This window comes from Microbacterium sp. ACRRU (genome assembly GCF_022346945.1).
Classification (GTDB): Bacteria; Actinomycetota; Actinomycetes; order Actinomycetales; family Microbacteriaceae; genus Microbacterium; species Microbacterium mcarthurae.
The window spans coordinates 1-57398 of the sequence record NZ_JAKRNI010000012.1; the positions used below are offsets into that span (position 1 = coordinate 1).

The window sequence follows — 57398 nt, forward strand, 5'->3', positions numbered from 1 at the left end:
GTTCGGGCCGAACCCGGCCCCCGCGCCCCGGCTCGAACCCGGCCCGAACCCAGCGCGAAAGCCCGGATGCGCGCCTCACCCCTCAGGCGTCGGCGAACGTCAGGAACCCGGTGACGATGAGCTCGCGCACCCGCGCGAGGATGTCGGCGCGGAGCTCGTCGGCATCCACCTCGAGCAACTGTGCGATCGCGCCGACGAGAGCGCCCACCGGCAGGTCGCCGTCGCAGGCCCCGACGAGCGCGGCGAGCGCGGAGTCCACCTCGATTGTGCGGGCGAAGCCGCCGCCCTGGCGCAGCTCGATCACCGAGGGCGACTCCTCGCCGGGGCGGTGGTGCCGTGCCTCGGTCACGTCGGGCGCGACACGCAGAATGGCGGATGCCAGCCCCTCGTCGTCGAGCATCGCGGCGCGGTCGTGGTTCTCGAGGCACGCCGCGAGGTGCGGTCCGAACACCGATTCGCCGCCACCGGCCACGCGTTCGTACCGCGCGAGCGTCGGGGCACCGGCGAGAGGACGCCGTAGCAAGACGTAGCCGAAGCCGATGCCGGTGACCCCGCGCGCCGAGAAGTCATCGAGCCACGCGTCGATGAGACGCGCGTACGCGGGGGTTCCCGGGACGGTGCCCCCGTCGCGCACCCACAGCTCGGCGTACGCGAGGGGGTCGAGCACTTCGCGTTCGATGACCCACGCATCCCACGACGGTCCGACCCATTCGCGCACCCGGTCCAGCCCCGACTCGCCGTCGCGGTACTCCCAGTTACCCAGGGACTGCGCGACCCCGCCCGGCGCGAGGTGCGCGCCGACGCCCGCGATGACCGAGGCAACGAGCGCGTCGCCCTCGAGACCGCCGTCGCGGTATTCGTATGCCGGCACGCCCGCGACGCGCGGGGTGATCACGAACGGGGGATTGGATGCCACCCGGTCGAACACCTCGCCGTCAACGGGCTCGAAGAGCGAACCGAGCCGCGTCTCGATCCCGTCAACGTCGTTGAGCAGCGCATTCAACCGGGTGAAGCGCAGCGCGCGCTCGGAGATGTCGGTCGCGATCACACGGGGAACCAGCCGTCGCAGACGGAGGGCCTGGATGCCACAACCCGTGCCGAGGTCGAGTGCGGTTCCGCCCCGCCAGGTCACCTGCAGCCGGGCGAGGGTCTGCGAAGCGCCGCCCACGCCGAGGACGTGGTCTTCGGGCAGCGGCCCGCCGAGCGCGGCCTCGTCGAGGTCGCTCGCGATCCACCACTCCACCTCGCCCTCGGCGTCGGCGAACGGCTGCGGGCGCACGAGCACCGTCGGGGCGACGCGGTCGTCGTCCACCCGGGCCAGTCCGAGCGCGACGGCACCCTGGACGCCGAGTGACGGCAAAGCAGCCTCCGCGTCCGGCCGGGGAACAGCGACCCCCAGGCCCCACAGCCGACCCAGAACCGCAAGAGCGTCGCGGCGACCGTCGAGAACTCTCTCCGCGGGCCCTCGGAGCCCGCGGGCCACGGCGTCGTCGGCCTGGACGCCCCAGGCGTCACGCAGCGCGGCACCCGTGAATCCGGCGGAGCGCAGATCGTCGGCGAGGGCTCGGCACAGGGTGGGGTCGGGTTCGGGGAGCACCGGTCCATTCAACCGTCTGCGCGAGGCTATCGGGGGGCTCGAAGGTGCGCGGGCCTAGACTCGTCGCGGTGCGAGGCCCCCTCGCCCGACCGACGCTCGTATGACCGTGACCTCTCTGCCCTCGGGCTCACCCGTGCCGCGGCGCCCCCTCACGCGCCGGTTGCTGGCGACCCTCGCGGCGGCCGCGCTCGCCATCGGGCTGGCCATCCCGGGCGCTGCCCACGCCGCCCCCTCGACGCCGTCGCCTTCCGCGAGCACGACGCCGCCCACGCTGTCCGCGGCACCGGCGGGCAATGGCATCCTTCGCCCCGGTGAGCCCCTCACCGTCCTGGCCACACTCGCCAACCCCGCCGCGGCGCCCGTCCCGCCCGTGTCGGCGACCCTGTCGATCGGCACCGCCCCCCTCGCCGATGACGCCGACCTCTCGCGCTGGCTCGAGGGAGACGCCTCCGGGATCGCGTTGCAGCAGATCGCGACGGGGACGGTGGATGCCACGGCCTCGGGCGCGCAGACGTCGCTGTCGTTCACGGTCCCCGGGACCGACGCCTCGCTCGCCGGCCGCGGTCCCGGCGTCTACCCCGTGCTCGCGCAGACGAACGGGGGGGTACCGCTCGCTGCGCGGACCGTCGTCGTGATCCCCGCGGACGGGGCCGCCACGGCACTCGCGTTGATCGTGCCCATCACGGCGGCTCCGCGAACGAGCGGTCTGCTCACGGCCGACGAACTGGCCGACCTCACCGCCGTGGACGGCGCGCTGTCGGCGCAGCTGGACGCCGTCGACGGCTCCCTCGCGACCCTCGCGATCGATCCCGCTATTCCCGCCGCGATCCGCGTCCTCGGCTCTGCGGCACCTCCGACGGCGGTCGCGTGGCTGCAACGGCTGCTCGCCCTCCCCAACGACCGCTTCGCGCTGCAGTTCGGCGACGCCGACCTCGCCGCTCAGATCCGCTCCGGAGTGACGACGCCGCTCACGCCCACCTCCCTGCGGGCCTACATGTCCGCGGCCGACTTCACTCAAGCGCAGGCCACGGCCACACTCCCCACCCCGGCACCGTCGCCGTCCCCCGGTGCGCCGTCCTTCCCCGACCTCGCCACGCTGCTCGACATCGGCCCCGCAGACGCAAACGTGTTCTGGCCCGCGACGGACTCGGTGGATGCCGGGACCGTGGCCGCTCTGGGCGCTCTGAGCAGCGACGGCGACCCCGCCCGCGTCCTCGTGGCCTCGAGCAACCTCACCTCCCCTCCCGCGAGCGCCGCGTCCACGGTGGCAGGGGTTGCGACGACGGTCTACGACGCCGAGGTGTCGGCCGCCCTCACTCGTGCCGCCGGCGAGAACGACAGCGCACGACGGGGAGCGGCCCTCGCCGCGGCGTCGGGTCATCTTGCCTTCGCCCGCACGGGAGAGGCCGACCGTCCGGTCCTCGCGGTGCTCGATCGCGGCACGGATCGCTCTCGCGTGAGCCTGCGCGCGGCCCTGGGGCTGGTGGCATCCACCCCCGGATTCACGCCGTCGACCCTTGCCGCCCTGGCGGACGCGCCCGCCGCGGAGGTGACGCTCGGTGAGGCCGCGACCGACGACGCGCGCGCCGCAGACGTCACGAATCTCCTCGCCGACGAGCAGGTGATCGACCGCTTCGCGACCGTGCTCGACGAGCCGGAGCTGCTCACCGGGCGTGAGCGCGCCGAGGTGCTGCAGGTGCTGAGCGTGTCGTGGACGGGGGATGCCGCCCGCACGGCCATCGCAGACCATCGCGCGGACACCCAGACGACGTTGGACTCCGTCGGCATCCTGTCCTCCGACTTCCGGCTCGTGAGTTCGAGCGCTCCGCTGAGGCCATGGGTGCGCAACGATCTTCCCTGGCCGATCTCGGTCGTGCTGCGTGCTCAGCCCGACGATGCGCGACTGCGCGTGCAGGCGAACACCGAGATCGATGCCCAGGCCTCGGCGAACACGCGCGCCGAGGTGCCCGTCGAGGCGCGTATCGCCAACGGCGAGGTCGGCGTCGCCATGCAGCTCTACAGCCCCACGGGCGAGCCGATCGGCGCGCGCCAGAGCGTGCAGGTCGAGGTGCGCGCCGAGTGGGAGAGCATCGGGCTCTTCGTCATCATCGGGCTCGTGGTGGTGTTCCTCAGCGTCGGCGTAGTGCGCACGATCGCGCATCGTCGGCGCGCGCACGCGGAGGAATCGGCCCCCGAGACGGATCAGGAGATCAGGACGTGAGCAGTATCGGGCGGGCCAGCGTGCTCATCGGGGCGGGGACCATCGTCTCGCGCGTGAGCGGTCTGGTGCGCACGATCGTGCTGGTCGCGGCGATCGGCTCGATCAGCGGTGCGGGCGACGCGTTCGCTGTCGCGAACCAGCTGCCGAACAACATCTACGCGATCATCTCGACCGGTCTGCTCACCGCGGTCGTCGTGCCGCAGATCGTCAAAGCCGCGGCACACGCCGACGGCGGCCAGGCCTTCATTTCGAAGCTCTTCACCCTCGGAACGGTCGGCTTGCTGGGGGCGACCGCACTGGCGATGATCGCCGCGCCGCTGCTCGTGCAGGTGTACGCCAGCCGGTTCACCCCCGACCAGCTCGCCCTGTCGACGGCGTTCGCGTACTGGTGCCTCCCGCAGGTGTTCTTCTACGGCCTCTACGCGCTGCTCGGCGAGATCCTCAACGCGCGGCGCGTCTTTGGGCCCTACACGTGGGCACCGATCGTGAACAACATCGTCTCGATCGCGGGCTTCGGCCTGTTCATCCTGCTGTTCGGGGGCCCGCAGACCCTGGTGGATGCCTGGACCCCGGGGATGATCGCCGTGCTCGCCGGAACCGCGACCGGCGGAATCATCGTGCAAACGCTGGTGCTGCTGTTCTTCTGGCGCCGGGCGGGCCTCGCCCTGCGTCCGGACTTCCAGTGGAGGGGCGTGGGCCTGCGGCACATCGGTCGGCTCGCCGGGTGGACGTTTCTCATGGTGGTCGCGGGTCAGCTCGCGGGCGTGGTGCAGTCGAACGTGCTCTCCGGAGCGTCGGGGGAGGACCCCGCGATCTTCGCGTCGCAGAACGCGTGGCTGCTGTTCATGCTGCCGTACTCGATCATCGTGCTCTCGATCGGGACGCCCTACTTCACGCAACTCAGCGAGCACGCCGCTGCCGGCCGAGACGACGACGTCCGCGCCGACATCTCGCGCAGCATCCGCACCCTGGGGTTCTTCATCGTCGCGGCCACCGCGGCCCTCGCCGTCGCCGCCGTGCCCGCGAGCCGCATCTTCACCAACGGTCCCGAGCAGGCCGCGGCCGCCGCTCCGGTGCTCCTGTGCTTCCTGGTGTGCCTCGTGCCCCTCGCGGTGCTGTTCGTCGTGCAGCGCACGTTCTACGCCTACAACGACACCCGCACGCCGTTCTTCTTCACGCTGCTGCAGTGCGTGCTCGTCGCCGGTGGCGCGCTCGGCGCGGGGGTCGTCCTCGAACGCGGAGAGCTGGCCGCGGGGGTCGCGCTCACGCAGTCGATCGCCAGCATCGTGCAGGTCGTGGTGGCCACCGCGCTGCTGCACCGTCGACTGTCCGGCATCGGAACGGCCTCGTGGATGCGCGCCCTCGTGATGTTCACGCTCGCCGCCCTCCCGGCCGCCGCCGCCGGATTCGGCGTCCTCCTCCTTCTCGGCGGTCCCGGTGGATGGACTTCGGACAGTGCCCTCGCGGGCGCCGTCGGAGCCGGGATCATCGGCTCTGTCGTGCTGGCGGTGTACGTCGGCATCCTCGCCCTGTTCCGAACGCCCGAGCTCGCGCCCGCGCTGGCCCTGGCTCGACGCCTCGTCCCCAAGCGCTAGACCCCGCTCAACGGAATACCCCGGGGCTAGCATGGGTTTCATCCGACGGAATCAACGAAGGGAACGCGCCACCGTGCGTCACGTCATCATCATCGGATCGGGCCCGGCCGGGTACACGGCCGCCATCTACGCCGCCCGAGCGAACCTCGAACCCCTCGTCGTCGCGAGTTCCGTCGAAGCCGGCGGCGAGCTCATGAACACCACCGAGGTCGAGAACTTCCCCGGCTTCCCCGAAGGCATCCAGGGTCCCGACCTCATGGCCAAGATGCAGGCCCAGGCCGAGCGTTTCGGCGCCGAAGTGCTGTACGACGACGTCGTGTCGCTCGAGCTCGACGGGCCCGTCAAGAAGGTCACGCTGGGAAGCGGGAAGGTCCACGAGGCTGCGTCGATCATCTACGCGACGGGGTCGGCCTACCGCAAGCTCGGCCTCGAGGGCGAAGAGCGTCTTTCGGGCCGTGGCGTCTCCTGGTGCGCCACGTGCGACGGCTTCTTCTTCCGTGAGCGCACGATCGCTGTCGTGGGCGGCGGCGACTCGGCCATGGAAGAGGCGAACTTCCTCACCAAGTTCGCCTCCAAGGTCTACGTCATCCACCGCAAGGACTCGCTGCGCGCCTCGAAGATCATGCAGGAGCGCGCCTTCGCCAACCCGAAGATCGAGTTCATCTGGAACAGCGAGGTCGCCGACATCCTGGGCGACGAGGCCGTGAACGGCCTGCGCCTGCGCTCGACCGTCGACGGCTCCGAGCGCGACCTCGAGATCGAGGGCCTGTTCGTCGCGATCGGCAACGACCCGCGCACGCATCTCGTGCACGACAAGCTCGAACTCACCTCCCAGGGCACGATCTGGGTCGACGGTCGCTCCTCGCGCACGTCGGTCGAGGGTGTCTTCGCCGCGGGCGACGTGATCGACCCCACCTACCGCCAGGCCATCACGGCAGCCGGCAGCGGCACCGTGGCTGCGCTCGACGTGGAACACTTCCTCGCCGGACGCGGAGAAGCGGGCGAGCCCGCCGTCGCCGACAGCCCCATCGAGGGACTGCCCGACGCTGCTGTCGTCTAAGGAATAGACCTGCGCCCATCGGGGTTTCACCCGGTGACGCTTTCACCTAAGGAGAAATGCACATGACCGCCAAGGCGACGACCAGCGCGACCTTCGAGCAGGACGTCCTGCAGGCCGAAGGACCCGTCCTCGTGGACTTCTGGGCCGAGTGGTGCGGACCGTGTCGTATGGTCGCCCCCGTCCTCGACGAGATCCAGTCCGAGAACGCGGACAAGATCACCGTCCTCAAGCTCAACGTGGACGAGAACCCCGACCTCGCGATGAAGTACCAGATCACCTCGATCCCCGCGATGAAGGTCTTCCAGGGTGGTGAGGTCAAGACGACCATCATCGGCGCCAAGCCCAAGTACGCCCTCGAGGCCGACCTCAAGCCGTTCCTCGGCTGACGATCGCTTCGCTGAAAGCCCCCGGCATCCTCACGATGTCGGGGGCTTTCGCTGTGTGTGGATGCCATCGCCCTACGCGAAACGGCAGTTGCTGAATCGCTCGGGAGGGGATGCGAGCGGCAGGGGCTCGAGCCGCCCCGATCGTCCGCGCTCCGCGCGTCAACGAGACGTGGTTGTCATGCATCTTGCTGCCCTGACGGCGCCGACGTGTGTTGCTGCACCCCGCCGGCCACAGGCCTGTGTGAGGGCCCTAGGAGGCGTCCAGGCGCACGGAAGCGTCCCACCGACGGTGAGGCTCGTCGTCACCGAGAATGCGCCACACGGCGCGCGTGAGAGCCGGGTAGTCGAGAGCGATCTGGCGTAGGACGCGGTAGTTGCGTGAACGGTTGGGACGGACACCACCGTTCTCGGCGATGTTCTCCGCCCGAAGCGTGAGGACCACCAGTTCGTCGACGCTCGGCAGGTCGTCCATGAACTCCCACGGGTCTTCTCCGCCACGAAGGCGCTCATGAATGAGGACGGCGAGTTCATCGGAGGCTTCCGCTCGCAACAGCTCGAGACTGGCGCGGCGGCGAGGGCTCTGGTCGTTCGCGGTCACCAATCAAGCCTACGTCGGCCTTCCGACACCGGCACGGCCGGGGAGACCCGGCCGTGTCTGCCGACCGGAGAAAGTCCGGCCGTCAGCCGGTGTAGCCCTCTTCCCCGAGCACCGCGAGGATCCGATTGAGATCCTGGATAGTTGCGAAATCTATGCTGATCTGGCCTTTTCTCGCGGTCAAAGAGACTCGCACCTTGGTATCGAACCGATCGCCGAGGCGGTCGGCGATGTCGTCCAGACCCGAACGCCGCGACCCGGCCTTCGGCTTCTGACGAACCGGCGCCACGCCGGGCATCTTCGCCGCGGCCTCGGCAGCGCGCACCGACAGGTCTTCGTTGACGATCTTGTCCGCGAGCTTCTGCATCTCACGCGGGTCGTCGAGAGAAAGGATGGCACGGGCGTGGCCGGCGCTGAGCACCCCCGCCGCCACACGTTGCTGCACGGGAACCGGGAGTTTCAGCAGACGGATGGTGTTGCTGATCTGCGGACGGGAACGTCCGATCCGCGTCGCGAGCTCCTCCTGCGTGATTCCGAAATCCTCGAGAAGCTGCTGGTAGGCCGAAGCCTCTTCGAGAGGGTTGAGCTGCGACCGATGCAGATTCTCGAGAAGAGCGTCGCGAAGGAGGTACTCGTCCTCCGTCTCGCGAACCACCGCGGGGATCGACGTCAGGCCCGCCTCGCGCGATGCGCGCGTGCGTCGCTCGCCCATGATGAGCTCATAGGTGCCATCGCCCTTGTCTCGCACGACCACGGGCTGGAGCACACCGAATTCGCGCACCGAGTGCACCAGTTCGGCGAGATCTTCCGGATCGAAGTGCGTGCGCGGCTGACGTGGGTTCGGCACGATCGACGCCGGGTCGATATGCACGAGACGTGCGCCCGGAACCGAAACGAGCTCCGTCGCCTCGACGTCTTCCGTCTCCGTTGCAGAAGCGCGGGCTTTCGAGCGCGATGTCTTGGTCGACCCCTCGGATGCCGCGGCGCCCGGGAAGAAGACATCGACGGGGCGTGCCTCGGTCGATTCCGCGGTGGGGATAAGGGCACCGATGCCGCGGCCCAGTCCGGTTCTCTTGGCCATCAGTCTTCCTTCATGGTGGTGTCTCGGCCCACGATCTCGACCGCTGCCTCGCGATAGGCGATCGCTCCCGCTGAGTGGCCATCGTAGGCGATGACCGTCTGTCCAAAGCTCGGCGCCTCCGACACGCGCACAGAACGCGGGATCACCGTGCGCAGCACCTCGTCGGAGAAGTGCTCTCGCACCTCATCGGCGACCTGCTGAGCAAGGCGCGTGCGCCCGTCGTACATCGTGAGCAGAATCGTCGAGACATGCAGCGCCGGATTCAGGTGCTTCTGGATCATCTGTACGCTGCCGAGCAGTTGACTCAGGCCTTCGAGCGCGTAGTACTCGCACTGGATAGGGATGAGCACCTCATCGGCGGCCGTAAACGCGTTGATGGTGAGCAACCCCAGCGACGGCGGGCAGTCGATGATGACGAAATCCAGATGGTTTCCCTCGTCCGCGAGGTAGTCCCGTAGCGCACCCCGGAGACGGTGCTCGCGGGCCACCTGTGACACGAGCTCGATCTCCGCTCCCGCGAGATGGATGGTGCTCGGAGCGCACAGGAGGTTGGGGGACTCGGGGCTCGTCTGGATGATGTCCGAGAGGGGGAACTCGTCAATCAGGACGTCATAGATGCTGGCGGTGTCCGCGTTGTGAGGAACGCCGAGCGCCGTCGAAGCGTTGCCCTGCGGATCCAAGTCGATGACCAGGACCTTCGCCCCCAGCGAGGCGAGAGCGGCAGAGATGTTGACGGCCGTCGTGGTCTTCCCGACGCCACCCTTCTGGTTCGACACCGTGAACACGCGGGTACGCCCCGACAAGGTCACCTCCACAGCCTCCAGTGCTCGGCGCCGGGCCGAAAGATCGGCGAGCTCTCGTGCAATGGGGGAGTCCTCGAAGGAGGGGGAGCCGGACGACGCACCGGACTGTTTCACGTGAAACGCGCTCCTTCATCTCCGGGGACAACGTTCCCAGTCTACGTGTCACCCCTTCCTTCGTGGGGATCGTGGGAGGCGTTCTTCCCCCGCGGGATGGTCGCCGCCGGTGGGGCTCACGAAAACGTCCCCGTGCACTGCACCGATCACGGCTCGTCGTCCGACTCGACACGCTTCTCTGCACCCGGGAAATACGGATAGTGCACCCCGCTCCGGGCGTGCGGTAGCGCGTCACGCACGACCGCCGCCCCTCGCGACCGCCTCAACACAGCATTCTTCTGACACCTCAAGGCCCCTGTGGCGCGATGGCACGACCCCGTCGCCCCACACCGGCGAATGTTTCACGTGAAACACCGCGCGCATACGGCCTCCGTCCGCTGGACCAGAACGACGCCTGTAGCCCAGTTCCGACGTGCGGCACGGACGCTCTCACGCCGCCGCGGGCAGGACCGCCACGAGACCCATACTGAGCGGGAATGGCGACGGTTCCGACCACGCGGGGGTAGGCGTGTCCCGGGCGGTCGAGGGCGAGGGGCGGGGTGTTCCCCGAGGCGCACACCACCTGGCTCTCGTAGCGACGCACGCCCGGACTTCTGTATCGGCAGCTCTGTTTCACGTGAAACCTCGCTGGAGGGGCGTGCGCCAGCTGTCCACTGCGCCTGCTCCGCAACGCTCGCCTTTCGCGGGGTATCCAGGAGCGGAACCCGAACTGACAGGGGTGGCGCCGCTGGTTCCCCGACGCGCCTGCTCCTGACACACGCGACGGTCTCCGCCGCACCTCGGCGATGCATCTCGCGTATCCGACCGAGCGCCGTCGGGGATGCATCTCTCGCCGCGCCGCTTGCCTCCGGGCAGGGCCCCGGCTCCCACGCTCTGGCCAGAAGTGGGCGCGCCGAGCGCGCGATGTTTCACCTGAAACACATCGTCACGGTGTCCGAGCAAAACATTCCCGCACCTTCGGCCCGCATTCCTCATCTCGGGAACTGCGCCAAGCTTCACGCCGAGGGGAGTCGAATCCAACCACGGGATGCCACAGGCCGACCGACACCGAGCTCGGCCGAGCGCACCTTTAGAGAGGCGGGGACGGACAGCTGTGTTGCACTGCCTGATGCGATGGGGGAGCGGGGCATTCCGTCGCGGCATGACGGCGCCACTTTACGCGGGGAATGCACCTCTCACGCCTGACAAGAGGGGGGCGCACAACACCGCCTCACGGACCGGCGGTCGCGACCCGGCACTCCGCGATGCTGATCACAGCCGCGGCCCGCACCGTGGCGGTGAGCAGCGCCACCCGCGAATCGGCCCCCCAGACCGTGAAGTCGCCGGTTCCATGATTCTGCCGCGCTATCGGTGCGCCCGCGGTCCATCCGACTCGCCCGCGGCGGACCCCGTTCGGCCTGACTCACGGGCACGCCCGCGAAGGCGACGACGATGCGCGGGTCCCTCCGACACCGCGTAAAGCATCACATCACGCCGCGACTAGACCTTTGCCTCAGCGAGCTCAGATCGCGGCGGCTGACAGTGCACCTCTGCGGGGAGTTGCACTGCGACGAAAGGATCTCACGTCGAGACCCCCGCGGGATCCTCGCTCGGCTCGGCCGGTGCCCGCCCGCCGTTCGCGCGCTGCGTCGTCGCGGGGTGCGGGCAATGTGTTTCTCACCGGGTGGGCGCGGGTCGTGGCCGCACAGTGCTCTTCTGGCGCAGCCCCGCCGCATGTTTCCCGTGAAACGGGTGATCGGCGTGGGCTGTGGCCCGGTCCGCCCCGCTTCCGGATGTTCGACGTAAAGCCGGCGATCGGCGGGGTGCTGGCCCGGTCCGCCCTACTTCCGGATGTTGGCCGTGGAACAGGCGCCTGGCGCGAATGCCCTAGCGGTTCGCCCCTCTTCCGGATGTTCCACGTGAAACGGACGAGTCGCGTGGATGGCGGTCCGGTCCGCTCTCTTCCGGATGTTCCACGTGAAACACACAAGTCGCGTGGATGGCGGTCCGGTCCACTCACTTCCGGGGTTTCACGTGAAACGTGCGACTCTCGTGGGTGCTGGGCGCCCCGCTTCCGGATAGTTCGTGTGACGCGGGCGCCCCCCCCCCCGCGGCGCGACGTGCTCCCGCGCGTACAGCGATTACGGCGGCACATCCACCCGGCGGAGCTACCCGCCTCGTACCCTCGTCCCATAGGCGCCCTCACCATCAACCGAGGACGACGTCCCTGCGGCGCTCCCGATCGAGGACTCCTCGTTTGTCGAGGCAACAGTTCCGCGGGGGAGCGGGGTTCGCCGATCGTATGCGGGGATCGGAAGTTCGGTAGAGCCGTCTCCGGGAAGACCGCCGACCGAGGGTGTTCTCGTGTGCGCGTCGAGTTGCGGACGAACGGAAGTGACCGTCCACCGTGCCCGCGGGGGGACACCGCATGTCCTACGTGCACCGATCCAGGCCATCTCCCCCTTCGTGCCTAGCGAGCCGTGGGTCGGGTACTCCACACCGCGTGACATGGGCGGCGCATGGGCTATGCAGTCCACTGAATGCCCCCACCGGCAGGCTGTGCACTCCCTCAGCGACTGCCCAGTGGTCCCGATGCGACACAACCCCGCCCGTCACCGGGACCCTCACTCCACGCCACACGTGTCATCCCCATTGCGTCGAGCCGACACCGCCGCACGCGCCTGCGCCGTGGTCGCGAAAGCCGCCACCCGGCGCCAATCGATGGGACGCGTGACGCGGAGCACCCACGGATACCACGCTGGAGCATCGACGATCACAGTCCAGCGTCGCTCAGGCCTCGTGCACTATCTCCCTCCGGTGGCGAGAAGGCATGATCCGAACGCAATCCGTCGACGTCGAGGACACGTGGAGAGGGGGTTATTCGTGCTCACCGCGGCTCTCCTCCTTCCCGGAAGGTCGACCATCTCTCGACATTCTCGACGACGCCGCCTCAGTCGTCGCACTGGCGTCCCGCGGGGGAGCGATGGAGCTCCGCCATCCATCCTCCCGACAGGGTGCACGTTTCACGTGAAACCCGACAAAGCGACGATCGCGTCCTCTTCCAGGGCAGAGCATCGCTCGCGCGCTGCTGTTCGCGATGAGCCCGCGGTGCCCGTCACCCTACGAATGACCGCGACCCCCGGAACATCACCGCAGGAGGCGGTCGACGAACTCGTCGACAGCCAGGTCGACGGTCAGTCCGGTATCGAGGGGCACGGTGAGGTGATCGAGCATCAGTCCGTCGATGGCGTAGTGAAGGAGTGCGATCTCGGTCCGTCCGCCCGGAAGGCCAGAACGTTCGGTGAATGCGACGTCCTCGTGGAAGGCCCGCCGTCTCCACGCCCCGAAAGCCTCGGCAACAGCAGGACGCCGCGCAGCCTCCAGACGCAGCTCGAAGAGCGCGCGCGATACGTGAGGATCCGCACGAAGTCGCCGAACGACGTCGTGCACATACTCGGCGAAGAGCTCACGGTCGGCGACCCGAGTGGCGCGGGATGACACCGCCTCGGGGTCAGGAGTGAGTCGCTCGCCGATCCGGTTCACAAGGGCGGAGATGAGGTCGTCACGAGTCGGGAAGTAGTTCGAGGCCGTGCCACGCGGTGCCCCTGCGGCAGCGTCGACAGCCCGGTGGGTAAGGCCGCGCGCGCCTTCCTCCGCCAGGACAGTAATGCCGGCGTCGGCAAGAGCGACGCGGCGCTGGTCATTGCGAGCCATGACCCCATGCTAGCCAAACCACGACTGCTGTAGTACTTCAACCACGACAGGTGTCGTGATGGGGGGATCGGTATGAGAAAGCTCGTGTACTACGTCGCTGTCAGCATCGACGGATACATCGCCGACCCGAGCGGTGGGTTCGATGCGTTCCTCGTCGACGGCGATCATGCACAAGTGGTCTTCGGTGAGTACGCGGATGCGCTGCCCACGCACGCCCACAGGGCGCTGGGAATCGCACCGCCCGGAACGCGATTCGACACGGTGCTGATGGGGTGGAACACGCTCACCCCGGCGCTGAATGCGGGGATTTCCAGCCCGTACGCCCGTCTGCGTCAGGTGGTCGCCAGTCGCAGCCCGCGTGACGTCGATTCGAACATCACCCTCACCGACAACCCGGTTGCCATGGTCCGGAGCCTGAAGCGAGAGAACGGTCTCGACATCTGGCTCTGCGGTGGCGGCTCGCTCGCGGGCACACTCCTGCCCGAGATCGACCACCTGGTCCTCAAGCGGAATCCGGTCGTCTTCGGCTCCGGCATCCCGCTGTTCGGCCGCGCACCGTACGAACCGCGTTCGTTCACCGCGACCCGGACTCGCTCCTTCGAATCGGGCGTGGTGATCGAGGAGTACGCCTCCCGCAGCACAGCGTGAACACTGTACTCGCCATCGAGCGATGACTCAGAGGAGATCGAGGGATCCCCCGACGCGGCTAGCGTGTCACCGTCGCCGTCAGAACACGCGTGGGTTCCGCGACGACCCCCTCGCCGACGACGTGGATCTCCACGTCCGCGACACCGAACCGCCGGATCTGCTTCTCGGCGGCATCCACCTCCGCGGCAACGTTCGCACCCTTGAGGTAGGCAAGCCGGCCCCCGACCCGGGCGAGTGGCGCAGTCCACGGAATGAGGGTGCGCAACGCACTCACGGCCCTCGCCGTGACGACGTCGAAGACACGTCCCTCCGCCCACTCTTCCGCGCGCAAGCGCTCCACGATGACGTTGTCGAGGCCGAGAGCTTCCACCTGCTCGGTGAGCCATACCGTGCGCCGCTCCATCGGCTCGATGAGCGTGAATTCCACATCGGGGCGCGCGATGGCCAGGACAAGGCCCGGCAGGCCCGCCCCGGAACCGACATCGGCCACCCGACCGGTGAAGAAGGGGGCAGCCACCGCGCTGTTGAGGATATGCCGTGACCACAGGCGAGGAACCTCGAGTGGTCCGATCAGCCCACGCTCCTCGCCATGCGCCGCAAGCGCCGCCGTGAAACGACGAGCCAGATCGATACGGTCGCCGAACACCGGCGCGGCGGCATCCGGTTCCGTCTCGAGTTCGTCGATCACGAAGATCAGCCGCGCCGCAGCACGGTGTGCCGGTCGGCGCCCTCGCCGAACGACTCGGAGGCGTACCCACGATCTGCCGCGATGTCGTGCACGAGCTTGCGTTCGTAGCTCGACATCGCGGGAAGCGACGCCTGCGAAGCGCCCTCATCGAGCCGCTGGATCGCACGATCGACGAGGTTCTCGAGCTGTCGCTGGCGCGCATCGCGGGATCCGCCGATGTCGAGGATCAAGCGGGAGAACCGACCCGTCGAATTCTGCACCGCCAGTCGGGTCAGTTCTTGCAACGCCTGAACGGTGTCGGGGTGCGACAGCGTCGACAGCGCGGAGGAGTCGTCCGCCTCCACTGACACGTACGCGCGACCGGCACGGACATCGAGGGCGAGATCGCCGTCGATGTCAGCGATGTCGAGAAGCCCTTCGAGGAAGTCGGCCGCGATATCGCCTTCCTGCTCGAGCTGCTCGTCAGTGGCGGGGTTCTGATCGGTCGCGATCTGCTCGGACGTCGTCATCATGGTCTCCGGGTCGTCAGGAGGGGGTCTCGGTGCCGGGTTTCGCCGGCGTGCGCGGCGCCGGGCTCGAGCCCTTGCCGGACTGCTGCTGCTTCTTCGCCCGCTGCTTGCCCACGGGCTGCTGACGCTTGGGCTGTGCGGCGCGTGCGCGCTCGGCTTCCTCGAACAGACGCTGCTGCTCGGCCTGGTACTTCTCGAGCGGAACGACCTTGCCGTTGGCGTCGATCGCCTTGCCCTTGCGCGCGAGGCGCTCCTCGCGGGCCTTCGCGGCATCCGAGCCGGGAGTCGGCATCTCGCGGATGACGACGAACTGCTGCACCATCGTCCACAGGTTGCTGACGAACCAGTAGATGACGACACCGAGCGGGAAGAAGACACCCGAGAAGATGAACGCCAGCGGAAGAACATAGAGCATGATCTTCTGCATCTGATAGGCCTGACCGGTCTTGGCCTCCGGAGACAGGTTCTTCGAGATGATCTGCAGCTGCGTGAAGAACTGCGACGCGATCATGAGGACCACCAGGGTCAACAGAATCGCGACGGTGACCTGACCGTCGGGCTGTCCCCACGCGGTCACGAGGTTCACGTGCATGGATGCCACGTCGAACAGACGGGCGTCATAGAACTCACGGGTGAGCTCCGGGGTGAGCAGGCCCACGCCGCCCTGACCGCTGTTGGCGTGCTTGGACACGTCGTTCAGCACGCTGAAGAGCGCGAAGAAGATCGGCATCTGCACGAGAAGCGGCAGGCAGCTCGAAACCGGGGTGGTTCCGTGCTTCTTGTAGAGCGCCATCGTCTCGCGGCTCATGGCCTCGCGAGAGAGCTGGTCCTTCTTGCCGCGGTACTTCTCCTGCACCTTCCGCAGCTCAGGAGCGATCTCCATCATCTTGCGCTGGCTCTTGATCTGCCGCACGAAGAGGGGGATGAGGGCGGCGCGCACGACCAGCACGAGGCCGATGATGGACAGCACCCACGTGAGACCAGCGGCCGGCGCCATGCCCACGGCGGTGAAGAGCGCGTGCCAGCCGACCAGCACGAGCTCCACGGCCCATTTCAAGGGCCAGAGGACGATTCCAATGAGATCCGGCACGGATCAGTCCTTTCGGGAGGGCACGACGAAGCCGTGCGGAGTGAGTTCGTGGCGGAACGCGCGGTGCGGACGGACATCGTCGATGCCTCCCTGGGCCCAGGGGTGGCAGCGGGCGAGGCGGACCGCGGTCATCGCGGCTCCTTTGACGAGTCCGTGCTGCTGCAGGGCACCCACCGAATAGGCGGAGCAGGACGGGTAGTACTTGCAGACGTCGCCGTAGACGTGCGAAATCGTGGCCCGGTACGCGTGCAGAAGCGCAAGACCGGCGTTCCGGGGGAGGAGGGGGAGGGATGCCATGACGGTGTCCCACTCGAGGTGGCCAGCGCCCGTGGACGACGTGGGGAGGGTCGAGGCGCTCACGCGGCAGCCCTGCGTTCCAGGCAGCGAACGACATCCGCCCGGAGATCGGCGTAGTCGACGGTGGCGGCGGACGGAAGGGCGCGGATGACGACCGAGGCGCCCCCGCGAACGATCGGGAGCGCCTCGGCGCACACCGCCTTGAGGCGGCGGCGAACGGTGTTGCGTGTGACGGCCGAGCCGACCTGGCGGCTCACGATGAAACCGAAGCGCGCGGGACCCTCGTCCGGCACGCCGCCCACGTAGGTCACGGTGTGCGCACCGGCACACCGAGAACCCCGACGGACGGTGGCTTTGTAATCCGATCCGCGGGTGAGTCGGTTCGGCTTCGCGAGCACTAGGTGGGTCAGGCCGAGAGCTCGGTGCGGCCCTTGGCGCGACGCGCCGACAGGATCGCGCGGCCGGCGCGGGTGCGCATGCGGGCGCGGAAACCGTGCTTCTTGGCGCGGCGGCGGTTGTTGGGCTGGAAGGTGCGCTTGCTCATGGGTCACTCCGGAGGTGATGTCGCCCGATGCTCTTCTGCCGGGGGACGTGGTCGGGACTGCCGTGTAGGCATAAGTCAACCGACTAAGGCTACGTCGCGCACGACGTTAACTCAAACCGAGAGCGCGACCGCTCATTATCCCCAAGCGTCGTCCACACCCGTGGCAAAGACACGCGAGCGCGTTCTACAGTTGATTTTGCTCCGTGCGGACCGCGAACTAGCGTGTCCCCGGAAGTTATCCACAGGTTCGGCGCGATGTACGTCGATAGCCGCGCGCCGAGATCCCGGAGGGGATATGTCACTGCACCAAGTACCGGATGTTCCCGTCTGGTCCGCCGTGCTCGACCATCTCCTCACCGATGACCGCGTCACTCCGCAGCTCCACGGATTCCTGAACCTCGCCGTTCCCCAGGGTGTCATGGGCGGCACGCTCTATCTCGACGTGCCCAACGATCTCACGGCAGCGCAGATGAACAAGCGCATGCGCGCACCTATCCTCGAAGCACTCACGCAGGTGCAGGGTGTCGACCCCGAGGTCAGCAACTTCCGCGTCGTGGTGAATCCCGACCTGATCGAATCGCACCGGTCCGCGCCGGCATCCGAGGAGCGTCCCGCACCCGCTGCTCCCGCGACGAACTCGCCGATGCCCGAGCAGGCGCCCGAGCCCATCGTCCCGGCATCCCGGAACGACACCCGACTGAACCCGAAGTACACGTTCGACAACTTCGTCATCGGCCAGTCCAACCGCTTCGCCCACGCCGCCGCGGTCGCGGTCGCCGAGGCACCCGCGAAGGCCTACAACCCGCTGTTCATCTACGGCGACTCGGGTCTGGGCAAGACGCACCTTCTGCACGCCATCGGTGACTACGCCGCGAGCATGTACGCCGGTATCCGCATCCGGTACGTCTCGAGCGAAGAGTTCACGAACGACTTCATCAACTCCATCGCGAACAACCGTGGTTCGGCGTTCCAGGCGCGGTATCGGGATGTCGACATCCTCCTCATCGACGACATCCAGTTCCTGCAGGGACGAGCCGAGACGCAAGAGGCGTTCTTCCACACCTTCAACACGCTCCACGACCACGACAAGCAGGTCGTGATCACCAGCGACCTGCCGCCCAAGCAGCTCACGGGCTTCGAGGACCGCATGCGCAGCCGGTTCGAGTGGGGCCTGATTACGGATGTGCAGGCTCCCGACCTCGAGACGCGTATCGCGATCCTCAGGAAGAAGGCGCAGAGCGAGCGTCTGCTGATCCCCGACGACGTATTGGAGTACATCGCGACGGTCGTGTCGTCGAACATCCGCGAACTCGAGGGCGCTCTCATCCGCGTCTCAGCGTTCGCGAGCCTCAACCGCTCGACGCTCGACATGTCCCTGGCTCAAACCGTTCTGCGCGACATCATCGACCAGGACGACGCGAACGTCGTGTCGCCGACCGACATCATCACGGCGACGGCGCAGTACTTCAAGCTGTCCGTCGACGATCTTTACGGTTCGAGCCGATCACAGGCCGTCGCCACGGCGCGGCAGATCGCGATGTACCTGTGCCGCGAGCGGACGAGCCTGTCACTGCCGAAGATCGGGCAGCTGTTCGGCAATCGCGACCACACCACGGTGATGTACGCCTACAAGAAGATCAGCGACCTGATGAAGGAGCGTCGATCCATCTACAACCAGGTCTCCGAGATCACCACGCAGCTGGGCCGCATGCGCTGAGCAGCCGCGTCAACAGAGGGGTTCGTCCGTATCCGCGGACGAACCCCTTCGTCGTTTTCGCGGCTCCACGGGGCGGACATCGCCCCTCACGGGGATGTTTTCACCCGGTTCTACACAGTGTGGAAAACCTGTGGATAACTTGAAATCTCTGCGGAGGAGTTGTGAACGACACGCCTCTCCCTGTGGAGGAAGACTCGAACCGACGACCGCTGTCGTCTGTTAACTGCCCAGGCTCTCCGCAACACGTCCACAGGTCACAGACGTGTAGTTCCCTTCTGTTAACACGCATCGCGAGAGTTATCCACATTCTCCACAGCGGTTAACAAGATGAAGATCCCATTGATGAGTTAACAGAGATCCGATGACCTCGAGGGGCCGAGGTGGGGCGACATGTGCCGACACGGTCGGGCACTAGCATGGGTAAGCCATACCGCCGTCAAGGGAGCGCCCGTGAAGTTTCACGTCAATCGCGATGTCTTCAGCGAAGCCGTTTCGTTCGTGGTCAAGCTCCTGCCACAGCGCAACCCGCAGCCGATCCTCGCCGGGGTCCTCATCGAAGCGGGCGAGCAGGGTCTGACCCTCGCCGCCTTCGACTACGAGGCGTCGGCGCGCACGACCATCGAGGCCACGGTCGACGAACCGGGCACGATCCTCGTCCACGGCCGTCTTCTCTCCGACATCGCCAGCCGGCTGCCGAACGCCCCCATCCAGATCACGGTCGATGACGATGGCGGCATCCTGCTCACATGCGGCTCCGCACGGTTCACGCTGGCGTCGATGCCGGTGCAGGAGTACCCCGCGATTCCCGAGGTCAGCGGAGAATCCGGTCTCGTCCCGGCCGACGACTTCGCCACCGCGATCGCTCAGGTGGCGTTCGCTGCGTCGCGCGACGACGTCACACCGGTGCTGACCGGTGTTCAGCTCGAGGTCACCGGCACCCAGCTGAGCCTCGTCGCCACCGACCGCTACCGCGTCGCGCTGCGTGAGATCCCGTGGGACGGCGGAGCCGCGGCATCCGACGAGCCCACATCCGCGCTGGTTCCGGCCCGCACGCTGCAGGAAGTCGGCAAGACCTTCGCCCACGGCGGCGACATCTCGATCGCGTTCTCGGGGTCGGGCGACCGCGAGATCATCGCGTTCTCGTCCGGCAACAAGACGGTGACGTCGCTGCTCATCAAGGGCAACTTCCCGCCGGTCCGCCGTCTGTTCCCCGCGCAGACCGAGCACCACAGCGTCGTCAACACGGCCGAGCTCGCCGAAGCGGTCCGCCGCGTCGCGCTCGTGCTCGACCGGTCCGCACCGCTGCGGTTCACTTTCGGTCCCGACGGGGTGTCGATGGATGCCTCCGGCACCGAGCAGGCACGCGCCACCGAGTCGGTCGACGCGACGCTCGCTGGCGACGAGGTGACCCTGGGTCTGAACCCGCAGTACCTGCTCGAGTCGCTCGGCGCGGTGCGGAGCGAGTTCACCCGCATCACGTTCACGTCGAGCGACAACGCCAACAAGCTCAGCCCCGTGCTCATCACCCCGCAGACCTCGGTCGACAAGGGTGGCGAGGGCTCGTTCAAGTACCTGCTGCAGCCGAACCTGCTGCTGCGCTGAGCGGGGTCCGACCCGGCGGATGTCGGGGCCGGCGGGTAGTCTGACCCGGTGATCGTGGAGCAGCTGGGACTAACGGACTTCCGCAATTACGCGGCCGCCGACGTCTCCCTCTCTACGGGGGCCAACCTCTTCGTCGGGCGGAACGGACAGGGCAAGACGAACCTCGTCGAGGCGGTCGCCTACCTCGCGACACTGGGGTCGCATCGTGTCTCGAGCGACGCCCCCATGGTGCGCGACGGTGCGGATGCCGCGATCGTCCGTGCGCGGCTGGCACACGGTGACCGCAGTGTGCTGCTCGAACTGCAGCTGAACCGGCAGGGGTCGAACAAGGCGCGTGTCAACGGCGTCAATGTGCGCACGGCAGAGCTGCCGCGGTACGCCCAGGTGGTGCTCTTCGCGCCTGAAGACCTGCAGATCGTGCGTGGCGATCCCTCCGCGCGACGACGCTTCGCCGATCAGCTGATCGTTCAGCGGTCGCCGCGTCTCGCGGGCGTTCTCGCCGATTACGACCGGGTGCTCCGCCAACGCACGGCTCTGCTGAAGTCCGCGCGGGCCCGCGGGGTCCGGGGCGACGCCCTCGGCACCCTCGACGTGTGGGACGACAAGCTCGTCGCCCTCGGCACCGAGGTGATCGAGGCGCGTCTGGCGCTGGCATCCGATCTGTCCTCTCCCGTGGCCGAGGCGTACACGGCTATCGCCGGAGCCGACCACGACCCCCGTCTGCGCTGGGCGCTGTCGGTGGTCGGGGGCGACCCCGAGGAGGGCGACGCGATCGCGGGGGCGGGAGCTGCCGGTTCGCTGGCGGAGCAGTTCCGTTCGGCACTGGCCGCGCGGCGGTCGATGGAGCTCGAGCGCGGGCTGACCCTCGTCGGTCCGCACCGCGACGACCTCGTGCTCGAGGTCCGCGGGCTGCCGGTCAAGGGGTACGCCTCGCACGGTGAGTCGTGGTCGGTCGCGCTGGCGCTGCGGCTGGCATCCGCCGAGCTGCTTCGCGCCGAGTCGCGGCTCGGCGACCCCGTCCTGATCCTGGATGACGTCTTCGCCGAGCTCGATGCCGGCCGTCGCACGCGCCTGGCCGAGCTCGCGGCCGGATACGAACAGGTCATCGTCACGTCCGCGGTCGAGGAGGACGTGCCCGAGGGGCTCCGTGCGCACGTCGTTCGCGTCGAGGCCGGACGCATCAAGGATGCCGATGAGTGACGAGTCCGAACTGCCCGAGACGATGGCGACGTATCTGCGTCTGCGCGGGCTCGAGCCGTCGCCCTACCGCAAGAAGAAGCGCCGGCGCCGGGCCGATGACGGCGACAACGCCCCCTTCGCTCCCGGACGCGACCCCCGCGGGCTGGGCGACGTCCTGTCGGCGCTCACCCATTCCGCGGGGTGGGAGCCGCAGCTCGCGCGCGAAGACCTCGTCCGCACGTGGCACGACGTCGCCGGCGCCGACACCGCTGCGCACACGCGTCCGGTGGCCCTGGATGCCGGGATGCTGACGGTCCAGGCCGACTCGACGGCGTGGGCGAAACAGCTGCAACTGATGCGCGCGCACATCCTGTCGGAGATCATTCGTCGCTTCCCGGAGGCGGGGGTCGAATCGATCCGCTTCATCGGGCCGGACGTCCCCTCGTGGAAATGGGGGACGAGAGCCGTTCCAGGCCGCGGCCCGCGCGATACCTACGGCTAGGCCATGGTCGGGGTCGGTTCGCTCCGATTTCTCCCCTCCTAGGGGCGTACACACCGTGTTGGGAGACCCCACGCGGTAAGATGGAGGTTCCGACGAATCGATCTGGAGCTCGCGAAGTCATGACGTCCGAAAACCCCGACAACGTTTCCGAGGAACCCGAAACGACCAGCACGAAGGTTCCCAACGAGTACGGGGCAGACGCCATCCAGGTGCTCGAAGGTCTCGAGGCCGTACGCAAGCGTCCCGGCATGTACATCGGTTCGACCGGCGAGCGGGGCCTTCACCACCTCGTGCAAGAGATCGTCGACAACTCCGTCGACGAGGCCCTCGCCGGCTACTGCGACACCATCGATGTCACGATCCTCTCCGACGGCGCGGTGCGCGTGATCGACAACGGTCGCGGCATCCCTGTCGACATGCACCGGACCGAGGGCAAGTCGACCGTCGAGGTCGTTCTCACCGTTCTGCACGCGGGCGGAAAGTTCGGCGGCGGCGGATACGCCGTCTCGGGCGGTCTGCACGGCGTCGGTTCGTCGGTCGTCAACGCTCTGTCGACGCGCCTCGAGGTCGAGGTCAAGCGCCAGGGTCATGTGTGGCGTCAGTCGTTCCGCAACGGCGGTGTTCCGCTGGCCCCCCTGGAAAAGGGCGAGGCCAGCGACGAGACCGGTACGTCGATCACGTTCTGGCCGGATGCCACGATCTTCGACACCGTCGACTTCGATTACGACACGCTGCGTACCCGCTTCCAGCAGATGGCGTTCCTCAACAAGGGCCTGCGCATCAGCCTCCGTGACGAGCGTCCGCAGGCCGTGGTGACCGAGGGCGAGCCCGGTGAAGAGGTCACCGCGGGGCGCCACGACACGTTCCTCTACGAGCGCGGTCTCGTCGACTACGTCGAGCACCTGAACCGTGTCCGGAAGGCGGACGTCGTCAACGACGAGGTCATCGAGGTCGAATCCGAGGACACCGACCGCAAGATCGCCCTCGAGCTGGCGATGCAGTGGACCACGGCCTACACCGAGAACGTCTTCACCTACGCCAACACCATCAACACCCACGAGGGCGGGACTCACGAAGAAGGGTTCCGCGCGGCGCTGACCACGCAGGTCAACCGCTACGCGCGGGCCAACAACCTCCTGAAGGAGAAGGACGACAACCTCACCGGTGAGGACATCCGCGAGGGCCTCACCGCCGTCATCTCCGTCAAGCTCTCGGAGCCGCAGTTCGAGGGTCAGACCAAGACCAAGCTCGGCAACACCGAAGCGCGCGCGTTCGTGCAGAAGGTCGTCGGCGACAAGCTCGGCGACTGGTTCGACCGCAACCCGGCGCAGGCGAAGAACATCATCCGCAAGGCGATCGATGCCGCCACCGCTCGTCTCGCCGCGCGCAAGGCCCGCGAGACCGCGCGCCGGAAGAGCGTCTTCGAGTCCGCAGCGATGCCCGACAAGCTCAAGGACTGCACGTCGAAAGACCCGTCGATCAGTGAGATCTTCCTCGTCGAGGGTGACTCGGCCGGCGGCTCGGCGGTGCAGGGGCGCGACCCGCACACGCAGGCGATCCTGGCGCTGCGCGGCAAAATCCTGAACGTCGAGCGCGCACGCCTCGACCGCGCGCTCGGCAACAAAGAAGTCCAGGCGATGATCCAGGCGTTCGGCACGGGCATCGGCGAGGACTTCGACATGGCCAAGGCCCGCTATCACAAGATCGTCCTGATGGCGGATGCCGATGTCGACGGTCAGCACATCACGACCCTCCTGCTGACCCTGCTCTTCCGCTACATGCGTGGTCTCATCGAGGCGGGTTTCGTCTACCTCGCGCAGCCGCCGCTGTACCGCTTGAAGTGGTCGAACCACCCGCACGAGTACGCCTACAGCGACCGCGAGCGGGATGCGCTCCTGGTCGAGGGGCAGGCCGCCGGCCGTCGCATTCCCAAGGACAACGGCATCCAGCGCTACAAGGGTCTGGGCGAGATGAACGACCACGAGCTCTGGGAGACCACGATGGACCCCCAGACCCGCACGCTCCGGCAGGTCACCATCGACGACGCCGCCTCGGCCGACGAGATCTTCTCCGTGTTGATGGGAGAAGACGTCGAATCGCGTCGCAGCTTCATCCAGCGCAACGCCAAAGACGTCCGCTTCCTCGACATCTGATCCGGTCGACTCGATACGAAACTGAGATTCCATGGCTGACGACATCACTCCCGAGCCCGCTGACGCGCGCGAGGAAGCCGCCCACAACCACGGCAAGATCGACCAGGTCGACCTGCAGCTCGAGATGCAGCGGAGCTACCTCGACTACGCGATGAGCGTGATCGTCGGGCGTGCGCTGCCCGACGTGCGCGACGGCCTCAAGCCCGTGCACCGCCGCGTCATCTACGGCATGTACGACGGCGGATTCCGTCCCGACAAGTCGTTCTCGAAGTGCGCCCGCGTCGTCGGCGAGGTCATGGGGCACTACCACCCGCACGGTGACGCGCCCATCTACGACGCCCTGGTGCGTCTGGTGCAGCCGTGGTCGCTGCGGTACCCGCTCGCGCTCGGTCAGGGCAACTTCGGTTCGCCGGGCAACCAGGGTGCGGCGGCACCGCGATACACCGAGACCAAGATGGCTCCGCTCGCGCTCGAGATGGTGCGCGACATCGAAGAGGAGACCGTCGACTTCGAGGACAACTACGACGGTCAGACGCAGGAGCCGACGGTCCTGCCGGCGCGATTCCCGAATTTGCTCGTCAACGGTTCGGTCGGTATCGCCGTCGGCATGGCGACCAACATCCCGCCGCACAACCTTCGCGAGGTCGCTGCCGGTGCGCTGTGGGCGCTCGAGCACCCGGATGCCAGCCGCGAGGAGCTCCTCGAGGCGCTCATGGAGCGCATCCCCGGCCCCGACTTCCCCACGCACGCGCAGATCCTCGGCACGCGCGGCATCAAGGACGCGTACCGCACCGGTCGTGGCTCGATCACGATGCGCGCGGTGGTCAACATCGAAGAGATCCAGGGCCGCACGTGCCTCGTGATCACCGAGCTGCCGTACCAGGTCAACCCCGACAACGTGGCCGTGAAGATCGGTGACCTCGCTCGCGAGGGCAAGATCACCGGTATCGCCGACATCCGCGACGAGACCTCTGGGCGTACCGGTCAGCGTCTGGTGATCGTGCTCAAGCGCGACGCCGTCGCCAAGGTCGTGCTGAACAACCTGTACAAGCACACGCAGCTGCAGGAGAACTTCGGCGCCAACATGCTGGCGATCGTCGACGGCGTGCCGCGCACCCTGTCGCTCGACGGTTTCATCAGCCTATGGATCGATCACCAGATCGAGGTCATCGTCCGCCGCACGCGGTACCGCCTGCGCAAGGCCGAAGAGCGCATGCACATCCTGCGCGGGTACCTCAAGGCGCTCGACGCGCTCGACGAGGTCATCGCGCTCATCCGCCGTTCCCCGACGGCCCAGGATGCCAACGAGGGTCTGCAGAAGCTCCTCGACATCGACGACATCCAGGCGCAGGCCATCCTCGACATGCAGCTGCGCCGGCTCGCCGCTCTCGAACGACAGAAGATCGTCGACGAGGCCACCGAGCTCGAGGCGCGCATCGCGGACTACAACGACATCCTCGCCACGCCGGGACGTCAGCGCACGATCATCCGCGACGAGCTCACCGCCATCGTCGACCGTTTCGGCGACGACCGTCGCACCGAGATCCTGCACGGCTTCGACGGCGACGTCTCGGTGGAAGACCTCATCGCCGAGGAAGAGATGGTCGTCACCGTCACGCGCGACGGCTACATCAAGCGCACGCGCAGCGACAATTACCGCTCGCAGCACCGCGGCGGCAAGGGGGTCAAGGGCGCGCAGCTGCGCGCCGACGACGTCGTCGAGCACTTCTTCGTCACCACGACGCATCACTGGCTGCTGTTCTTCACGAACAAGGGTCGTGTCTATCGCTCGAAGGCCTACGAGGTCCCCGAGGCGGGACGGGATGCCAAGGGCCAGCACGTCGCGAACCTCCTCGCTCTGCAGCCCGATGAAGAGATCGCGCAGATCCTCGACATCCGCGACTACAACGTGGCGACCTACCTCGTGCTCGCGACGCGAGCGGGCCTGGTGAAGAAGACGCGTCTCACCGAGTACGACACCAACCGCCAGGGCGGTGTCATTGCGATCAAGCTCCGCGGCCAGGCCTCCGACGACGAGGGCGAGGCCGAGCAGGGCGCCGCCGACGAGCTCGTCAGCGCGCTGCTGGTCGACGAGGGCGACGACATCCTCCTGATTAGCCGGCTGGGTATGTCCCTGCGCTTCTCCGCCACCGATAGCGCGCTGCGCCCGATGGGCCGCTCGACGTCGGGTGTGAAGGGCATGGACTTCCGCGCCGGCGACAGCCTGCTCTCGGCATCCGTCGCCAAGGACGACGAGTTCGTCTTCATCGTCACCGAGGGCGGCTACGCCAAACGCACCTCCGTGACCGAGTACCGCATGCAGAACCGCGGCGGATTGGGCATCAAGGTGGCGCGCCTGACCGAGGATCGCGGGGTTCTCGCGGGCGGGCTGATGGTGTCGGAGGGCGACGAGGTCCTTGTGGTTCTTGCCAGCGGCAAGGTGGTACGCTCCTCCGTGGCCGAGGTGCCGGCCAAGGGACGCGACACGATGGGTGTCGTGTTCGCCCGCGCTGGAGGCGATGACCGGATCATCGCCATCGCGAGGAACACCGAGCGGAACCTGGCTGAGACGGCGGAAACGCCCGATCCGGCGGTGCCCGATGCAGCCGAGATCGCCTCCGCTTCCGAGACCCCCGAGGAAAGTACTGACGCATGAGCACGGTAGCCGACAAGCTCGCCAAGAAGTCGACTCATAAGGCCCCTGCCAAGCAGGTGCGCCTGCGCCTGGTGTACATCGACTTCTGGTCGGCCGTGAAGCTGTCCTTCCTGGCGGCGGTGGCCATCGCCATCGTGACCGTCGTGTCCTACTTCCTGGTGTACCTCGTCGTGAGCGCGACGGGCCTCATCGGCAAGGCTGACGAGTTCTTCGCGAGCTTCACCGACGGCAGCGCCACGCTCTCGCAGTACGTGGGGCTCCCGCAGGTGATGGCGTTCGCGGCGATCGTCGCCATCCTCAACCTGGTCGTCGTGACCGTGATGGGAGCCGTCGTCGCGGGCATCTACAACCTCGCGGTAAAGGTCACGGGCGGTCTGCTCGTGGGCTTCACCTCGAACTGACGTCGATTCGGAAAAACCTCGGGATTCAGGTAAAGTCTTCGAGGTTGACGACGTTACGTCAGCGAGACGGGGCTATAGCTCAGGCGGTTAGAGCGCTTCACTGATAATGAAGAGGTCCCAGGTTCAAGTCCTGGTAGCCCCACCCGTTCCCTCTCGGGGCCTTAGCTCAGCTGGTAGAGCGCCTGCTTTGCAAGCAGGATGTCAGGAGTTCGAATCTCCTAGGCTCCACATTCCGAAAGAGTCGGCCCCGGCCGGCTCTTTCTCTTTTCTCCCTCCGATGTCGCGTCGCGCTGGCTAGGGTGATCGCAATGGACATGCGAGTCGCCGCCTACGCCGTCATCACCGACGCCGACGACCGTGTCCTGCTCGCCCACTGGGTCGAGGGTCGGCGCGCCGCGTGGACGCTGCCCGGCGGCGGTCTCGAAGAGGGGGAGGACCCCGAGCACGCGGTTCGCCGAGAGGTGCGCGAAGAGACCGGGTTCCGTGTCACCGTCGACGGGCTCCTCGGCATCCATTCCCGTGTGATTCCCGCGCACGCGCGTCTGGCGGAGGATGCCACCGAACCTCTGCACGCGCTGCGTATCGTCTATCGCGCGCGCGTCGTCGGCGGACGCCTCCGGAACGAGATCGACGGATCGACCGACCGCGCGGAGTGGTTCAGTCTTGCGAAGACCCGCACGCTGCGGCGTGTGCAACTCGTCGACATCGCATTCCGCATGGCGGGCCTGCACGGGCCCCGATGACCGCTCAGTCGCGCGGAGCGGTGATGTCGGCCACGGTGGCGTCGTACGCCCGGATGAGGTCGTCGGCGTCGACGAACAGGCTGTAGCCGTGCGCACCCGCGCCCATCGCGATGCGGCGCCCCACGATGCTCTCGTCGGCGTACACGGGCCACGCGGTGGTGCTGCCGATCGGGACGATCGTGCCGCGCTCGTAGCCGGTGGCCGCCAGTGCCAGCTCCGGCTCGGGCAGACGCAGCTTGTTCACGCCGACCAGCGCGCGGAGCTTGGGCCACGAGATCACGCGATCACCGGGGACGAGCGCGAACAGGAACGTGTCGTCCGCCCTCTTCACCACGAGCGTCTTGACGATGTCGTCGGGGAGGATGCCGAGTAGCTTGGCCGCCTCTTCCAGCGAGGTCGCGGCGGGCCGTTCCCGCACATCGACAGAGAGGCCGCGCTCTCGCGCGGCCTCTCGAACTCTCCTGGTGGGGTCGCTCACGCGTCGGGAGCACGGAGCGGGTCGTCGGCCACCCACAGCTCATCGTCGGCGCGAAGCGTCTGCCACGCGGCGTAGGCGACACCGGCAGCGGCCACGACGCCGAGGAGGATGGCGATGACACCACCGGCGCCCATGCCGCTCTTCTGCTTCGGCAGCTTGGCGGCGAGGTTCTTCGTCGCCTTCTTGCCGTACTTCTCGGCGCGCTTGGCGTACTTGTGGGTGTCGAGCTCGAACCCGCGCCCCTTCGCCAGTCGATCACGCGTGTCGCCCGCGGCATCCCATACGGACATCGCGCCACCCACGACGGCACCGGCCGCCGGGATGACCTTGCCGCTGAGGAAGCGGTTGGCGTAGGTCACGCTCTTGCCGACGTACGGTGCGGCGTACTTGTCGTATCCGTCGTGCACGGCGGGCACGAGGTCTTCGCGGCTGAAGCGACCGAGCTGGCGACCGGCTTCGCGGGCCACCTTTCCGCTCTCGCCCAGCAGAACCTGCTGAGACTCCCACACCTTCGCGGCGTGCTTCTGGAGCTTGCGCAGTTCCTTCTTGCTCTTGCGGCTGAGGCCCACGGCTTCATCCTCCCTGTCGATGGGATGTACGCGATTCATCTTGCCAGAACGGGGCTCGGGGTCCGCGGACCCTTGCAGATAACTCTGAGAGAATGTAGCCATGGCTTCCCACACCGCCGTTGCGACTCTGCACACCAACCACGGCGACATCGTCGTCAACCTGTTCGGCGACCACGCGCCCCGAACCGTCCGGAACTTCGTCGGTCTCGCCGACGGCACCCAGGAATGGACCAACCCGGCCACGGGCGCCAAGGGCGAGGGTCCGCTCTACTCGAACGTCGTGTTCCACCGCATCATCCCCGGCTTCATGATCCAGGGCGGCGACCCGCTCGGCCAGGGCATCGGCGGACCCGGCTACACGTTCAACGACGAGATCCACCCCGAGCTCGACTTCTCGGCACCCTACAAGCTCGCGATGGCGAACGCCGGTCTGCGCCGCAACGCCATCACCGGGCAGCCCGAGGGCACCAACGGCTCGCAGTTCTTCATCACTACCGACCCCACCCCGTGGCTGCAGGGCAAGCACACGATCTTCGGCGAGGTCGCCGACGAAGCCTCGAAGAAGGTCGTCGACGCGATCAGCAAGGTGCCCACCGCCGCCGGAGACCGCCCCGTCGAGCCCGTCGTGCTCGAGTCGGTCGACGTCGTCGCCGTCTGACCCTCGGCGGCGGCGGGTGTCTACGACCGAGGAGTTCCGTCGCAACAGCGACAACTTCTGCTACCGGCATCCCGACCGGCAGAGCTTCGTGCTGTGCCAGAGGTGCCTGCGCACGGTATGCCCCGAGTGTCGGACCCCCGCCGCCGTCGGCGTCATCTGCCCCGAGTGCATGGCCCAGCAACGGGCTGCTGCCACACCCGCGCAGAAGAAGGCGCAGCGCCGCTGGGCGCGATCCCGTCCCGTGGCCGTGGTCGCCGACGGTCGACCCACGGCCACCCTGGCGATCATCGCGATCACGGGCCTGGCGTACATCATCGGACTCATCCCGGGCGTCGGCGGTCTCCTCACGAACGCTCTGGCGTTCTCGCCGCTGTACCTCGTCCCGCAGTTCGGCCCCATCGAACCCTGGCGCCTGTTCACCGCGGCGCTCGTGCACTCCGGCTTCTTCCACGTCGGCCTGAACATGCTCGTCCTGTGGTTCCTGGGCCGAAACCTCGAGCCCCTGCTGGGGCGCGGACGATTCGTCATCCTCTATCTCTTGGGCGCCCTCGGCGGATCCGTCGCGGTTGCCCTTCTCGCGCCGACCACTTTCGTGGTCGGAGCTTCGGGGGCGATCTTCGCGCTGTTCGGCGCACTGCTGGTCATCGGCCGGCACATCGGTGCGGACATCCGGGTCATCGCGGTCCTCATCGGCATCAACTTCGCGTGGCCGTTCGTCGTGGCCTTCATCACGTCGCTGGGGAGCGGGTCGTTCGTCACCGCGCTGAACAACATCGGCGTCTCATGGCAGGCGCACCTGGGCGGCCTCGTGGTCGGCGCCGTCGTGGGGCTGATCTACGCCCGGACGCGGTCCACCCGCCAGCGGGGGCTTCAGACAGGGCTGCTGATCGCGCTCACCGTGGCGCTGATAGCACTGCTCGTCGTACCCGCGGTGGTCTACTTCTGAAAGTTATCCACAGGATCATCCACAGGTGGGGATGAATTACACGTGTGTAAGTCGGTGGACCTCAGCGCCAGCGCGTGGTCATGAGGAAGCCCACGAAGGCGATGCCGAAACCGATCACGAGGTTCCAGGCACCGATGCCCGGAATCGGGAACTGCGAGCTGCTCAGGTAGAAGACGAGCACCCACACCAAGCCGACGAGCATGAGACCGATCATGATCGGCAGGAACCACACGGGGTTCGGCGCGGATCCGTTCTCGTTGCGCTCAGCGATCGGGTCTTCGCCGTTGCCAGTACGTGCCATGCCGGTCAGTCTAACGGCCAGGTCGCCGTGCGCCCACGGAAGTAGAATCGGCTCGTGTCGACGGTTGAGCTTCCCCCCACGCGCCGCAGCTCCCGGCGACGTGTTTCCCGTCGCCCACGCGTGACGGTGCTCGGTGTGCTCGGTGATCTGCTGCTCACCGGGGGTGTCGTCGTGCTTCTGTTCGTGGGGTGGCAGCTCTGGATCGGCGACGCCATCATCGGCGCGCAGTTCAAGAGCGAAGCCGACGCCCTCACCCGCGAATGGGCGGAGGCGCCGGCGCCATCCGTCCCCACTCCGGATGCCGTCGAGACGACACCGTCTGAGCCGCCGATCCTTGCGCAGCCAGGAAACGGTGAGGTTTTCGGCGTCGTGCACATTCCTCGTCTCGGACCCGATTACCAGTTCCGTGTGGCCGGTGGGGTCAGCGCCTCCGTCACGCTCGACCCGATCGGAATCGGCCACTACCCCGACACGGCGATGCCCGGTCAGCAGGGCAACTTCGCCATCGCCGGGCACCGCGGCGGACATGGCGCGCCTTTCGCCGACCTCCCGGCGCTGCGCATCGGAGACGCCGTCGTGGTGGAGACCTCCGACGGGTGGTACACCTACCGCTTCCGCAACCTCGAGTACGTCCGCCCGGATGGTGTCGGTGTGCTGCTGCCCGTCCCGCAGGTCCCGGATGTCCAGGCGACCGACCGGGTCATCACGATGACCACGTGCAGTCCCCGCTACGGGAACACCGAACGCGCCATCGCGTACGGTGTGTTCGAGTCCTATACTCCCCGCGCGGACGGTCCGCCCGCGTCCCTGACCCTCGGAGCCGCCTGATGTACGGAGCCCTGTGGCGCGTGCTGCCCGGACCCTGGTGGGTTCGGCTCTTCATCGTGCTCGTGCTGGTCGCGGCCGTGCTCTACGGTCTCTTCTTCTTCGTGTTCCCGTGGGTCAGCGGCGTGCTTTATCCACAGGAAGTCACCGTCGAGTGAGCTTCCGCGTCGCCGTCGTCGACAACCGCGACAGCTTCGTCCACATCCTCGCCGGATACCTCGCCGATCTCGGCGCCGAGGTCGTTCAACGACCGGCGCAGGGCCTCGATGTCACCGGGATCCTCGCGGATGCCGACGCCGTGCTCGTCTCGCCCGGCCCGGGCCACCCCGTCGATGCCGGTGCATCGATCGCGATGGTCCGCGCGGCCGGGGAACGTGGCATCCCCCTGCTCGGGGTGTGCCTCGGTCACCAAGCCCTCGCGGTCGCCTTCGGTGCTCGGGTGACCCGCGCCCCCGAGCTGTTGCACGGCATCACCAGCCGCATCCACCACGACGGGCGCGGAGTCTTCGCCGGTCTCGCGGACGGTTTCACCGCGACGCGCTACCACTCTCTCGCCGTGGACCCAGACTCCCTGCCCGACGAGCTCGTCGTGACCGCGCGCAGCGAGTCCGGTGTGATCATGGGCATCGCTCACCGCACCGCGCCGCTGACCGGCGTGCAGTTCCATCCGGAGAGCGTCCTCACCGACGCCGGTCACGCGCTGCTCGGCACCTGGCTCGAGGATGCCGGCTTGCCCGGCGCGGCGGCTGCGGGAAGGACGTTCCGTCCGCGTCGAGGTCAGGAGCCGGTGCAGTAGGTCAGCGTGATCTCGCTGTGGATGGGCACCTCGCCCGGGGCGAGCGACTGCGTGGTCACGAGCGCGGGGGTGGTTGCAGGGCACCCGGGGTCTTCCTGCGTCCGCACCGTGAGCTGCTTGTCCTCGGCCTCGAGTTCACGCTGAGCGACCTCGACGGGATAGTCCGCGTAGTTCACGATCACGACGGTGCCGCTGGCGACGACGAGGTTGACGGTGGTGCCCTTGGCGACCTCGGTTCCGGATGCCACGCTCCCCGACATCACCACGCCCGAGGCGAGTGCGGGGTCGGGTTTACGCTGCACGAACCCGAGCGAGAGACCCGCCTCCTCGAGCGCGGACCGCGCCTCGGACTCGGTGATTCCCTCGAGGTTCGGTACTTCGGCGGTGTCCGCGCCGGTGGAGACGTACACCGTGACCTCTTGCCCGGCCGCCACGGTCGTGTCGGCACTCGGCGTGGTGCGCACGACGTTCCCGGCCGCGATCGAGTCGTTCGCCTCGTCGACACGCTTGGCGAAGAGATCCTGTTCCTCCAGGGCGGTGACGGCGTCGTCGTACGACATGTCGACCACATCCGGCACGGTGCGACCGGCCGTGGGAACCGTGCTCGACGGTTGGATCTGCACGACCCACAGCAGCACCGAGACGAGGAGCACCGCGAGGATGGCGACACCCGCCCAGATCCACGCGACTGGCGGACCCGGCTGGGTGCGCCGCATGGTGGTGTCCGTGCTGAGCTGCCGCAGCGAACGCGCCGTCTCGGCGGCCTGGCGGGGATTCGGTCCGTACAGCTCGTTCGACAGGGCCGACATCTGGCGCTTGGTCGGCTCCTTCCCCGAGACCGTGGCATCCAGGTCTTCCCGGAAGCCGGCGGCGTCCTGGGGACGCTGGAACGGATCCTTCGCGAGAGCACGGAGGACGACCGCGTCGAGGGCGCGGGGGACGCTCTCGTTGAGCTCGCTCGGGGGAAGCGGAGCCTCGCTGACGTGCTGGTAGGCGACGGCGACCGGGGTGTCGCCGCGGAAGGGCGGACGGCCGGTCAGGAGCTCGTACAGGACGACGCCGGTGGAGTAGAGGTCGGCGCGCGCGTCGACGGACTCACCCTTTGCCTGTTCGGGCGAGAAGTACGCGGCGGTGCCGACGATTGCGGTCGTCTCGGCCACCGTCGACGACGAGTCCGACACGGCGCGGGCGATGCCGAAATCCATCACCTTCACCCGACCGGAGTCGGTGATCATGACGTTGCCCGGCTTGATGTCGCGGTGCACGACTCCTGCGCGGTGCGAGTACTCCAGGGCCTCCAGGATGCCGTCGACGTAGCGCAGGGCGTCATCGATGGGCACGGGGCCGCCCGCGATGACGTCCTTCAGGAGCTTGCCGTGGACGAGCTCCATCACGATGTACGGGACGGGGCGCTCGTGTCCGTCGACGCCGACCTCGACGTCTTCGCCCGCGTCGAACACCCTCACGATCGTGGGGTGCGCCATGCGGGACGCGGCCTGCGCCTCGAGACGGAAGCGCGTGCGGAATGCCGCATCGCCGGCGAGGTCGGCCTTGAGGATCTTGATCGCCACCGTGCGCCCGAGGGTCTGGTCATAGCCGCGGTAGACGCTGGCCATGCCGCCGCGACCGATGAGATCGTCGACGCGATAGCGCCCGGAAAGGACGCGCGTCTCAGTGGTCACGGTGAAAGCTCCTGCGGATGTCGGGGGGATCTGATGCGGCGATCAGTTGCTGGCGCTGGGGTTGGGCGACGGGGTGTTTCCTCCCGTGATCGACGCGGATGCCTCACCCGAGGGGCCGGCCGTGCGGTCGGTTCCCGAGCAGCTGACCGTGTACGTCACACGGAGGCTCTGGCCGACGGAGTTGTTCACCTGCAGCTCGGCGTTGCGCGCGTCGGGCGCGAACGATGCCGTCGACTGCCCGTTCTCGGTGAACGTGCCGTTGGTGGCCGTGAAGTTGTACGACGAGACATTCCCGGTGCCCGAGGGGCACGTGTACTGCTGCCACGACACCTGGACGGTGTCGCCCGCCGTCACGGAGGACCCGGGGAGGGTGGGCGTGCCGGGGGTCGGAAGCGGCGTTTCTTCCCCGAACACACGGAGCGTGATGATCGTGCCGGCGGGAACGCGGCCGGTCGGGTTGACCGTGTCGACACGGCCCACCTGGTCCGGGGTGGTCGCGGCGTTACCGGTTTCACACTGCGCGCCCAGGTCGTTGTCGCTCAGAATCGCGCTCGCCTCGTCGCACGTCTTGCCTGGGAGGCCCAGCGCGTTGACGTCGACGAGCTGCGAGGTCGGCGTCGGCGAGGACGAGGGGCTCGCGCTTCGCGACGGAGCGGTCGAACTGGGTGCGGCGCTGGTCGGCCCGACATCCGGATCGTTCTGGTTGCTCAGAACGGCGAACAGCGTTCCGCCGAGCACGAGGAGAAGGAGGGCAATGAGCGCGACGAGCGGCCACGTCCAGGGACTGCGCTTCTTCTTCTGAGGCTGCGGGTCCTCCTCGGTGTGCTCCTCCGTCAGGAGCGACGTCGCGGGTGCCGGCATCAGGCGCGTCGCGGCCGATGTCTGACCCGCGGTGAGGAGCTGCGTCGCCTCGTCGGCGATCGCGACGCCCGCCGCGATCGCGGGGACGGCGGCGGCCGCCGCGGTGAGGTCACCACGACGCAGCGCCGTCGCGGCGCGCGAGACGGCCGCGGCCGAGGCCGGGCGGTCCTCGGGCTTCTTGGCGATCATGGCCATGACGAGGTTCTGCACCGGCACGGCCACCGTCGGCGGCAACGGTGCGGGCTGCTCGTTGATCTGTGCCATGGCGATGGCCACCTGCGACTCGCCGGTGAACGGTCGCTTGCCGGCCAGGCACTCGTACGCCACGATGCCGAGCGAGTAGGTGTCGGTCGCGGGCGAGGCCGGGTGACCCGACGCCTGCTCGGGCGACAGGTACTGCACCGTGCCCATGACCTGACCGGTCGCCGTGAGCGGCACCTGGTCGGCGATGCGGGCGATACCGAAGTCGGTGATCTTCACCCGCCCGTCGGGCGTGATGAGCAGGTTGCCGGGCTTGATGTCGCGGTGGACGAGCCCGGCGGCGTGCGCGGCCTGCAGGGCGGCGGCCGTCTGGGCGACGATGTCGAGCGTCTTGTCGGTCGACAGCGAGCCCTCGCGCTCGAGGATGGTCGAAAGCGCCTCACCGGGAACGAGCTCCATCACGAGGAAGGCGCTGCCGTCCTCCTCGCCGTAGTCGAACACGCTCGCGATGCCCTCGTGGTTGACGAGCGCAGCGTGCCGGGCCTCGGCACGGAAGCGCTCGAGGAACCCGGGGTCGCCCATGTACTCGTCTTTGAGGATCTTGATCGCGACGGTACGTCCGATGACGTGGTCGGTCGCTTCCCAGACCTCACCCATCCCGCCGATCGCGATCCGCGAATCCAGCTCGTAGCGTCCTCCGAAGGTCACTCCTTGCGTCGGTCTCATTTGCCCAGCACCGCCTCCATGACCTTCTTCGCTATCGGAGCGGCGATCTCGTTGCCGCTTCCGTTCTGCCCCTGGCCGCCACCGTTCTCCACCACAACAGCGACGGCGACCTTCGGGTCGTCCGCTGGCGCGAAGCCGGTGAACCAGAGAGTGTAGGGACGAGCGTCGTTCTCTGCGGTGCCGGTCTTACCCGCCACCTGGACCCCGTCTATTCTTGCATTCGACGCTGCGCCGTCCTGGACGTTCGCCGTCATCATCGTGACCATCTGGGCCGCGATGTTCGACTCCAGCGCTCGGCCGTACTCGCTGTTCGAGCCCTCTTGACCGACCGACAGGTTGGGTTCGATCACCCGATCGATCATGCGGGGGTTCATCACCACACCGCCGTTGGCGATCCCGGCCGACACCATCGCCATCTGCAGCGGAGTCGCCCGCACCTGGCCCTGGCCGAATCCGCTCAGCGCCGTCTGCGGCGCGTCGAGCGTGGACGGGTAGGTCGACGGGGTCGAGGTCAGCGGCATCGTGAATGCGGAGTTGAAGCCGTACTTCTCGGCCTCTTCGCGGATCGCATCGTCGCCCAGCTCCACCGCGAGCTCGGCGAAGGGGATGTTGCAGCTGAGCCGCAGCGCCGTCGCGAGTGTCACCGTGTCACCGCCGCCGCACGCCCCGCCGCCCGCGTTGCTGACGACGCTTGAGGACTGCGGGAGCGTGTACGACGCCGGGTTCGGGAACGTCGAGTCGGGGGTGTACCGACCGGATGCCAACGCGGCCGAGGCCACGACCAGCTTGAACGTCGAGCCCGGGGGGTTGAGGTTGCCCTCGATCGCGCGGTTGGTGAGCGGCTGTGTGGGGTCGGCGGCGAGCTGGTCGTAGGCGGCGTTCACGGCGTCGGGGTCGTGAGCGGCCAGCGTGTTGGTGTCGAAGCTGGGCTTGGAGACCATGGCGAGGATCCGACCCGTCGACGGCTCGATCGCCACGACGGCGCCCTGCTGGTCGCCGAGGGCGTCCCACGCGGCGCGCTGCACGTCGGCATCCAACGACAGCTCGACGTTCGATCCGCGGGGTACCTGACCGGTCAGGGCGCGGTCGATGCGCGAGAAGAACTGGTTCTCGTCCGAGCCGCTGAGCACGCTGTTCTCGGTCGATTCGATCCGGGTCTTGGCGTCGAGCACCGGGTTCATGTAGCCGGTGACGGGCGCCCACATGGCGGCATCCACGTATTCGCGCTGCCAGCTGTACACGTCGTCCGAGGGGACCGACTGTGCGATCGGGGTGCCGCTGACGATGATCGACCCGCGCTGGATCTCGTACGAGTCGTACAGCGCGCGGCGATTGCCCGGCGTGTTGGCGAGGTTGGCGGCCTGCCCCACCTGGATGACGCTGGTCGAGACGAACAGGGCGAGGAACATCGCCAGCATGACGATGCTGAGGCGTCGGAGCTCTTTGGTCACGGTGCCTCCTCCGGAATGAGCGTGCGGGTGGATGCGGTGGTGGGCATCAGCCGATCACCACCCGGGGGCGGCTGCGCACGGCATCCGAGATGCGCAGGAGGAAGGCGACGATGATCCAGTTCGCCACGAGCGAGGATCCACCGGCCGCGAGGAACGGTGTGGTCAGTCCGGTGAGGGGGATGACGCGGGTCACGCCGCCGACCATGATGAACACCTGCAGCGCGATGGTGAACGAGAACCCGGTCGCGAGGAGCTTCCCGAAGTCGTCCTGACCGGCCAGGCCGATGCGGATGCCACGGCTGGTGAACACCATGTACAGCGCGAGGATCGCGAACAGGCCCACGAGGCCCAGCTCTTCGCCGAGGCTCGGGACGATGTAGTCGCTCTGCGACAGCGGGGTGATGTAGGGACGACCCTGCCCGAGGCCCGTGCCGAACAGCCCGCCGTGCGCGAGGCCGAAGATCCCCTGCGTGAGCTGGTAGCTGCCGCCGTCGGCGTCGATGACGGCCGGGTTGAAGGCGTCGAGCCAGTTGGTGAAGCGGCCGTTGACGTACGGCAGGACACGGGATGCCAGGAACGCCCCGGTCGCGACCAGGACGAGGCCGATGAGCACCCAGCTGGTCTTTCCCGTGGCGACGTACAGCATCGCGACGAACATGCCGAAGATCAGCAAACCCGTCCCGAGGTCGCGCTGCAGCACGATGATGCCGAGCGAGACGAGCCAGATGATCAGCACCGGACCGAGCTCGCGTGCGCGGGGCCACGTCATGAACAGGAAGCGGGTGCCCGTGGAGGTCAGGCTCTCGCGCGTGCGCACGAGGTAGCCGGCGAAGAAGATCGCCAGACAGATCTTCGCCAGCTCGCCCGGCTGGAACGAGACGAAGCCGAGGGACACCCACACGTCGGCGTTCTGCTCGGTGCCGAGTCCGGGGACGAACGGCAGCAGGAGCAGCAGGATGCCGACGAGACCCGACAGGTACGTGTAGCGGAACAGCACGCGGTAGTTGCGGACGAAGATCACCACGGCCAACGCCGCGACCAGAGCGATCGCCGCCCACGCGATCTGGCGGATGGAGGTGGCTTCCCAGCCCTGCAGACCCACCGCGAGGTCGATGCGGTAGATCATCGCAATGCCCAGGCCGGTGAGCACCGTGGCGATGGGGAGCACGAACGGGTCCGCGTCGCGGGCGCGCAGCCGGAGCACGACGTGCATCACGAGGGCGAGGACCGCCGGGACGCTCGCGAGCGCGAGGTAGCCGGGCTCCACGACGCCGTTGACGCCGAGCTGCACGAGCACGATCGCCGAGCCGTAGACGGCGATCGCGAACAGCAGCAGGCCGAGCTCGCGGTTGCGCTGCGTCGCGGGCACGCGGATCTTCTTCAGCGCACGCATCACCGCCGTGTCGGTGGAGACCGCGTCGGATCGGGTCAGCTTCTGATCGGTCATCCGGTGGCCTCCGGGGTGGGACGCAGACGATCCACGATCAGTTCGGCATCCGTGAGCGAGCGGGCCGTGATGGTGGCCTCGACGGTCTGTCGATCGAAGTCCGACAGGTCGGCGAGCACGATGTCGGTGTCCTCGTACACCGACGACAGCGTCAGCGGGCCGAGGGACTGCTGGATGCCGCGGTAGATGACGACCGAGTCGTCGTCGGCCCCGACGTAGTACCGGGTCTGCGTCCAGGTGTAGCCGGCGAACAGGCCGGCGCCGATCGCCGCGAGCACGAGGATGAGTGCGGCGAGCCAGCCCAGACGTCGACGTCGGGCGCGCCGACGGTCTTCTTCGATGAGCTCTTCCAGGAACTCCGCGGCGGGTTCGAAATGCGTCGGCTCGTTGGCCGCCTGGCGGGCGGTGTGCAGCCACGACGATCGCGTGGGGCGCGCGGCGGGGACGACGACACCGGTCGGGTTCGAGGCCGATCCGACGATCGTCGGCGTGCCGATGAACACCGGGTGCTGACCGCCCACGTCGACGATGACGACCGTGACGTTGTCGGGCGCACCCCCGTCGAGCGCTTGCTTCAGCAGCGCATCCGCGGTGCGGGCGGGAGGCATCCCGAGCGCGAGGGCCTTGGTGGTGTGCGCGTCGTCGACGACCCCGGAGAGGCCGTCCGAGCAGAGCAGCCAGCGGTCGCCGTCCTGCGTCGGCATGATGAACGTGTCGACTTCGGGGTCGGGGTCCATGTCGCCAAGGACGCGCATGAGCACGGAGCGCCGGGGGTGGTACCGGGCTTCTTCGGGGGTGATCCGGCCCGAGTCGACCAGACGCTGCACGAAGGTGTGGTCGGTCGTGATCTGGGTCAGGGTGTCGTCGCGGTACAGGTAGACGCGCGAGTCGCCGATGTGGCCGATGACGGCATACTCGTCGACCATGATCACGGCACTGACGGTCGTGCCCATGCCGGCGAGCTCGGGGCGCTGCGCCACGGTGTCGATGAGCTCGGCCGCGGTGTCGGCGAGGGCGTCGCGCAGCGCGTGTTCGGCCGCCGAGGTGCTGGTGAAGGGCTGGTCGAGTTCGGTGAGGCGTGAGATCGCCAGGCTCGAGGCGACGTCACCTCCGGCGTGACCGCCCATACCGTCGGCGACCACGAAGAGGTTGGACCCGGCGTAGCCGGAATCCTGGTTGTTGGAGCGCACCTTTCCCGTGTGGGAGATGGCCGCGCTCGAGCCCTGGAAGACCATGGAGAGGGGTTACTTCCGCAACTCGAAGGTGGTCGCGCCCACCTTGATGGGCGCCCCGACCTTCACCTGGACCGGGGATGCCACCCGCACCCCGTCGTGCGACGTGCCGTTCGTGGAATCGAGGTCTTGCAGCATCCACTGGTCGCCCCACAGCACGAGGCGGGCGTGGTGGCTGGAGGTGTAGTCGTCGCGGATGACCAGACCCGATTCGCTCGAGCGGCCGATCGTCAACGGCTCAGTGCCGAGGGGAAGCTCCAGGCCCGCCTTCGGTCCGCTCGTGATGACGATGCGCGACACGGACGCGGTCGTGGCCAGACCCCCCGCCGGAGACGGCGTGGGCGGGGCGGGGCGCTTGACCTGCGTCGTCACCGCGTTGGGCGACGCCGTGGGTGCCGCGGCAGCGGGAGCGGATGCCGAGGGCTCGGGGAGCTTCCGCACCTTCACGCCGAAGAGGTCGGCGCGCAGCGAATACACGACACCGAACACGAAGAACCACAGCAGCACGAGGAACCCGCCCTGCAGAAGAAGAAGAGTCAGTGGACTCATGACCGGGTCCCCCGCTTCTGAGCGTCGAAAAGCTGTGTCGCGTCGGACGGCGCGGCACGCCGCGGAGCCTGCGCCTGAGCGACGACACGGAAGACGATATCGGTGCGTCCGATGGAAATGGTCGAATCGGGCGGCAGCGCAGCCTCGGAGACCTTGCGGCCGTTGAGTGTCGTGCCGTTCGTCGAGCCGAGGTCGCGGACCATCGCGCGCTCGCCGTCCCACAGGATCTCGACGTGCTTGCGGCTGGTTCCGGCGTCGGGGATCGTGATGTCGGCGTCGCTGCCGCGACCGATCACCGTCCGCGCTTTCGTGAGGGGATGCCGTGTGCCGTTGATGTCGACGACTCCGCGCCACGACACCTGACCCTCGCTGGTCTGCGAGTCCACGCGCAGGGTGCCCGTCGACAGGGACGCGTCGCATTCGATCGAGATCGTGACCGGTCCTGCGAAGGAGTACCCCTGCGTGCGAGCGTGCTTCTTCACGAGCGTGTCGAGCTCGGACACGAGGGTCGAACCGAGCGCGCTCATCTTCTCGTCGTCGGACGGTGACAGGCGCACCGCGAACGAGTTGGGCGCCAGGATGCGGTCGCGCGTGACCACGACGGCCTTCTTGTCGAGCTCACTCCGCAGCGCCGAGGCGATCTCCACCGGCTGGATGCCACTGCGGAAGGTCTTCGCGAACGCACCGTTGACGGCGCGTTCGAGACCCTTCTCGAAACTGTCGAGTAGTCCCACGAGACTCCTTCAGGCAGGCAGACCAGTAGCCACATCGTAGTCAGCACGCCTGGACAGGTCATGGAAGCGCGGCCCGAACACGGTTCGTGGGGCAACCGCGGGCGTGATATTCTCGGGAAGTTGAGTGCGCGGCATCCTTGGATGCCATGACTCGCGCGAGTGGCGGAATAGGTAGACGCGCTGGCTTCAGGTGCCAGTGCCCGCAAGGGCGTGGGGGTTCAAGTCCCCCCTCGCGCACAGATGGCGGTCTTGATCTTTTCTCAGGCCCGTTCTTCAAGAGACAACACACGAAGCCGGTCAGGACCGAAAATCCTGACCGGCTTCGTCGTTTCTGTCCTCGCCGTGCGCGCAACTGCCATTTGGGGTGAACGCGTTGACGCCGACCGTGACGGCGGCCGCGGTCATTCCAGGAACCAACTACGCCGCTTGCTCGCTTCACCTTCCAAGGCAGCGCCGAGCTCGAGAGCAAGTGTGTCCTGCGACCCACTGAAGTCGAACTTGCGCTCAGCGATCGCCGCGAGGCGGACGTCCCGATCAGCTTCGTCGGGGTACACCACTGGTGCGGTACCCGTTATCGCCGCATAGGCGCTGGCGAGAAGTGCGTACCAGTCGCCTTCGAAGGTTCGCTCGGGCGTACGCCCGTGCACGATATCGGTCGCGTACTCGGGGGCGATGTAATGCACGAGCCCGCCACCGAAGGGGGTGGCGGGGGCGCCGGAGACGCCAAAGTCGATGAGAGTCGGCCCCTCTTCCGCGAAGCGAATGTGGGTCGGCTGCAGGTCCCCGTGCACGAGGCCGCGTGCGTGCAGCCTGTCGAGCTCGAGCGCAATGAGCCTCAGATCGTCTCGGCGGCCAACGTCTGTGGCGTCGGCGTCGGCCCATCGGCTATTGAGGCTGGGTCCGTTCTGCCACTCCAGCGCGAGCACGGCGTTCAGATCGGTGTAGACGAATGCCTTCACACGCTGCGTGTACCGACGGCCGAGCCTGTTGAGCGAGGCGAACTCGGTCGCCACCTCCCGAGTTTCACCAGTGGGGGAGACCTTGATGAGCGTATGCATGCCGTCGACGCATGTCAGGCGGATGACGAAGCCGGACCGAGACGACAGCACACGCGCTGAAGCCCCGACGAAGTCTTTGTCGCGAGATAGCACGACCATTGCCGCTTCAACGGACGCTGCCTGCTCGGCGGACAGATCAGGCCAGTTGATGGAAGTGAGGAGGGGGGTGTTCATAGAACGCCTTGCCTTCTATTCGTCGGGTGGTTTCGCGCAGAGCCTGCCGCCAACCATCTTGATCGGGATACGCGCGGTTCCGGCCTTCCACGGTAGGAAGGTCAGATGGACAAGGTCGCCCGCCCGAGCGTCGTCACGATCATGCGCTCGCCGCTGTTCGCCGTGGTCGTCTTCTTCGCCACCGTGGTGCAGGTGTGCAGCGATCCCGTGCTGGCCGTCACGAGCGGCACGGGGGAGTGGGCGCACAGCCTGTCACCCCAGGTGGTCATCGCGCTCGTGGCGCTGATCTGTCTCGCGCAGGCGGTCTGCGTCTCCGCCCTGGCACCACGGCCGGTGTTCGCGATGCTCGGTGCGCTCGGCTGCTACCTCGCGGTCGCCGTCGTCCTGGGCGTGCCGACGTGGGCGACGCCCATGCAGCTCGTCGTCGCGATCGCGATGTTCGCCGTGGGGAGCGCGCACACGATTCCGGTCGCCGCGACATGGGCGGCCGTCGGGGTCGGCGCCGGGTGGGCGTCCCTGGGGGCGTGGGCGGCCGGTCTCGGCGTCCCGCCCGGAGCGATCATCGGCTTCCTCCTGACCGAGGGCGTGTCGCTGGCATCCCTGTCCTTCGCCGGTGTCGCGCTCGGTCTGCTGTGGGCGGCGCTCGAACGACGCACGGAGCGGGCGCGGCAGCACGCGCTGGACCTGCAGGCGCAACAGGCGGAAGCGATCGAGGCGTCGCGCACGGCCGAACGCGGCCGGATCGCGCAGGAGCTGCACGACGTCGCCGGTCAGCATCTGGCCGGACTGGTCTCGCTGTGCGACGCGTCCACCGATCTCGCGCCCGCGCACCCTCAGCAGGCGCTCCAGCTCATCGACGAGGTCCGCGCCGAGGGGCGGTATGCCGCGGCCAGCCTCTACGGCGCCCTCGGTGACCTCCGCGCGGTCGAAGCCACGGCGCACGCGCCGACGCCCGACCTGCGCAACCTCGACGAACTCCTCTCCTTCTGGCGGGAGCGCGGCATGGATGTCGTCGCGACGACCGAAGGGGATGCCGAGCTCCCGCCGGCCGTGGTCTCGACGACCGCGTACCGCGCGATCCAGGAGGCGCTCTCGAACGCCGCCAAGCATGCCCCGGGCGCTCCCGTCCGCGTGCACCTCGCGATCGATCCGGGACGCGTGCATGCGACCGTCGAGAACGGTGCTTCGCGCCGTGCGCGTGACTCCGAGAGTGGTCTCGGACTGGGCTGGGGGTTGGATAACCTGCGCCAGAGGCTCGCCCTCGTCGACGGAGCGCTCCACGCCGCCTCCGACGACGCAGACGGATGGCGAGTGGGGGTGGACATCCCGCTCCCGAGGACGACGGAGGCCGTACGTGACTGACAGTGATCCCATCCGGGTGCTCATCGCCGACGACAACCGTCCGTTCCGACGCGGCGTCCGACTGCGGTTGGAGCACGCGGACGGCATCACCGTCGTCGGCGAGGCCGCGACCGGGAGGGACGCCGTCCGAGGCGCGCTCGCGGAGCACGCCGACGTCGTGTTGATGGATCTCGAGATGCCGGAGATGAACGGCATCGACGCCACGCGCGCCGTCGTCGGGGAGTCTGGCGGAGCGACGCGCGTCATCGCCCTCACCAGTCATGGTGAGGATCAGCTGGTCATGAGCGCCCTGGGGAACGGAGCGTCCGGATACCTTCTGAAGACCCACGACAGCTCCCAGCTCGTCGAGGCGATCCGCGCCGCGCACCGCGGCGACGCGCTCATGTCCTCCCGCGTGACGCGGTCGGTGCTCACCGATATCGCGCAACGTCGCCTGTCCGACGACGACCGCGCGAAGGTGGCATCCCTCAGTCCCGCCGAGGCCCGCGTCGTGCATTTCCTCAGCGACGGCATCACCTCGAACGAGCAGCTCGCGGACGCGCTCGTTGTGTCCGTGAACACGGTTCGCAGCCACATCCAGTCGTCCATGCGCAAGGTGGGTGCTGCCGACCGGACGCAGCTCGCGCTGTGGGGCGTGCGCGTGCGCGCCGAGCTCGCGTCTCATCCGAATGGACGAATCTGAGCCTGATCCTTTCCCTCGTCGCATGGATCGGCCGCGAGCAAAGAACGGCCGGTTGATCGGCTGAATCGCGGCGTTTCGTCGTTCGTGAGCGTGCGCGTCCTCCGTCCGGCCGAGCCGCGCCTCCCGCACACCATGGCCTCGCGCCGCGACCCGACGGCGCGACGACGGCGGTGGGCGGGGGCATGGACGCGATCTACCCGGTGTTCGCACGCGCGGACCGGCACTTCTACGAGCACCCCGGCCGTGGTCCCGCGCCCGTAGGCGACGTGTCCTTCTCCGTGGACGTCCCGGCATCCTGGCGTCGCGCCGATGACGGCATCTGGACCTACTACGAGTCCGAGGGCGCATCGCTCCCCGAGCAGGGCTGGAAGGTCCATCTCAGCGTCACCCACGACGACGCTGAACCCCTGCTGCGGGTCGTGTCCCGTTACTGCGTCCGAGAGGGACTCCCGTTCAAGCACCTCTCTCGCGCGAGCGTTCTCGCCGCCTCCAACGGGAAGGATGCCAGCCGGGAGGGGTCCGGGAAGTTCGTCACGATCTACCCGCCGACGAGCGCGCTGCACCGCACGCTGACGGAGCTGGGCCGGGTGACCGCCGACTACCGCGGTCCGCACATCCTGTCCGATCTGCGGTGGAGCGAGGGGCCGGTCTTCGTCCGGTTCGGCGGCTTCCACCGCATGTTCGTCGAGATCGACGGCATCCCGACGCCGGCGATCCGTCACCCCGAGGGTCATCTCGTCGCCGATGTGCGCCGGCCCGGATTCGCACCGCCGGAGTGGGTCGACATCCCCCCGTTCCTCCTTCCGCTGGTGGAGCAGCTCGGCGAGGTGCGCCCTCCCGAGGGCTTCCCGCGCGTCACGGGGGTGCTGCACCACTCCAACGCCGGTGGTGTCTACATCGCCGAAGACGACGGTCGTGAGGTCGTGCTGAAGGAGGCACGGCCGCACGCGGGAGTGACCGCCGACGGACTCGACGCGGTGGCGCGCGCGGAGCGCGAGGCCGCCACCCTCCGGCGTCTCAGGGACCCGGGCATCGTCGCGCTGCTTCGGGACTTTTCGGCGCTGGGTCACCGCTACCTCGTGCTCGAACGCGCGCGGGGCGTTCCGCTGCACCAGGCGGTGGTCGCGCGGCATCCCCTCGTCTCGGCCGGTGCGGATGCGGCGGCGGTCGCCGACTATCGGGAATGGGCGCTGGGTCTCGCACAACGGCTCGTACGCATCGTCGAGCAGGTGCACGCCGGTGGATTCGCCCACGGCGACGTTCATCCGGGGAACTTCCTGGTCGACGACACCGGCGCGGTCACCCTCATCGACTTCGAGATGGCACGACCCGCACCCGAGAACGCCCCCGTCGCCATCGGCGCGCCGGGATTCGTCGCGCCCGACTTCGCCGACCCCGCCGCGCGCGCGGGCACGGCGGCCGATCTGTTCGCGCTGCGACGCCTCCTGATGTTCCTCTTCGCGCCCCTCGCTCCGCTGCTCGACCTGCATCCGGACGTGGAGTCACGACTGCAGCAGTGGGTGACCGAACGATTCGTCCTCTCGGACCTCGATCGCCGAAACCTGCGCTTCGCCGAAACCGCCCGTCCGGCGCGACCGGCGGACGACGAGCCGCGTGAGCAGAGAATCGACGCGCTCGTCCGGCATCTCCTCGCCGACGCCACTCCGGAGCGCACCGACCGACTGTGGCCCGGCGACCCCGCGCAATTCGACGAGCCCGCCTACGCGGTCGCGCACGGCGCGCTCGGAACGCTTCTCGCTCTCCACGCGGCGACCGGGGGCGTGCCGGAGGAACTCGAACGGTGGTGCGCCGACGCCGTGCACGCGGCTGCGCCGCGCTCGGGGCTCTTCGACGGGCTCGCCGGCGCTGCGGCAGCCTGGGAGACGCTCGGCCGACCCGAACTCGCCGACGAGGCGCTCGCACGATGCCTGGACGCCCCGGCGCGGGCCGACGCCGCCGGGGTGTACGGCGGTCCCGCGGGCACCGCCCTGGGGGCGCTTCGCCTGGCGGGTCGGCATCCGGAGCTCGTCGGTGAGGCGCGCCGGATCTTCGACGATCTCGCCGATCGTGCGCGGGGGTGGACGGTCACCGCCTCGGGGCCCGTGGCCACAGGCGCGGGAGGACTGCTGCGCGGCCCGAGCGGGGCCGCCCTCCTGGCCCTCACTCTCTTCGACCTCCAGGGCGACCGAGCGCTTCTCGATCTCGCCGAGGCGTCGATCGCCGCCGATCTGGCGCGCTGCGTGCCGACGCCGGACGGTTCGCTGCAGATGAACGAGGGGTGGCGGCTCCTGCCCTACCTCGGCTCGGGCTCGGCCGGGGTGGCCTCCGCGCTCGCGGCGTTGGTCGCCCGGCATCCTTCGTCCGCGTTGGCTTCGCACCTCGAGGCCCTCACCCTGGCCGCGCAGCCCGAGTTCGTTCTGGAATCAGGACTGTTTCAGGGCCGGGCCGGACTGATCCTGGCCCTCGCTGCCCTGAAGGTGAACCCGCGTGGCGCGGCGCCGCCCTCCGCGGGCGACGTGCTCGGCCGTCACGAGCGTCTCCTCGGGCTGCACTCCATCCCCCGGCCCGTCGGTGTCGGGTATCCGGGTCGCGCGCTGCTGCGTCTGTCGTGCGACCTGGCCACCGGATCCGCGGGCGTCCTGTGGACTCTCGCGAGCCTGCGTGACGGTCGACGCCTGTCGTTGCCGTTCCTCGACCTCCCCCCGGTCGCCGCTGCCCCCTCGGGGGCACGAGGTCCGGGGGGAGGTGACACGGATGGATACCTGCTCTCCTTGCAGACGCTCGAGCGCGGTGAGACCGAGCGCAGCGAGGTCTTCGCCAGCTCCTGGAGCACGTCGATCTGCTACAGCAGCACGTCGACCGGCCTCTGCTGAGCCGCCGGATGCGAACGGTGCGGGCGCGGGGTCTTCGGACCGCGCGCCCGCCCCCCGTGTGCGCGAGAAGAAGAGGGGGCGGGGGCCGCCCCCAATGCGGCCCCCGCCCGACGTCGGTGTCCGACCCGAACGGACACCGCGTGCATCGAACCATCGACGCTCCCGCGGACGACCCGAGTGCCCAGACGGTATCCCGGTCGATCGCGATCGATCGCCGCCCACATCTCGAGCGCGAACAGCGAAGACCCGCGTGTTCTCGCGGCGATCGGCTCCCCGCTCCGATGTCGCGCGGTGGGCATTCGCGGTCGAATCTCATCCGAAAGGACGATGGACGCCCCCGATCGGATCACGCGGCGCCGCGGGTACGGCGACGACGGAGTCCGACCTGCGCCCCCGCGTCAGCGAGTCTTCTCGATCGGCGCCACCGCGTCCGGCCGCAGATCGAGGCGGCGCAGGAGCTGGGCGTTCAGGGCGACGACAATCGTCGACAGCGACATGAGGATCGCGCCGACCGACATGGGCAGCACGAAACCGATCGGGGCCAGGATCCCCGCAGCCAGCGGCACGGAGAGCAGGTTGTATCCCGCCGCCCACCAGAGGTTCTGGCGCATCTTGCGGTAGCTCGCGCGGGACAGCTCGATCACGGAGAGCACCGACCGCGGGTCGTCACTGGCGAGCACGACGCCGGCGGAGGCGATCGCGACATCGGTTCCCGCCCCGATCGCCAGGCCCACGTCCGCCCGGGCGAGGGCGGGAGCGTCGTTGACGCCGTCACCGACCATCGCCACCCTGCGGCCCTCGCTCTGCAGCTGCGCGACCGTCGACTCCTTGTCCTCGGGACGCACCCCGGCGAAGAACCGGCGGATGCCGACCTCGTGCGCGACCGCGGCGGCGACCGGTTCGGCGTCGCCGGTGATCATGACGACCTCGATGCCGCGCTCGGTCAGCGCGCGCACCGCCGTCACGGACTCCGGCCGGATCTCGTCGGCCAGGCGCAGCGCGCCGACCGCCCGCCCGTCGACCACGACGTGAAGGATGATCGAGCCGTCCCGGCGCCATTCCTCTGCGACGGGGAGCTCGTCGGCCCCTTCCTCGTCGAGCAGCGCCGGGCCGCCCACGCGCACGACGCGTCCGTCCACGATCGCGCGCACACCGACGGCGGGGGACGACGAGAAGTCGGTGGATGCCGGAACGGCGAGATCGCGTCTCCGGGCGGCACGCACGATGGCCCGGGCGAGCGGGTGCTCGGAGTCCGCCTCGGCGGCGGCCGCCCACGCCAGGACGGTGTCGGAGTCCGTACCCGGCTCGGCCTCGACGGCGATCACGGCGGGCTCCCCGCGAGTGAGCGTCCCGGTCTTGTCGAAGAGCACCGTGTCGACGGAGCGCATGCTCTCCAGCGCGAGACGATCCTTGACGAGGACACCGCCGCGGGCGGCGCGTTCGGTCGCGATTGACACGACGAGCGGGATCGCGAGGCCCAGGGCGTGCGGGCAGGCGATGACGAGCACCGTGATCGTGCGTACGACGGCGGCGTCCGGCATCCCGACCAGCGTCCAGACCGCTGCCGTGACCACGGCGGCGCCGAGCGCGAACCAGAACAGCCACGCGGCGGCGCGATCGGCGAGTCGCTGCGCGCGCGATGTCGAGGCCTGCGCGTCGGTGACCAGCTTCTGGATGCCGGCGAGGGCCGTGTCGTCGCCGACGGCGGTGATCTCGACCCGCACGCCGGAGTCGGTGGCCACGGTGCCCGCGACCACGGCGTCGCCTTCGTCGCGGTGCACGGCGCGCGACTCTCCGGTGATCATCGATTCGTCGAAGCGGGCGGATCCCTGCACGATCCGGCCGTCGGCCGGGACTCGGCCGCCCGGCCGCACAACGACGACGTCGCCGACGCTCAGCTCCGCGGGGGAGACCGACACGGTCGTATCGCCCTCGACGCGCTCGGCCTCGTCGGGAAGCAGCGCCGCGAGCGAATCCAGGGCCGAGGTCGTCTGAGCGAGCGATCGCATTTCGATCCAGTGCCCGAGCAGCATGATGACGACCAGCAGGGCGAGCTCCCACCAGAAGTCGAGCTCGTGGTGCAGCAGGCCGAGGCTCGCGCCCCAGGAAGCCAGGAAGGCGACGGTGATCGCGAGGGCGATCAGGAGCATCATGCCCGGGGCGCGGCCCCGGATCTCCGAGACGGCCCCGGTGAGGAACGGCGCACCGCCCCACACGTAGAGAACGGTGCCGAGGATCGGCGACACCCACGCCACCCACGCGGCATCCGGGAGGCGGTAGCCGATGAGGTCGGAGAACATCGCCGAGAACCCCACGACGGGGATCGCGAGGACGAGCATGACCCAGAAGAGCCGGCGGAAACGCGCGACGTGGTCGCCGTGGCCCGCGTGGCCTGAGTGGCCCGCGTGGCCTGAGTGGCCCGCGCGCGGGTCGTGCGCCGCCGAGGCGTCCTGCGCGGCGTGCGCGTGATCGGCGGGCCCCGCCGGCGCGGTAGCAGCAGAAGCGTGATGATCGTGCGAGGTCATGGCATCCCTCTCTCGAATCGATGTCAGCGCGCGGCGGGCTCCGGGCGGAACCGCCGCAGACGCAGGCTGTTGGTCACGACGAACACCGACGACAGCGCCATCGCGGCGGCCGCGACGACGGGGTTGAGCAGGCCCGCCATCGCGATCGGGATCGCGGCGACGTTGTAGGCGAAGGCCCAGAAGAGGTTGCCCTTGATGGTGCCGAGCGTGCGGCGGGCGAGCCGGACGGCGTCGGCGACGACGAGCAGATCGCCCGAGACGACGGTGACGTCGCTCGCCGCGATCGCGGCATCCGTCCCTCCGCCCATCGCGATGCCGAGGTCGGCGGCGGCCAGGGCGGCGGCGTCGTTGACGCCGTCACCGACCATCGCGACGACTCGACCCTCGGCCTGCAGGGTGCGCACGACCTCGAGCTTCTGCGCGGGCGTGACCTCGGCCCGGACGTCGTCGATCCCGACCTCGGCGGCGACGCGGGCGGCGGTCGCGGCGTTGTCTCCCGTGAGCAGCACCGGCCGAAGCCCGAGGCGGCGGAACCGCGCGACCGCCTCGGCGCTCGTCGGCTTGATCGTGTCGGCGACGGCGATCGCGCCGAGGTACTCCCCGTCGCGCGCGACGGCAACGATCGTGGCCCGCTCGGCCAGCGCGTCGAGCGAGGAGAGGACGGATGCCGACAGCCCCACGCTCCACTCATCGCGCAGCCACGACAGTCGACCGGCGACGACCGCAGAGCCGTCCACCACTCCCTGGACGCCGTACCCCGCGTGCGCGGCGAACGACTCGACGGGGGCGACCGCCCCCGCGTTCGCGGCGATCGCCCGCCCCACCGGATGCTCGGATCCGCTCTCGACCGCCGCTGCGACCGTGAGGAGCTCATCGCGGTCCACGCCGTCGGCGGGCAGCACCTCGGTCACCGCCATGCGGCCCGTGGTTACCGTGCCCGTCTTGTCGAGCACGATCGTGTCGACCCGTCGGGTCTGCTCCAGCACCTGAGGTCCGCGGATCAGGATGCCGAGCTGCGAACCACGCCCGGTCCCGACCAGGAGCGCGGTGGGGGTGGCGAGTCCCAGGGCGCAGGGGCACGCGATGATCAGCGTGGCGACCGCGGCTGTGAAGGCGAGCTCCACCGACCCGCCCGCCACGAGCCACCCGACGAAGGCGGCGATCGCGAGCAGGATCACCACGGGGACGAAGACCGCCGAGACCCGATCGGCGAGGCGCTGTACCTGGGCCTTTCCGGTCTGCGCCTCCTCGATCAGGCGTCCCATGCGCGCGAGCTCTGTGTCGGCGCCCACCCGCGAGATCTCGACGACGAGTCGCCCGCCGACGTTGAGCGTGGCGCCGATGACGCGCGCGCCGGGACCCACTTCGACCGGAACGGACTCGCCCGTGAGCATGCTGGCATCCACCGCGGAACTGCCCTCCAGGACCAGGCCATCCGAGGGGATCTTCTCGCCGGGGCGCACGACCACGACGTCGCCGATCGTGAGGCTCGACACGGCGACACTCCGCTCGCGGCCGTCCTCGAGCTTCGTCGCGGACGTCGCGCCGAGGTTCAGCAGCGCCTTCAACGCGCTGGCGGATGCCGTCCGCGCCCGCGCCTCCGCGTAACGACCGGCGAGGAGGAACACGGTCACGAGTGCGGCGACCTCGAGGTAGATCTCGTGAGCCCCCGTGGCCGGGGCGCCGAAGAGCGTGAAGCTCATCGTCATGCCCGGCACGCCGGCGCCGCCGAAGAACAGCGCGTACAGCGACCATCCGAACGCGGCGACCACGCCCAGGCTGATGAGCGTGTCCATGGTGACGGCCCCGTGCCGCGCGTTGACGGCGGCCGCGCGGTGGAACGGCCACGCGCCCCACACCGCGACCGGGGCGGTCAGGGTGAGCGCGAGCCACTGCCAGTACTCGAACTGCAGCGCCGGGACCATCGACAGCACCGCCACGGGCAGCGCCAGCGCCGCGCTGACGAGCAGCCGGCGCCGTAGCGCGTCGGTCTCGGGGTCGGTCTCGACCTCGTCGGGCGCGGGCGGCGCTGGGACCGCGGCGGCATACCCCGCGGCCTCGACGACGGCGATGAGGTCCGCGGGGTCGAGGTCGGCGCCGCGGACGCGGGCCTTCTCGGTGGCGTAGTTGACGGATGCCTCGACGCCGGGGAGCTTGTTCAGCTTGCGCTCGATCCGGGTGGCGCACGAGGCGCACGTCATCCCGGTGATGTCGAGCTCGACGTCGGTGGTCGTCATGACGGGTCGTCCGCGACGGAGTATCCGGCTTCCTCGACGGCGTTGCGGACGAGCGCGGAGTCGAGAGGGGCCTCGCTGGCGACCGTGACGCGCGAGACGCCCCCGACGCGGAGGTCGACCGAAACGCCCTGCACTCCGGGGATCTCCGAGATCTCCTCGGTCACGCTCCGGACGCAGTGGGCGCACGTCATGCCGCTGACGCCGACCTCGCGAAGGACCGCGCCTTCGGGCAGGGAGGGGGATGCCACGCCGTCGCCGAGCGAGGAACGGGCGTCGCGCAGGCCGAGATCGATGCGGTCGTTCATGGTGTCTCCTTGGGGGGTCAGGACCGGACGAGCCGGGCGATGGCGTCGTTGGCCTCACGGATCTTCTCGGCGGCGACCTGGCCGCCCTCCGCGCTGGCCTCGGCGACGCAGTGGCTGAGGTGATCGGACAGGAGCGACAGCGCGACCGTCTCGAGCGCCTTCGTCGCGGCGGACACCTGGGTGAGGATGTCGATGCAGTACTTGTCTTCGTCGACCATCCGCGCGATTCCGCGGACCTGACCTTCGATGCGTCGCAGACGCTTCTGCAGGTCGTCCTTGTTGCCGTCGTACCCGTTCATGCTGGATACCATACCCCCCTAGGGTATGCAGGAGGGCCGAGAGCAGGAAAAAAGCGGTGAGCGTCACTCGAGCGTCGGCGGCAGCACGTACACGATGTCGGCCCCGTCGCGCGCATGCTCGACGAAACCGAGTCGCGCGAGGGTTTCGTGCGCGGGATCGTCGTCGGCCGCGACGCACGCGTACAGGGGGCGCTCGGCCTCGGCCAGCGTGAGCAGCCGCAGGGCCTCCGTCGCCGCCTCGCGCGGCGTCTCGGGCGAAATCGCCAGAAGAGCCTCGCGATCTCCGTTGACGTCGAGCGTCGCGGCCAGACCGACCACGGTCGCGCCATCGACGATGGCACGGGCCGTGACGCGATCGTCGTTCACCCAGGCGTCGAACGCGGTGCGATCCTCCACCTGCCCGCGTGGCCACGTGGACGCGCTCGCGCGCAGCGCCGCGTAGGCGGCATCCCGGTCGTCGTCACGGAGGTCGCGGAGCTCGATGCGGGTCATGACGTCACGGTAACGGGCTTCGATTCAGAAGAGGGATGCCTTGCGCTCGCCGCGTGCGCGTCAGTAGAGCCCGTGCATCGTGAGCCAGAGATGGGCGGAGCGGGCGGTGTCGCGGTCGCGGATCGCCGCGCCGAGCGAGGCGAACAACTCATCGCAATCGCCCTCTCCGGCGCACATCCAGCCCCGCAGATTGCGTCGCACGACGAACTCCGTCTGCTTCAGCGTCTCGCCGAGGACGATGTTGTCAGCCGCGCGAGTGAAGTGCGCCAGCAAGGCGAACCCCGCGTCGACGTACGCGGGCGATGACTTCTCGCGTGCGGCGCGGGCCACGTCGCCGAAGAGGCGGACCCCCTCCGCGATGTCCTCGTCCGAGCACCGGGGCAGTGCAAGGTGCATCGTCATCGCGATCATGTGCACCGCGTAGTCGCGCATGTCCGACATTTCCTGCGCTGTGGGGGTGGTGACGCGGGTGAAACGGTGGGGCGAGATCTCGACGAGCCGGATCGCGGCGAGGCGCTGCAAAGCCTCGCGCACGGGCGTGCGGGAGATTCCCATGTGAGCGGCGAGCTCGACGTCGCGCAGGCGGTCGCCGGGCCGCAGCCGCCCGTCGACGATCGCCTCGCCGAGGGCGGCGTACGCCTCGTCGACGAGGGCGGAAGGCTGTCGCCGCGCGTCCACACGCGGATTCTATGACGTCCGGATATCACACATCTGCGTAATCCGCGAAGAAATCTCCGCTTTCGTGTCGCGCTGGGCGTGGTCGCGGCTGTAAAGTGATCGCCGTCACGCCTCGCGTGACATATCCGGGGGGATCCGTCGACGCCCGGGCTTCGAGCATCAGCTCAGCCCGGGCGTCGTATGGGCTTCAGGACGCTTCCTCCACACGGCTGTCGTGCAACGTTTCTGTCACGAGCCGATGCGCGCCCGCGGGGCCACGCGTTAGCGTGGGCACTGACCGGCGCGCTCGGCGCCGGCGCAAGGGAAAACGGCACGTCCATGAGCACGCAGGGCACGGTCAAGTGGTTCAACTCGGAGAAGGGGTTCGGCTTCATCGCGCCGGATGAGGGCGGGCAGGACGTCTTCGCCCACTACAGCGCGATCCAGTCCGGCGGCTACCGCTCCCTCGAGGAGAACCAGCGCGTCGAGTTCGACATCGCGCAGGGCCCGAAGGGCCTGCAGGCGGAGAACATCCGCCCGCTCTGAGCCCTGCACCCCTGCTCACCGCTCCGGTCGGACGAGGTCTCTTCCGGCCGCGGCGAACTGACGCAGGGACGCGTGCGGCAGGAAGGCTCGGGTGAGCGCTGCGGCGATGCGGGCAAGATCAGCCTCGTCGCGGTACAGCAGGTACAACGTCTCGTAGCGCGGGTGGAACTTCTGCTTGAACCGGTGCAACGACGCGAACCCGTAGACAGGCTCGAGCAGTGCGGCCATGCGCTCCTGCAGAGCGGCGATCGCCCCGGCATCCGGCGGGTACTCGTGCGCGAGCGGGGCACCCGAGAGCGACATGATCTCCGCGCCCTCGGTCGAGAAGCGCTGTGCCGACGACCCGATCAGATACTCCATCACGGGTCCGAAGCCGCCGTCGCGGCGCCGCATGAGATCCAGCGTCCATCCGCGCACGCGTCCGTCGCCATACACGGGCAACCACGACAGGAAGCCGTCGACGTCACCGGTGGGTGACACGGCCAACGCCACTCGCACCTCCGGGTCGCCGGCCTCGTGCAGCGTGCCGAGGGTGAAGCCCATCTCGGGCAGCCCTTTGTCGCCCACCCAGCTTTCCGAGATCGCGCGCAGCTGCTGCCGGACCCCCCACGACTCGTCGGCGAGGCGCGAGAGACGGAACGTCATGCCCTCGCGCTCCGCGCGGTTCAACGACGTCCGCACCGCACCCCACGCCTTGCCGGTGAACTGCAGTCCCGGCAGATCCACGATCGTGTCGTCGGCGACCACGATGCTCCGCCATCCCGCGGGGACGGCCGCGCGCGTCGCCTCCCCGGCACTGAAGAAGCAGGGCGCGAGGCCGGCGTTCTCCGCGTGCGCGACAAACGCCTGAACGGTCGCCGCCCGGGTGTCCGGCGGACCCAGCGGGTCGCCGAGGGCGAGAGCGACGCCCGACCGTCGCTGGAAGGCGACGATCCCGCGTCCGAACCGTGCGTACGACATGCCGTCCCACGTCGTCATCCACGACAGCGTGCCGCCGCCCGTGGCGCGGAGCTCGGCCTTCACGTCGTCGACGCTCGGTGCGGGAGTGTCGCCCAGGGCGGCGCGAGGGCGCGCCCGGAACGCGGCGCGCACGAGCACGAGGTACACGAGGGCGACGACCCAGGTCGTCGAGGAGGCGAGCGTGATCGTCAGGTCGACATCGACCGTTCCCTCGACGTCGACGACACCGACGATCAGCACGAGCGCAACGACGACGACGAGAAGGAGAGCGTTCAGGATGCCGTATCCCACCACCAGCACCCACGCCCACCGCCGGCCCCGCCGAACGCCGGTGGCGACCGCGAGCACGATGACGGTGTTCAGGGCGACATCCGCCCACGACCCCGAGATCGGGGCGGAGCTGCCGAAGGGGCCCGTCGTGGGGCTGACGTAGGTCAGGACATCGATCGCCCCGAGCCCGCACACCAGCACGAACGCGATGAGCCGCTGCTCGCGCACCGACACGCGCTGGGGGCGCAGCGACCGGTCCACGGCGAGCACGAGCACCACCGCGATCACGTGCTCGAGGTCGTTGAGCGACCCCCAGTACAGGAAGGTGACCGAGACCGCGGCGACCAGCACGGTCCACGCGCGCAGACGCCAGGGGGAGGGGAGCGTCGACACCGCCCCCGCCAGGCACGCGATCACCCCGGCGGAGGGCCCGACGTCGAGCGCCGCCGCCTGCTCCTGCGCCCACGGCCACGGCAGCAGAGCCGCCAGCCACAACACCCCCGACGCGAGCAGCACGGCGCCGAGCTGCCCTCCCGCGAAGTACGCGAGCGCCACGAGCGAGCCGCGACGGAACTCGAGGTACCCCATGCCGACCAAGCCCACGAGGATCGGTGCGTACAGCCAGGGCAGCGATACGAAGAACGTCCCCGTCACGGGAGTCCACCAGCGCCCGTCCACGAGGGCCGGAAGACCGTACGCCACGGCGTCGTGCAACGGCGACGACGCGAACGGCGACCACAGGCCCGCGGATGCCACGCCGACGCCGAGAAGCACGAGCGCGAGCGCCACCGTGGCCGGGAGGCGTCGGACGGTGACGGTGAGGCGACGGAAGGTGTCTCTCTCCCCCATGCCGCTCACGATAGGGCACGTGCCACGCAGACCGAGTCTGGGACGAGCGGCCGTACGGGAGAACAATGGGGCGATGGACCTGCACTGCCACGGTGCCCTCGGGCACTCGTTCGACGACGCGGACGTCACCGGGGTGACGGCCGCGGTGGCGTTCCACCGCGAGCACGGCAGCGACGGCGTCATGCTCAGCCTGGTCAGCGCGCCCATCGAGCGGCTGGTGCACCGACTTGCCGAGCTCCGCCGAATCCTGCCCGACGTTCCGGGCGCGGTCGGTGTGCACCTCGAAGGACCCTTCCTCGCCACCGACCGATGCGGTGCGCATGATCCCCGGGCGTTGACTCCGCCGACCACGGAAGCGGTGCACAGCCTGCTGGCGGCCGGGGACGGCATCCTGCGCCAGGTCACGATCGCTCCGGAACTCCCGGGGGCGCTCGCGGCCGTCCGTGCGTTCACCGACGCGGGGGTCGTCGTGGCCGTCGGGCATACGGAGGCGAGCTACGCGGAGGCGCTGGCCGCGTTCGACAGCGGCGCGCGCCTCCTCACGCACGCCTTCAACGCGATGGCCGGCCTGCACCATCGGCATCCGGGCCCGGTGGGCGCCGCCCTCGATCGCGAGGACGTCGTGCTCGAGCTCATCGCGGACGGGGTGCACGTGCACCCGACGCTCATCCGCACCCTCTTCGACGCTGCGCCGGGTCGGGTGGCGTTGGTCACGGATGCCATGTCGGCGACCGGCCTCGGCGACGGCACCTTCACGCTGGGCGGTCGCGCCGTCGAGG

52 protein-coding genes and 3 tRNA genes (1 of these 55 running past the window's edge) are annotated in these 57398 nt (G+C 68.7%); 26 read left to right on the top strand and 29 right to left on the bottom strand.

What is annotated here, in order from left to right; translation table 11 throughout:
- Positions 1–82: 82 nt before the first annotated feature.
- Positions 83–1597, bottom strand: coding sequence for a methyltransferase (locus MHY30_RS07830; protein ID WP_239276314.1), 1515 nt, complete (start codon positions 1595–1597; stop codon positions 83–85).
- 100 nt (positions 1598–1697) lie between these two features.
- Here MHY30_RS07830 and MHY30_RS07835 point away from each other — a divergent pair, with 100 nt between their 5' ends.
- From MHY30_RS07835 to trxA, 4 genes are all read left to right on the top strand, one after another.
- Entirely contained in the window at positions 1698–3818 is a 2121-nt protein-coding gene (locus MHY30_RS07835; protein ID WP_239276315.1) for a DUF6049 family protein, read from the top strand.
- Entirely contained in the window at positions 3815–5413 is a 1599-nt protein-coding gene (murJ, locus tag MHY30_RS07840) for a murein biosynthesis integral membrane protein MurJ (protein ID WP_239276316.1), read from the top strand. The genes MHY30_RS07835 and murJ overlap by 4 nt, the downstream gene beginning before the upstream one ends.
- Before the next feature lie 73 nt (positions 5414–5486).
- Positions 5487–6473 carry a thioredoxin-disulfide reductase gene (gene trxB, locus MHY30_RS07845; protein WP_239276317.1) on the top strand — a complete coding sequence of 329 codons (987 nt, stop codon included), beginning with the start codon at positions 5487–5489 and terminating at the stop codon, positions 6471–6473.
- 62 nt (positions 6474–6535) lie between these two features.
- Positions 6536–6859 carry a thioredoxin gene (gene trxA, locus MHY30_RS07850; protein ID WP_239276318.1) on the top strand — a complete coding sequence of 108 codons (324 nt, stop codon included), beginning with the start codon at positions 6536–6538 and terminating at the stop codon, positions 6857–6859.
- Between the two features lie 250 nt (positions 6860–7109).
- Here trxA and MHY30_RS07855 read toward each other — a convergent pair whose 3' ends face one another.
- The 4 genes from MHY30_RS07855 to MHY30_RS07870 form a co-directional block, all read right to left on the bottom strand.
- A complete protein-coding gene (locus tag MHY30_RS07855; RefSeq protein ID WP_239276319.1) occupies positions 7110–7457 on the bottom strand; it encodes a tryptophan synthase subunit alpha in 348 nt (115 codons plus the stop codon).
- A gap of 82 nt (positions 7458–7539) precedes the next feature.
- On the bottom strand, positions 7540–8535 hold the full coding sequence (locus tag MHY30_RS07860; RefSeq protein WP_239276320.1) for a ParB/RepB/Spo0J family partition protein: 996 nt from the start codon (positions 8533–8535) through the stop codon (positions 7540–7542).
- Positions 8535–9452 (bottom strand): AAA family ATPase, encoded by a 918-nt coding sequence (locus MHY30_RS07865; protein ID WP_308192652.1) that lies wholly within the window; start codon positions 9450–9452, stop codon positions 8535–8537. The genes MHY30_RS07860 and MHY30_RS07865 overlap by 1 nt, the downstream gene beginning before the upstream one ends.
- A 3126-nt stretch (positions 9453–12578) precedes the next feature.
- Positions 12579–13145, bottom strand: coding sequence for a TetR/AcrR family transcriptional regulator (locus tag MHY30_RS07870; protein ID WP_239276321.1), 567 nt, complete (start codon positions 13143–13145; stop codon positions 12579–12581).
- Positions 13146–13217: 72 nt separating this feature from the next.
- Here MHY30_RS07870 and MHY30_RS07875 point away from each other — a divergent pair, with 72 nt between their 5' ends.
- A complete protein-coding gene (locus MHY30_RS07875; RefSeq protein ID WP_239276322.1) occupies positions 13218–13793 on the top strand; it encodes a dihydrofolate reductase family protein in 576 nt (191 codons plus the stop codon).
- 58 nt (positions 13794–13851) lie between these two features.
- On the opposite strand, the gene rsmG is transcribed toward MHY30_RS07875, so the two are convergent.
- Genes rsmG through rpmH form a run of 6 tightly spaced genes read right to left on the bottom strand, consistent with a single transcriptional unit; the run spans position 13852 to position 16921 of the window.
- A complete protein-coding gene (gene rsmG, locus MHY30_RS07880) occupies positions 13852–14478 on the bottom strand; it encodes a 16S rRNA (guanine(527)-N(7))-methyltransferase RsmG (protein ID WP_239276383.1) in 627 nt (208 codons plus the stop codon).
- A gap of 8 nt (positions 14479–14486) precedes the next feature.
- Positions 14487–14990 carry a protein jag gene (locus tag MHY30_RS07885; RefSeq protein ID WP_374204593.1) on the bottom strand — a complete coding sequence of 168 codons (504 nt, stop codon included), beginning with the start codon at positions 14988–14990 and terminating at the stop codon, positions 14487–14489.
- A 16-nt stretch (positions 14991–15006) separates the two neighbouring features.
- Positions 15007–16080, bottom strand: coding sequence for a membrane protein insertase YidC (gene yidC, locus MHY30_RS07890; RefSeq protein WP_239276324.1), 1074 nt, complete (start codon positions 16078–16080; stop codon positions 15007–15009).
- Positions 16081–16083: 3 nt separating this feature from the next.
- Complete coding sequence (gene yidD, locus MHY30_RS07895; RefSeq protein WP_374204594.1) at positions 16084–16440, bottom strand: membrane protein insertion efficiency factor YidD; 357 nt, start codon at positions 16438–16440, stop codon at positions 16084–16086.
- On the bottom strand, positions 16437–16775 hold the full coding sequence (rnpA, locus tag MHY30_RS07900) for a ribonuclease P protein component (protein ID WP_239276325.1): 339 nt from the start codon (positions 16773–16775) through the stop codon (positions 16437–16439). The genes yidD and rnpA overlap by 4 nt, the downstream gene beginning before the upstream one ends.
- Positions 16776–16783: 8 nt before the next feature.
- Complete coding sequence (gene rpmH, locus MHY30_RS07905; RefSeq protein ID WP_022879826.1) at positions 16784–16921, bottom strand: 50S ribosomal protein L34; 138 nt, start codon at positions 16919–16921, stop codon at positions 16784–16786.
- Between the two features lie 295 nt (positions 16922–17216).
- On the opposite strand from rpmH, the gene dnaA reads away from it, so the two are divergent.
- The 10 genes from dnaA to MHY30_RS07955 all read left to right on the top strand — a co-directional run bounded on the left by dnaA (position 17217) and on the right by MHY30_RS07955 (position 27874).
- Positions 17217–18638 (top strand): chromosomal replication initiator protein DnaA, encoded by a 1422-nt coding sequence (gene dnaA, locus MHY30_RS07910; protein ID WP_239276326.1) that lies wholly within the window; start codon positions 17217–17219, stop codon positions 18636–18638.
- A 450-nt stretch (positions 18639–19088) separates the two neighbouring features.
- Positions 19089–20240: a DNA polymerase III subunit beta gene (gene dnaN, locus MHY30_RS07915; RefSeq protein ID WP_239276327.1), complete on the top strand. Its 1152-nt coding sequence runs from the start codon at positions 19089–19091 to the stop codon at positions 20238–20240.
- A 48-nt stretch (positions 20241–20288) separates the two neighbouring features.
- Positions 20289–21440, top strand: a complete 1152-nt coding sequence (gene recF, locus MHY30_RS07920; RefSeq protein WP_239276328.1) for a DNA replication/repair protein RecF — start codon at positions 20289–20291, stop codon at positions 21438–21440.
- A complete protein-coding gene (locus MHY30_RS07925; protein ID WP_239276329.1) occupies positions 21433–21921 on the top strand; it encodes a DUF721 domain-containing protein in 489 nt (162 codons plus the stop codon). Before recF ends, MHY30_RS07925 begins: the two co-directional genes overlap by 8 nt.
- Positions 21922–22040: 119 nt before the next feature.
- Entirely contained in the window at positions 22041–24074 is a 2034-nt protein-coding gene (gyrB, locus tag MHY30_RS07930; RefSeq protein ID WP_239276330.1) for a DNA topoisomerase (ATP-hydrolyzing) subunit B, read from the top strand.
- A gap of 31 nt (positions 24075–24105) precedes the next feature.
- On the top strand, positions 24106–26730 hold the full coding sequence (gene gyrA / locus MHY30_RS07935; RefSeq protein ID WP_239276331.1) for a DNA gyrase subunit A: 2625 nt from the start codon (positions 24106–24108) through the stop codon (positions 26728–26730).
- The gene (locus MHY30_RS07940; RefSeq protein ID WP_239276332.1) at positions 26727–27131 is read left to right on the top strand and encodes a DUF3566 domain-containing protein; all 405 of its coding nucleotides are present in this window, start codon (positions 26727–26729) and stop codon (positions 27129–27131) included. Before gyrA ends, MHY30_RS07940 begins: the two co-directional genes overlap by 4 nt.
- A gap of 68 nt (positions 27132–27199) precedes the next feature.
- Positions 27200–27273: transfer RNA gene (locus MHY30_RS07945), tRNA-Ile, on the top strand.
- 13 nt (positions 27274–27286) lie between these two features.
- Positions 27287–27359 (top strand) — tRNA-Ala (locus tag MHY30_RS07950).
- 80 nt (positions 27360–27439) lie between these two features.
- Entirely contained in the window at positions 27440–27874 is a 435-nt protein-coding gene (locus tag MHY30_RS07955; protein WP_239276334.1) for an NUDIX hydrolase, read from the top strand.
- A gap of 4 nt (positions 27875–27878) precedes the next feature.
- Here the strand turns inward: MHY30_RS07955 and MHY30_RS07960 are convergent, their stop codons facing one another.
- Both MHY30_RS07960 and MHY30_RS07965 read right to left on the bottom strand, forming a co-directional pair.
- The gene (locus MHY30_RS07960; protein WP_239276335.1) at positions 27879–28352 is read right to left on the bottom strand and encodes an aminoacyl-tRNA deacylase; all 474 of its coding nucleotides are present in this window, start codon (positions 28350–28352) and stop codon (positions 27879–27881) included.
- Positions 28349–28921, bottom strand: a complete 573-nt coding sequence (locus MHY30_RS07965; protein WP_239276336.1) for a DNA helicase — start codon at positions 28919–28921, stop codon at positions 28349–28351. The genes MHY30_RS07960 and MHY30_RS07965 overlap by 4 nt, the downstream gene beginning before the upstream one ends.
- 100 nt (positions 28922–29021) lie before the next feature.
- On the opposite strand from MHY30_RS07965, the gene MHY30_RS07970 reads away from it, so the two are divergent.
- Together MHY30_RS07970 and MHY30_RS07975 are read left to right on the top strand one after the other, a co-directional pair.
- On the top strand, positions 29022–29579 hold the full coding sequence (locus MHY30_RS07970) for a peptidylprolyl isomerase (RefSeq protein ID WP_239276337.1): 558 nt from the start codon (positions 29022–29024) through the stop codon (positions 29577–29579).
- Between the two features lie 16 nt (positions 29580–29595).
- The gene (locus tag MHY30_RS07975) at positions 29596–30525 is read left to right on the top strand and encodes a rhomboid family intramembrane serine protease (protein WP_239276338.1); all 930 of its coding nucleotides are present in this window, start codon (positions 29596–29598) and stop codon (positions 30523–30525) included.
- 61 nt (positions 30526–30586) lie between these two features.
- Here MHY30_RS07975 and MHY30_RS07980 read toward each other — a convergent pair whose 3' ends face one another.
- Complete coding sequence (locus tag MHY30_RS07980; RefSeq protein ID WP_239276339.1) at positions 30587–30826, bottom strand: cell division protein CrgA; 240 nt, start codon at positions 30824–30826, stop codon at positions 30587–30589.
- A 54-nt stretch (positions 30827–30880) separates the two neighbouring features.
- Here MHY30_RS07980 and MHY30_RS07985 point away from each other — a divergent pair, with 54 nt between their 5' ends.
- Genes MHY30_RS07985 through MHY30_RS07995 form a run of 3 tightly spaced genes read left to right on the top strand, consistent with a single transcriptional unit; the run spans position 30881 to position 32447 of the window.
- Positions 30881–31654, top strand: a complete 774-nt coding sequence (locus MHY30_RS07985) for a class E sortase (RefSeq protein WP_239276340.1) — start codon at positions 30881–30883, stop codon at positions 31652–31654.
- Entirely contained in the window at positions 31654–31809 is a 156-nt protein-coding gene (locus MHY30_RS07990) for a hypothetical protein (RefSeq protein WP_239276341.1), read from the top strand. Before MHY30_RS07985 ends, MHY30_RS07990 begins: the two co-directional genes overlap by 1 nt.
- Positions 31806–32447 carry a gamma-glutamyl-gamma-aminobutyrate hydrolase family protein gene (locus MHY30_RS07995; RefSeq protein WP_239276342.1) on the top strand — a complete coding sequence of 214 codons (642 nt, stop codon included), beginning with the start codon at positions 31806–31808 and terminating at the stop codon, positions 32445–32447. Before MHY30_RS07990 ends, MHY30_RS07995 begins: the two co-directional genes overlap by 4 nt.
- Here MHY30_RS07995 and pknB read toward each other — a convergent pair.
- The 7 genes from pknB to MHY30_RS08030 are packed head-to-tail and all read right to left on the bottom strand — an operon-like array spanning position 32429 to position 41330.
- Positions 32429–34129: a Stk1 family PASTA domain-containing Ser/Thr kinase gene (gene pknB, locus MHY30_RS08000; RefSeq protein ID WP_239276343.1), complete on the bottom strand. Its 1701-nt coding sequence runs from the start codon at positions 34127–34129 to the stop codon at positions 32429–32431. The genes MHY30_RS07995 and pknB overlap by 19 nt on opposite strands.
- 42 nt (positions 34130–34171) lie before the next feature.
- A complete protein-coding gene (locus MHY30_RS08005) occupies positions 34172–35917 on the bottom strand; it encodes a serine/threonine-protein kinase (protein WP_239276344.1) in 1746 nt (581 codons plus the stop codon).
- On the bottom strand, positions 35914–37368 hold the full coding sequence (locus MHY30_RS08010; protein WP_239276345.1) for a penicillin-binding protein 2: 1455 nt from the start codon (positions 37366–37368) through the stop codon (positions 35914–35916). Before MHY30_RS08010 ends, MHY30_RS08005 begins: the two co-directional genes overlap by 4 nt.
- Before the next feature lie 46 nt (positions 37369–37414).
- Positions 37415–38815 (bottom strand): FtsW/RodA/SpoVE family cell cycle protein, encoded by a 1401-nt coding sequence (locus tag MHY30_RS08015; RefSeq protein WP_239276346.1) that lies wholly within the window; start codon positions 38813–38815, stop codon positions 37415–37417.
- Positions 38812–40050 carry a PP2C family serine/threonine-protein phosphatase gene (locus tag MHY30_RS08020; RefSeq protein ID WP_239276347.1) on the bottom strand — a complete coding sequence of 413 codons (1239 nt, stop codon included), beginning with the start codon at positions 40048–40050 and terminating at the stop codon, positions 38812–38814. The genes MHY30_RS08015 and MHY30_RS08020 overlap by 4 nt, the downstream gene beginning before the upstream one ends.
- A gap of 9 nt (positions 40051–40059) precedes the next feature.
- Positions 40060–40596 carry an FHA domain-containing protein gene (locus MHY30_RS08025; protein WP_239276348.1) on the bottom strand — a complete coding sequence of 179 codons (537 nt, stop codon included), beginning with the start codon at positions 40594–40596 and terminating at the stop codon, positions 40060–40062.
- Positions 40593–41330 carry a DUF3662 and FHA domain-containing protein gene (locus MHY30_RS08030; protein WP_239276349.1) on the bottom strand — a complete coding sequence of 246 codons (738 nt, stop codon included), beginning with the start codon at positions 41328–41330 and terminating at the stop codon, positions 40593–40595. Before MHY30_RS08030 ends, MHY30_RS08025 begins: the two co-directional genes overlap by 4 nt.
- 153 nt (positions 41331–41483) lie before the next feature.
- Between MHY30_RS08030 and MHY30_RS08035 the strand changes: the two genes are divergently transcribed.
- Positions 41484–41567 (top strand) — tRNA-Leu (locus MHY30_RS08035).
- Between the two features lie 164 nt (positions 41568–41731).
- Here MHY30_RS08035 and MHY30_RS08040 read toward each other — a convergent pair.
- Complete coding sequence (locus tag MHY30_RS08040; RefSeq protein WP_239276350.1) at positions 41732–42562, bottom strand: hypothetical protein; 831 nt, start codon at positions 42560–42562, stop codon at positions 41732–41734.
- Positions 42563–42667: 105 nt separating this feature from the next.
- Here MHY30_RS08040 and MHY30_RS08045 point away from each other — a divergent pair, with 105 nt between their 5' ends.
- The 3 genes from MHY30_RS08045 (at position 42668) to lanKC (ending at position 47479) form a co-directional block, all read left to right on the top strand.
- Positions 42668–43924: a histidine kinase gene (locus MHY30_RS08045; RefSeq protein WP_239276351.1), complete on the top strand. Its 1257-nt coding sequence runs from the start codon at positions 42668–42670 to the stop codon at positions 43922–43924.
- Complete coding sequence (locus MHY30_RS15330; RefSeq protein WP_239276352.1) at positions 43917–44606, top strand: response regulator transcription factor; 690 nt, start codon at positions 43917–43919, stop codon at positions 44604–44606. Before MHY30_RS08045 ends, MHY30_RS15330 begins: the two co-directional genes overlap by 8 nt.
- A gap of 182 nt (positions 44607–44788) precedes the next feature.
- Complete coding sequence (gene lanKC / locus MHY30_RS08055; RefSeq protein ID WP_239276353.1) at positions 44789–47479, top strand: class III lanthionine synthetase LanKC; 2691 nt, start codon at positions 44789–44791, stop codon at positions 47477–47479.
- Between the two features lie 398 nt (positions 47480–47877).
- On the opposite strand, the gene MHY30_RS08060 is transcribed toward lanKC, so the two are convergent.
- The 6 genes from MHY30_RS08060 to MHY30_RS15335 all read right to left on the bottom strand — a co-directional run bounded on the left by MHY30_RS08060 (position 47878) and on the right by MHY30_RS15335 (position 54015).
- Positions 47878–50004 (bottom strand): heavy metal translocating P-type ATPase, encoded by a 2127-nt coding sequence (locus MHY30_RS08060; protein ID WP_239276354.1) that lies wholly within the window; start codon positions 50002–50004, stop codon positions 47878–47880.
- A gap of 23 nt (positions 50005–50027) precedes the next feature.
- Positions 50028–52241: a cation-translocating P-type ATPase gene (locus MHY30_RS08065; RefSeq protein WP_239276355.1), complete on the bottom strand. Its 2214-nt coding sequence runs from the start codon at positions 52239–52241 to the stop codon at positions 50028–50030.
- Positions 52238–52546: a heavy-metal-associated domain-containing protein gene (locus tag MHY30_RS08070; protein ID WP_239276356.1), complete on the bottom strand. Its 309-nt coding sequence runs from the start codon at positions 52544–52546 to the stop codon at positions 52238–52240. The genes MHY30_RS08065 and MHY30_RS08070 overlap by 4 nt, the downstream gene beginning before the upstream one ends.
- A 17-nt stretch (positions 52547–52563) precedes the next feature.
- Complete coding sequence (locus MHY30_RS08075; RefSeq protein ID WP_239276357.1) at positions 52564–52845, bottom strand: metal-sensitive transcriptional regulator; 282 nt, start codon at positions 52843–52845, stop codon at positions 52564–52566.
- 63 nt (positions 52846–52908) lie between these two features.
- Complete coding sequence (locus MHY30_RS08080; RefSeq protein WP_239276358.1) at positions 52909–53337, bottom strand: hypothetical protein; 429 nt, start codon at positions 53335–53337, stop codon at positions 52909–52911.
- Positions 53338–53397: 60 nt separating this feature from the next.
- The gene (locus MHY30_RS15335) at positions 53398–54015 is read right to left on the bottom strand and encodes a GntR family transcriptional regulator (RefSeq protein WP_239276359.1); all 618 of its coding nucleotides are present in this window, start codon (positions 54013–54015) and stop codon (positions 53398–53400) included.
- Between the two features lie 318 nt (positions 54016–54333).
- Between MHY30_RS15335 and MHY30_RS08090 the strand changes: the two genes are divergently transcribed.
- The gene (locus MHY30_RS08090) at positions 54334–54540 is read left to right on the top strand and encodes a cold-shock protein (RefSeq protein ID WP_022879538.1); all 207 of its coding nucleotides are present in this window, start codon (positions 54334–54336) and stop codon (positions 54538–54540) included.
- 15 nt (positions 54541–54555) lie between these two features.
- Here the strand turns inward: MHY30_RS08090 and MHY30_RS08095 are convergent, their stop codons facing one another.
- Positions 54556–56619, bottom strand: coding sequence for a bifunctional lysylphosphatidylglycerol flippase/synthetase MprF (locus tag MHY30_RS08095; protein WP_239276360.1), 2064 nt, complete (start codon positions 56617–56619; stop codon positions 54556–54558).
- A 73-nt stretch (positions 56620–56692) separates the two neighbouring features.
- Here MHY30_RS08095 and MHY30_RS08100 point away from each other — a divergent pair, with 73 nt between their 5' ends.
- Positions 56693–57398: the 5' portion of an N-acetylglucosamine-6-phosphate deacetylase gene (locus tag MHY30_RS08100; protein ID WP_239276361.1), read on the top strand. The gene runs 167 nt beyond the window's last position; the window shows 706 of its 873 coding nt (coding positions 1–706); its start codon is at positions 56693–56695; the stop codon falls past the right edge of the window.

Coding starts and splice junctions, on each gene's coding strand:
- MHY30_RS07835 (WP_239276315.1), top strand. CDS start 1,698: ATGACCGTGACCTCTCTGCCCTCGGGCTCACCCGTGCCGCGGCGCCCC.
- trxA (WP_239276318.1), top strand. CDS start 6,536: ATGACCGCCAAGGCGACGACCAGCGCGACCTTCGAGCAGGACGTCCTG.
- MHY30_RS07860 (WP_239276320.1), bottom strand. CDS start 8,535: ATGGCCAAGAGAACCGGACTGGGCCGCGGCATCGGTGCCCTTATCCCC.
- MHY30_RS07870 (WP_239276321.1), bottom strand. CDS start 13,145: ATGGCTCGCAATGACCAGCGCCGCGTCGCTCTTGCCGACGCCGGCATT.
- MHY30_RS07875 (WP_239276322.1), top strand. CDS start 13,218: ATGAGAAAGCTCGTGTACTACGTCGCTGTCAGCATCGACGGATACATC.
- MHY30_RS07885 (WP_374204593.1), bottom strand. CDS start 14,990: ATGACGACGTCCGAGCAGATCGCGACCGATCAGAACCCCGCCACTGAC.
- rpmH (WP_022879826.1), bottom strand. CDS start 16,921: ATGAGCAAGCGCACCTTCCAGCCCAACAACCGCCGCCGCGCCAAGAAG.
- dnaA (WP_239276326.1), top strand. CDS start 17,217: ATGTCACTGCACCAAGTACCGGATGTTCCCGTCTGGTCCGCCGTGCTC.
- MHY30_RS07925 (WP_239276329.1), top strand. CDS start 21,433: ATGAGTGACGAGTCCGAACTGCCCGAGACGATGGCGACGTATCTGCGT.
- gyrB (WP_239276330.1), top strand. CDS start 22,041: ATGACGTCCGAAAACCCCGACAACGTTTCCGAGGAACCCGAAACGACC.
- gyrA (WP_239276331.1), top strand. CDS start 24,106: ATGGCTGACGACATCACTCCCGAGCCCGCTGACGCGCGCGAGGAAGCC.
- MHY30_RS07940 (WP_239276332.1), top strand. CDS start 26,727: ATGAGCACGGTAGCCGACAAGCTCGCCAAGAAGTCGACTCATAAGGCC.
- MHY30_RS07955 (WP_239276334.1), top strand. CDS start 27,440: ATGGACATGCGAGTCGCCGCCTACGCCGTCATCACCGACGCCGACGAC.
- MHY30_RS07970 (WP_239276337.1), top strand. CDS start 29,022: ATGGCTTCCCACACCGCCGTTGCGACTCTGCACACCAACCACGGCGAC.
- MHY30_RS07980 (WP_239276339.1), bottom strand. CDS start 30,826: ATGGCACGTACTGGCAACGGCGAAGACCCGATCGCTGAGCGCAACGAG.
- MHY30_RS07990 (WP_239276341.1), top strand. CDS start 31,654: ATGTACGGAGCCCTGTGGCGCGTGCTGCCCGGACCCTGGTGGGTTCGG.
- MHY30_RS08005 (WP_239276344.1), bottom strand. CDS start 35,917: ATGAGACCGACGCAAGGAGTGACCTTCGGAGGACGCTACGAGCTGGAT.
- MHY30_RS08015 (WP_239276346.1), bottom strand. CDS start 38,815: ATGACCGATCAGAAGCTGACCCGATCCGACGCGGTCTCCACCGACACG.
- MHY30_RS08020 (WP_239276347.1), bottom strand. CDS start 40,050: ATGGTCTTCCAGGGCTCGAGCGCGGCCATCTCCCACACGGGAAAGGTG.
- MHY30_RS08025 (WP_239276348.1), bottom strand. CDS start 40,596: ATGAGTCCACTGACTCTTCTTCTTCTGCAGGGCGGGTTCCTCGTGCTG.
- MHY30_RS08040 (WP_239276350.1), bottom strand. CDS start 42,562: ATGAACACCCCCCTCCTCACTTCCATCAACTGGCCTGATCTGTCCGCC.
- MHY30_RS08045 (WP_239276351.1), top strand. CDS start 42,668: ATGGACAAGGTCGCCCGCCCGAGCGTCGTCACGATCATGCGCTCGCCG.
- lanKC (WP_239276353.1), top strand. CDS start 44,789: ATGGACGCGATCTACCCGGTGTTCGCACGCGCGGACCGGCACTTCTAC.
- MHY30_RS08060 (WP_239276354.1), bottom strand. CDS start 50,004: ATGACCTCGCACGATCATCACGCTTCTGCTGCTACCGCGCCGGCGGGG.
- MHY30_RS08065 (WP_239276355.1), bottom strand. CDS start 52,241: ATGACGACCACCGACGTCGAGCTCGACATCACCGGGATGACGTGCGCC.
- MHY30_RS08070 (WP_239276356.1), bottom strand. CDS start 52,546: ATGAACGACCGCATCGATCTCGGCCTGCGCGACGCCCGTTCCTCGCTC.
- MHY30_RS08075 (WP_239276357.1), bottom strand. CDS start 52,845: ATGAACGGGTACGACGGCAACAAGGACGACCTGCAGAAGCGTCTGCGA.
- MHY30_RS08080 (WP_239276358.1), bottom strand. CDS start 53,337: ATGACCCGCATCGAGCTCCGCGACCTCCGTGACGACGACCGGGATGCC.
- MHY30_RS08090 (WP_022879538.1), top strand. CDS start 54,334: ATGAGCACGCAGGGCACGGTCAAGTGGTTCAACTCGGAGAAGGGGTTC.
- MHY30_RS08095 (WP_239276360.1), bottom strand. CDS start 56,619: ATGGGGGAGAGAGACACCTTCCGTCGCCTCACCGTCACCGTCCGACGC.